This is a genomic window from Dyadobacter sp. UC 10 (assembly GCF_008369915.1).
Taxonomy (GTDB): Bacteria; Bacteroidota; Bacteroidia; order Cytophagales; family Spirosomataceae; genus Dyadobacter.
Genome location: NZ_VSRN01000001.1, coordinates 230687 through 288357, shown reverse-complemented (window position 1 = coordinate 288357; position 57671 = coordinate 230687). Strand labels below are relative to the sequence as shown.

Annotated in this window: 49 protein-coding genes (2 of these 49 running past the window's edge); 36 read left to right on the top strand and 13 right to left on the bottom strand. The window is 48.9% G+C overall.

Translation table 11 applies throughout. The features are described from left to right. The 6 genes from FXO21_RS01050 to FXO21_RS01025 all read right to left on the bottom strand — a co-directional run. Nucleotides 1-672: the 5' portion of an alpha/beta hydrolase gene (locus FXO21_RS01050; protein ID WP_149638357.1), read on the bottom strand. 237 nt of this gene lie to the left of the window's left edge; only the first 672 of its 909 coding nucleotides appear in the window; its start codon is at nucleotides 670-672; its stop codon lies beyond the left edge, outside the window. Between the two features lies 1 nt (nucleotide 673). After that, a complete protein-coding gene (locus FXO21_RS01045; RefSeq protein ID WP_149638356.1) occupies nucleotides 674-4588 on the bottom strand; it encodes a PVC-type heme-binding CxxCH protein in 3915 nt (1304 codons plus the stop codon). A 39-nt stretch (nucleotides 4589-4627) separates the two neighbouring features. Then, the gene (locus FXO21_RS01040) at nucleotides 4628-6241 is read right to left on the bottom strand and encodes a RagB/SusD family nutrient uptake outer membrane protein (RefSeq protein ID WP_192579137.1); all 1614 of its coding nucleotides are present in this window, start codon (nucleotides 6239-6241) and stop codon (nucleotides 4628-4630) included. 19 nt (nucleotides 6242-6260) lie between these two features. Then, nucleotides 6261-9647 (bottom strand): TonB-dependent receptor, encoded by a 3387-nt coding sequence (locus FXO21_RS01035; RefSeq protein ID WP_149638354.1) that lies wholly within the window; start codon nucleotides 9645-9647, stop codon nucleotides 6261-6263. A 206-nt stretch (nucleotides 9648-9853) separates the two neighbouring features. Then, nucleotides 9854-10975 (bottom strand): FecR family protein, encoded by a 1122-nt coding sequence (locus FXO21_RS01030; RefSeq protein WP_149638353.1) that lies wholly within the window; start codon nucleotides 10973-10975, stop codon nucleotides 9854-9856. A gap of 133 nt (nucleotides 10976-11108) precedes the next feature. Then, entirely contained in the window at nucleotides 11109-11756 is a 648-nt protein-coding gene (locus FXO21_RS01025; RefSeq protein WP_149638352.1) for an RNA polymerase sigma factor, read from the bottom strand. A 290-nt stretch (nucleotides 11757-12046) separates the two neighbouring features. On the opposite strand from FXO21_RS01025, the gene FXO21_RS01020 reads away from it, so the two are divergent. From FXO21_RS01020 to FXO21_RS01005, 4 genes are all read left to right on the top strand, one after another. Continuing rightward, nucleotides 12047-12685, top strand: coding sequence for a 3-keto-disaccharide hydrolase (locus FXO21_RS01020; RefSeq protein ID WP_149638351.1), 639 nt, complete (start codon nucleotides 12047-12049; stop codon nucleotides 12683-12685). A gap of 16 nt (nucleotides 12686-12701) precedes the next feature. Continuing rightward, nucleotides 12702-13172: a YdeI/OmpD-associated family protein gene (locus tag FXO21_RS01015; protein ID WP_149638350.1), complete on the top strand. Its 471-nt coding sequence runs from the start codon at nucleotides 12702-12704 to the stop codon at nucleotides 13170-13172. A 64-nt stretch (nucleotides 13173-13236) separates the two neighbouring features. After that, nucleotides 13237-13611, top strand: a complete 375-nt coding sequence (locus tag FXO21_RS01010) for a hypothetical protein (protein WP_149638349.1) — start codon at nucleotides 13237-13239, stop codon at nucleotides 13609-13611. Between the two features lies 1 nt (nucleotide 13612). Then, complete coding sequence (locus FXO21_RS01005; RefSeq protein WP_149638348.1) at nucleotides 13613-14938, top strand: hypothetical protein; 1326 nt, start codon at nucleotides 13613-13615, stop codon at nucleotides 14936-14938. Nucleotides 14939-14960: 22 nt separating this feature from the next. On the opposite strand, the gene FXO21_RS01000 is transcribed toward FXO21_RS01005, so the two are convergent. Further along, nucleotides 14961-15887, bottom strand: coding sequence for an AraC family transcriptional regulator (locus tag FXO21_RS01000; RefSeq protein WP_149638347.1), 927 nt, complete (start codon nucleotides 15885-15887; stop codon nucleotides 14961-14963). Nucleotides 15888-16101: 214 nt separating this feature from the next. Between FXO21_RS01000 and FXO21_RS00995 the strand changes: the two genes are divergently transcribed. The 6 genes from FXO21_RS00995 to FXO21_RS00970 all read left to right on the top strand — a co-directional run bounded on the left by FXO21_RS00995 (nucleotide 16102) and on the right by FXO21_RS00970 (nucleotide 21886). Next, nucleotides 16102-17655, top strand: coding sequence for an aldehyde dehydrogenase family protein (locus tag FXO21_RS00995; protein WP_225865516.1), 1554 nt, complete (start codon nucleotides 16102-16104; stop codon nucleotides 17653-17655). A gap of 6 nt (nucleotides 17656-17661) precedes the next feature. Then, complete coding sequence (locus tag FXO21_RS00990; RefSeq protein ID WP_149638346.1) at nucleotides 17662-18030, top strand: DUF779 domain-containing protein; 369 nt, start codon at nucleotides 17662-17664, stop codon at nucleotides 18028-18030. A gap of 183 nt (nucleotides 18031-18213) precedes the next feature. Continuing rightward, nucleotides 18214-19485: a DEAD/DEAH box helicase gene (locus tag FXO21_RS00985; protein WP_149638345.1), complete on the top strand. Its 1272-nt coding sequence runs from the start codon at nucleotides 18214-18216 to the stop codon at nucleotides 19483-19485. Nucleotides 19486-19650: 165 nt separating this feature from the next. Then, nucleotides 19651-20373, top strand: a complete 723-nt coding sequence (locus FXO21_RS00980) for a DUF1361 domain-containing protein (protein WP_225865515.1) — start codon at nucleotides 19651-19653, stop codon at nucleotides 20371-20373. 46 nt (nucleotides 20374-20419) lie between these two features. Next, nucleotides 20420-21151, top strand: a complete 732-nt coding sequence (locus FXO21_RS00975) for a class I SAM-dependent methyltransferase (RefSeq protein ID WP_149638344.1) — start codon at nucleotides 20420-20422, stop codon at nucleotides 21149-21151. A 3-nt stretch (nucleotides 21152-21154) separates the two neighbouring features. Next, nucleotides 21155-21886 (top strand): pseudouridine synthase, encoded by a 732-nt coding sequence (locus FXO21_RS00970; protein WP_225865514.1) that lies wholly within the window; start codon nucleotides 21155-21157, stop codon nucleotides 21884-21886. Between the two features lie 12 nt (nucleotides 21887-21898). Here FXO21_RS00970 and FXO21_RS00965 read toward each other — a convergent pair whose 3' ends face one another. Both FXO21_RS00965 and FXO21_RS00960 read right to left on the bottom strand, forming a co-directional pair. After that, the gene (locus FXO21_RS00965; RefSeq protein WP_149638343.1) at nucleotides 21899-22483 is read right to left on the bottom strand and encodes a hypothetical protein; all 585 of its coding nucleotides are present in this window, start codon (nucleotides 22481-22483) and stop codon (nucleotides 21899-21901) included. A 229-nt stretch (nucleotides 22484-22712) separates the two neighbouring features. Next, on the bottom strand, nucleotides 22713-24272 hold the full coding sequence (locus FXO21_RS00960; RefSeq protein WP_149638342.1) for a S41 family peptidase: 1560 nt from the start codon (nucleotides 24270-24272) through the stop codon (nucleotides 22713-22715). A 256-nt stretch (nucleotides 24273-24528) separates the two neighbouring features. Here FXO21_RS00960 and FXO21_RS00955 point away from each other — a divergent pair, with 256 nt between their 5' ends. Next, the gene (locus tag FXO21_RS00955) at nucleotides 24529-26025 is read left to right on the top strand and encodes a PQQ-dependent sugar dehydrogenase (protein WP_149638341.1); all 1497 of its coding nucleotides are present in this window, start codon (nucleotides 24529-24531) and stop codon (nucleotides 26023-26025) included. 39 nt (nucleotides 26026-26064) lie between these two features. Here FXO21_RS00955 and FXO21_RS00950 read toward each other — a convergent pair whose 3' ends face one another. Both FXO21_RS00950 and FXO21_RS00945 read right to left on the bottom strand, forming a co-directional pair. Then, nucleotides 26065-28713: an ABC transporter permease gene (locus FXO21_RS00950; RefSeq protein WP_149638340.1), complete on the bottom strand. Its 2649-nt coding sequence runs from the start codon at nucleotides 28711-28713 to the stop codon at nucleotides 26065-26067. Beyond that, entirely contained in the window at nucleotides 28710-29048 is a 339-nt protein-coding gene (locus FXO21_RS00945) for a PadR family transcriptional regulator (protein ID WP_149638339.1), read from the bottom strand. Before FXO21_RS00945 ends, FXO21_RS00950 begins: the two co-directional genes overlap by 4 nt. A gap of 272 nt (nucleotides 29049-29320) precedes the next feature. On the opposite strand from FXO21_RS00945, the gene FXO21_RS00940 reads away from it, so the two are divergent. From FXO21_RS00940 to FXO21_RS00920, 5 genes are read left to right on the top strand one after another with little or no spacing between them, the layout of a single operon-like run. Beyond that, on the top strand, nucleotides 29321-29653 hold the full coding sequence (locus tag FXO21_RS00940) for an ArsR/SmtB family transcription factor (protein WP_149638338.1): 333 nt from the start codon (nucleotides 29321-29323) through the stop codon (nucleotides 29651-29653). Nucleotides 29654-29709: 56 nt separating this feature from the next. Further along, nucleotides 29710-30285: a DUF6428 family protein gene (locus tag FXO21_RS00935; RefSeq protein ID WP_149638337.1), complete on the top strand. Its 576-nt coding sequence runs from the start codon at nucleotides 29710-29712 to the stop codon at nucleotides 30283-30285. 15 nt (nucleotides 30286-30300) lie between these two features. Further along, nucleotides 30301-30750, top strand: a complete 450-nt coding sequence (gene arsN2, locus FXO21_RS00930) for an arsenic resistance N-acetyltransferase ArsN2 (protein WP_149638336.1) — start codon at nucleotides 30301-30303, stop codon at nucleotides 30748-30750. After that, nucleotides 30747-31796 (top strand): ACR3 family arsenite efflux transporter, encoded by a 1050-nt coding sequence (gene arsB, locus FXO21_RS00925; RefSeq protein WP_149638335.1) that lies wholly within the window; start codon nucleotides 30747-30749, stop codon nucleotides 31794-31796. Before arsN2 ends, arsB begins: the two co-directional genes overlap by 4 nt. 11 nt (nucleotides 31797-31807) lie before the next feature. Continuing rightward, nucleotides 31808-32584 (top strand): metallophosphoesterase family protein, encoded by a 777-nt coding sequence (locus FXO21_RS00920; protein ID WP_149638334.1) that lies wholly within the window; start codon nucleotides 31808-31810, stop codon nucleotides 32582-32584. A gap of 54 nt (nucleotides 32585-32638) precedes the next feature. On the opposite strand, the gene FXO21_RS00915 is transcribed toward FXO21_RS00920, so the two are convergent. Further along, entirely contained in the window at nucleotides 32639-33346 is a 708-nt protein-coding gene (locus FXO21_RS00915) for a FadR/GntR family transcriptional regulator (protein ID WP_149638333.1), read from the bottom strand. 182 nt (nucleotides 33347-33528) lie between these two features. Here FXO21_RS00915 and FXO21_RS00910 point away from each other — a divergent pair, with 182 nt between their 5' ends. The 18 genes from FXO21_RS00910 to FXO21_RS00825 all read left to right on the top strand — a co-directional run bounded on the left by FXO21_RS00910 (nucleotide 33529) and on the right by FXO21_RS00825 (nucleotide 54751). Next, nucleotides 33529-36864, top strand: coding sequence for a SusC/RagA family TonB-linked outer membrane protein (locus tag FXO21_RS00910; RefSeq protein WP_225865513.1), 3336 nt, complete (start codon nucleotides 33529-33531; stop codon nucleotides 36862-36864). 16 nt (nucleotides 36865-36880) lie between these two features. Continuing rightward, nucleotides 36881-38401: a SusD family outer membrane lipoprotein NanU gene (gene nanU, locus FXO21_RS00905; protein WP_149638332.1), complete on the top strand. Its 1521-nt coding sequence runs from the start codon at nucleotides 36881-36883 to the stop codon at nucleotides 38399-38401. An 81-nt stretch (nucleotides 38402-38482) separates the two neighbouring features. Further along, entirely contained in the window at nucleotides 38483-39667 is a 1185-nt protein-coding gene (locus tag FXO21_RS00900; protein WP_225865512.1) for a sialidase family protein, read from the top strand. Then, nucleotides 39645-41870, top strand: coding sequence for a sialidase family protein (locus FXO21_RS00895; RefSeq protein WP_149638331.1), 2226 nt, complete (start codon nucleotides 39645-39647; stop codon nucleotides 41868-41870). Before FXO21_RS00900 ends, FXO21_RS00895 begins: the two co-directional genes overlap by 23 nt. Next, entirely contained in the window at nucleotides 41867-42679 is an 813-nt protein-coding gene (locus FXO21_RS00890) for an SGNH/GDSL hydrolase family protein (protein WP_149638330.1), read from the top strand. Before FXO21_RS00895 ends, FXO21_RS00890 begins: the two co-directional genes overlap by 4 nt. Nucleotides 42680-42706: 27 nt before the next feature. Next, on the top strand, nucleotides 42707-43633 hold the full coding sequence (locus FXO21_RS00885; protein WP_225865511.1) for a succinylglutamate desuccinylase/aspartoacylase family protein: 927 nt from the start codon (nucleotides 42707-42709) through the stop codon (nucleotides 43631-43633). 42 nt (nucleotides 43634-43675) lie between these two features. Further along, on the top strand, nucleotides 43676-44491 hold the full coding sequence (locus FXO21_RS00880; RefSeq protein ID WP_149638328.1) for an SDR family NAD(P)-dependent oxidoreductase: 816 nt from the start codon (nucleotides 43676-43678) through the stop codon (nucleotides 44489-44491). Nucleotides 44492-44505: 14 nt separating this feature from the next. After that, the gene (locus FXO21_RS00875; protein WP_225865510.1) at nucleotides 44506-45564 is read left to right on the top strand and encodes a PLP-dependent lyase/thiolase; all 1059 of its coding nucleotides are present in this window, start codon (nucleotides 44506-44508) and stop codon (nucleotides 45562-45564) included. Between the two features lie 25 nt (nucleotides 45565-45589). Further along, nucleotides 45590-46483, top strand: a complete 894-nt coding sequence (locus FXO21_RS00870; protein ID WP_149638327.1) for a dihydrodipicolinate synthase family protein — start codon at nucleotides 45590-45592, stop codon at nucleotides 46481-46483. 23 nt (nucleotides 46484-46506) lie between these two features. Next, nucleotides 46507-47154, top strand: coding sequence for an RraA family protein (locus FXO21_RS00865; RefSeq protein ID WP_149638326.1), 648 nt, complete (start codon nucleotides 46507-46509; stop codon nucleotides 47152-47154). Further along, nucleotides 47151-47534, top strand: a complete 384-nt coding sequence (locus FXO21_RS00860; protein WP_149638325.1) for a RidA family protein — start codon at nucleotides 47151-47153, stop codon at nucleotides 47532-47534. Before FXO21_RS00865 ends, FXO21_RS00860 begins: the two co-directional genes overlap by 4 nt. Further along, nucleotides 47531-48985 (top strand): M81 family metallopeptidase, encoded by a 1455-nt coding sequence (locus FXO21_RS00855; protein ID WP_149638324.1) that lies wholly within the window; start codon nucleotides 47531-47533, stop codon nucleotides 48983-48985. The genes FXO21_RS00860 and FXO21_RS00855 overlap by 4 nt, the downstream gene beginning before the upstream one ends. Further along, nucleotides 48978-49838, top strand: coding sequence for an SMP-30/gluconolactonase/LRE family protein (locus FXO21_RS00850; RefSeq protein ID WP_149638323.1), 861 nt, complete (start codon nucleotides 48978-48980; stop codon nucleotides 49836-49838). Before FXO21_RS00855 ends, FXO21_RS00850 begins: the two co-directional genes overlap by 8 nt. Before the next feature lie 72 nt (nucleotides 49839-49910). Then, entirely contained in the window at nucleotides 49911-50915 is a 1005-nt protein-coding gene (locus FXO21_RS00845) for a hypothetical protein (RefSeq protein ID WP_149638322.1), read from the top strand. A gap of 3 nt (nucleotides 50916-50918) precedes the next feature. Further along, the gene (locus FXO21_RS00840; protein ID WP_149638321.1) at nucleotides 50919-51854 is read left to right on the top strand and encodes an aldo/keto reductase; all 936 of its coding nucleotides are present in this window, start codon (nucleotides 50919-50921) and stop codon (nucleotides 51852-51854) included. A 53-nt stretch (nucleotides 51855-51907) separates the two neighbouring features. After that, complete coding sequence (locus tag FXO21_RS00835; RefSeq protein WP_149638320.1) at nucleotides 51908-52699, top strand: SDR family NAD(P)-dependent oxidoreductase; 792 nt, start codon at nucleotides 51908-51910, stop codon at nucleotides 52697-52699. 25 nt (nucleotides 52700-52724) lie between these two features. Beyond that, nucleotides 52725-53510: an HpcH/HpaI aldolase family protein gene (locus tag FXO21_RS00830; RefSeq protein WP_149638319.1), complete on the top strand. Its 786-nt coding sequence runs from the start codon at nucleotides 52725-52727 to the stop codon at nucleotides 53508-53510. After that, nucleotides 53501-54751 (top strand): MFS transporter, encoded by a 1251-nt coding sequence (locus FXO21_RS00825; RefSeq protein ID WP_149638318.1) that lies wholly within the window; start codon nucleotides 53501-53503, stop codon nucleotides 54749-54751. The genes FXO21_RS00830 and FXO21_RS00825 overlap by 10 nt, the downstream gene beginning before the upstream one ends. Before the next feature lie 98 nt (nucleotides 54752-54849). Here FXO21_RS00825 and FXO21_RS00820 read toward each other — a convergent pair whose 3' ends face one another. Next, complete coding sequence (locus FXO21_RS00820; RefSeq protein WP_149638317.1) at nucleotides 54850-56283, bottom strand: aminotransferase-like domain-containing protein; 1434 nt, start codon at nucleotides 56281-56283, stop codon at nucleotides 54850-54852. 94 nt (nucleotides 56284-56377) lie between these two features. On the opposite strand from FXO21_RS00820, the gene FXO21_RS00815 reads away from it, so the two are divergent. Both FXO21_RS00815 and FXO21_RS00810 read left to right on the top strand, forming a co-directional pair. Beyond that, on the top strand, nucleotides 56378-57352 hold the full coding sequence (locus FXO21_RS00815; protein WP_149638316.1) for a ketopantoate reductase family protein: 975 nt from the start codon (nucleotides 56378-56380) through the stop codon (nucleotides 57350-57352). Further along, nucleotides 57349-57671, top strand: partial view of an SDR family oxidoreductase gene (locus FXO21_RS00810; RefSeq protein WP_149638315.1) — the 5' end (the start) only. 421 nt of this gene lie beyond the right edge of the window; only the first 323 of its 744 coding nucleotides appear in the window; its start codon is at nucleotides 57349-57351; the stop codon falls past the right edge of the window. The genes FXO21_RS00815 and FXO21_RS00810 overlap by 4 nt, the downstream gene beginning before the upstream one ends.

Here is a 57671-nt window from a genome sequence, read left to right as displayed (position 1 = left end):
ACGGATCTTTTCGGGCTTTGCATTTTTGCCTAATAAATTATCCCGCGAACCTATGTGCCCGGTGCTATCATTGAAACTGATAACGGGATTGATCAAAATCATGAAGTCGGGGCGAAGGCTGGTTTTTCCTGCTTCATCCACATAGCGCGTTTCGAAATGCGTTCCGGCGGTGGAAGCGAGGTGGCCTCCCGCGGAAAATCCCATGATGCCTATTTTGGCGGGATCAATTCCAAATTCTGCTGCACGCGCTCTGACGGTTTTGATGGCTTGCTGCGCATCCTGGATCGGCCCGATGGACTGATCTTTCATGATCTTGCTGTCTGGTAATCTGTATTTCACGACAAATGCGGCGATGCCCAGCTTGTTGAATGCGCGGGCCACATCGCTTCCCTCGCGCTTGATCAGTAAGGTGCCGTAGCCGCCTCCCGGGCAGATGATAACCGCCGTTCCGGTTGCTATTTCTTTGGTGGGTAAAAAAATGGTAAGACCCGGAACCGAGACTTTTGACGTAAGGGAATCCACGGATGCATTGGCAGCGTGGATTTCCTGGTTCGGCCCCGAAATTGAATTCGGGACCGTTCCGGGATAGAGGTTGATGTAGGTTTGCGCAATGCTTTCGATGCTTGCAAAAAGAATTCCCGCAGCGAACAAAGTCCGTTTTAGTTTTGACATGTTACGGTACTTTGGAGTCGGTAACCGTCAAAATTCCCTGCATCACGCGCCAGTGGCCTGGGAATGAACATATAAAAGGATATTCTCCTGGCTGGGCCGGGGCTTTGAATTCCAGCCGGAAGCTTTTTCCTGAATTAACCAGGGGTGTTGCGAATAAAACGTCCGGCGTCGAAGGCACGAAATTCTTTTCAAAACCATCCTTCAAGCTCGCCATCGCATCCGCCGCTTCTCCCACTTTCTCGGCTGTGCCCGGCTTGACGATCACCACATTATGCGGCATTAGATCAGGGTTTTCAAAGACCAATGTTACTGCTCTTCCGGCAGGGACGGTCAATGCTTTTTTGTCAAAAGCCATTTTGGCTTCAATGGCAACGAGCTTAATTTCAATCGTACCCATATTTTCCAGCATCGAAAGCACATCCTTTTTGTCCTTTTCCGGCATGTAATACACCAGATTTTTCATCGTCGTAATGGCGGTGGCAAATGCCGGCGAGTTTTGAACAGACTCTGGTGTGGTGTTCAACGACGCTATGAAATCCTTGGTATTCTGCGTTTTAGCTGGGTTTTCTATGGTCATTCTCATCAGCAATGGATAGGCAGCGGCAGGCTCTCTGGCGGTCAGCTCTTTTACTTTTGTATAAAAAGAAGCTCTTAAATCTCCGCTATTCAGCATGGAGATCCCGCTCAGGAACGCCGCCGGTTTCTCCTGAATTGCTTTTTGCAAAGATGGATCCGATTGCCCGGCGGTGATCAGGGCCGCAAAGCCAGTAGCCTGCATGACCCGGCTCGTGTCTGCATTGATCAGTTTTGTCAATTCTGCCTGACTCTGCTTTAATTCTGCGGGCTCAGTAGTTAATAGTAATTTAATAAGTTCCTGTTGCGCAGCACTTTGCTGACTTGATAACCTGCTCTTTTCTTCCTCCCTGATCGCTGCCAGCAGCACATTTACTTTGCCCGTTTTTTGCTCTCTGGCAAGGATGCTTACTGCTTCCTGTTTTTTTGCAGCGTTAATATCGGGGCGCGTCAGCATGGCTGTGCGTACCTCGGGAGTTTGCGGCAACGAGGCGAGTTCCTGTGCATTGGCCAATTTCAGAACATAACGGGCGGCTTTTTTATCGAAACTTTTGCCTTGCTTCATCCCCGCCAGCCAGATCGGTTTCAAAAACCTGAACGTCTCATGTACCGCATAATCCATATAATAATCAGTTGGATATTTGAAAATATCCGTCGCTGCGGTTACGGCCTGTTCGGAATTGAAAAAGCTCAGTGCGACCACTGCCTCAATCCTTACCCGCGCCGATTCGTCATTGATACGGGCTCGCATCAGTTCCAGCGACCCGGGAATGCGGTCGTGCCAGTAGAGGAGCAATTTAGTGGCTGCGGCGCGCGCCTGAGGCTCTTTTGCATTAAGTAATGTCTTTAAAATGTTGGGTTCAACTACATTGAAATCCTGATAAAGCCACAAACCTTCTAGCAAATTGTGCTCATATTGCGGGTCATTCTTATCCAATGCCGCTACCCATTTTTTCAGTTCCGGTAAAACTTCCGCCGCTTTCTTTTCCCGGATCTGCGCCCGCGAACGATAGCGGAAACGGTCTTCGTAGGCTTTTAAATTATCGAGCAATTGCGGAATGCTTTGCTTTGACACATCGGTTACTTTCAATGCAGGCTTGCCTTTGTAAGTAATCCGCCAAACGCGGCCGTGCGATTTGTCCCGGGCCGGGTCGCGCGGTGGATTTTCTCCGTGCGAGATCAGCGGGTTGTACCAATCCACAATGTATAAACCGCCGTCCGGGCCGAATTCAATGTCGATCGGACGGAAGTTGGGGTCTTCGGATTGCAGGATCGCTTCTACTTCCTTACTGCCGATCCCCGAGCCGCGCGGGATGATCCGGTGCTGTTTCGTGCCCTGGAATCCAATGTTATTGTTGACCAAAAAATCACCCTGAACCTCATCCGGAAATTGCCTGCTGGAAACAATTTCAATGCCCGCAGTGGGCCTTACGCGCGTTTCCGTAAACATTTCAATACGCGGATGTTTGTCGGGATACGTGACATTTCCGGTCATCGGCGGAGCGAAATAATTGGAGCCGTCCGAGGCGTCACCGATCAAATGCATGCCCCATTTATCAAACACACTTCCCCACGGATTGTAATAAGGATAGGAAATATAATGTGTGAGTTTGGCCGTGCGCGGCTCGTAGCGATAAGTCGCGCCGGCATAGGAGCGGATCGGGCCATAAGGCGTTTCCACCTGCGAATTCAGGAAGGTTCCTTCATTGAAATACAAAGCACCATCCTGCCCGAATGTGAATGCGTGCGTGGCGTGATGGCTGTCTTCGGAGCCAAAACCGGTCAGTACCACTTCGCGGAAATCCGCTTTGTCGTCGCCGTCGGTGTCTTTTAAAAACACAATATCCGGCTCCTGGGACACATAAACGCCGCCGTCGCCAAACTCGAATCCGAGCGGTAGGTAAAGATCATCCGCAAAAACGGTGTGTTTATCGGCCTTACCATCCGCGTCGGTATCTTCCAGGATCACAATTTTGTCATGGACCGGGATGCCGGGGAAATATTGCGGGTAGGTGGGCATAGTCGCCACCCAAAGCCTGCCGCGCGCGTCGAAGTTCATGGCTACCGGTTTTTCAATCGGAAAGTCCTTTTCGGAGGCAAAAAGATTGATTTCGTAACCTTCCGGCAGCTTGAATTTATCGGTTGTTGCCGGCCACAATTTTTCGTGATGCGCATGCGCGGCTGCTTTCGCGGCCTCGCCTTGCCGGCCTGTCATCGGAATGTCGGGTATCAGCATAGGATCGACCGGTTTGCCGCGCCTGTCGACGATTTCAATGGCCTTTTTATAAGCTTCCGCCCCATTGCTTTTCCCCATTTCCCAGATCACCGAATCCAGCGATGCCGTCATCTGGTTTATTTTCCGAAGCTCCGGCGGAAACGCGATCACGCCAAAAGGTTCTCTTCTGCGGCCATAAATGTACTCGCCGTTCACAGCGCGCCAGCGGTAAAAGAAATGGTCATCCTTCATCTTGATCACCGCCAAAAGCTTTTTGCTGTTTTCGGTATTCAGGTCAGGCATTTTCCCAAAACCCAGCGATTGTCCCATCCATTCAGCAGCGAGCCTGTAACCCTGGCCGGTCAGGTGAATGCCGTTAATGGTCAGTTTTGGTTGTGCGTTTTGCTTCATTTTGGCTAATGAAGGCGCGAAGAGATCGATGAAATACAGCCCTTTTGCGGAAGCTGTTTTTTGCATGGCTTTCGTGTACAATTCCAGATTTTTATTGTGCTCGGCCGGATTTGGAAAATTCACGCCCAACGCTTCATGCGCGATCGGGGAGACGAGCACCAGGGCAGGAGCCGAGCGGCCATTGTATTGATTCTTTTGCAGGTTTTGAATAAATGCATTCAGGTCTTTTTCAAATTGCGGCAAGCCCGCAGGACCTTTAAATGCTTCATTCATCCCAAAACAAAGGAAGATCATGTCCGCTTTCTGGTCGTAAAGATCCTGGTTCAGCCCTTCGAAATTGAGCGGGACTGGCATTACAATGCGCTCGCCTTCGTGGGTAAATCCCTGGAACTTCACTTCCTTCTGGCCCTCGGTCAACCTTGTTGTTTTTTCTCCAAAACCCGGAAAATTGAGCGGGCGGGGCTGTAATCCCACCTCGTCGGCGCTCCATCCCATATTCCGCATGGTGAGCTGCTTGCCCGGGAAATTTTTCTGAAGTAATGTTTCAAAATAGCCATAGTGGCGCATCCGGTCGGCAAATGTGTTGCCGAGCAGGATGATATGGTCGCCATTTTTGGGTGTAAATCCGGGGTTGGGTGCTTGCGCATTTGCCGGTTTGAATAGCGGAACTGACAGAAAAACGATGGCCAGCAGGATATGCTCAAATTTGGACTTCATAGGTAATTAGCTAAGTCAGTAAAAAAAGGCGGTTTTGGTTTACCAGCCACTGTTTTGTTCCAGTTTGGGATTTTTCTCGATCTCGCGCTGCGGTATAGGCATCAAATACATTTTTTCCTGAAAAACACAGGGGATACCATCTACCGGTTTTGGATTATAGCTATAAGTTCCGTTTGCATTTTTGGTGATATACATGGCATTGAATTGTTTTCCGTCTAATACCTGCGCGGCAATTTTCCACCGCCTGAGGTCCCAGTAGCGTTTGCCCTCAAAGCTCAGTTCGATATACCTTTCGTGACGGATCTTTTCGCGCATTTGCACTTTGGAAAGTCCGGTCGGAAGCTGGTAGGGAACCAATCCCGCCCGCTGGCGCACCGCTTCGATCGCTGCATACACCGACGCGTCGGGCACTGTTAACGCTTCGTTTTTTGCTTCGGCATAATTTAAAAGCACTTCTGCGTAACGCAGCTCGTTCCAGTTCTGGTCGCTGCCGGCGGCTCCGTAATAGTCTTTGTTGGCTTCGTTCATACCTTTTCTGATCAAATAGCCGGTAATGGTTGCATAAGGCAGGTTAATGCCGTCGATGGGCGCGCCTTCATACAAATAGATGGTATTGCCAAAGAAGGTAGCACCATTATAAAGCACGGTCGCATCGAATCTCGGGTCGCGGTTTTTGTAAGGATTGGCCGGATCATATCCAGAGCCGGTTTCATTGATCGCTTTTCCATTCTTCATTTCAAATGCATCTACAAATTCCTGCACGGGACTGCGGTTCACAGCATCCTGTTTGGACTGAGAATCGGGCTGGCCCCATGAGTCCCAACCGTGTTCGCGGAATGGTTTCTGAAACTGCACGCTGAAAATCTCTTCCTCATTGTTTTTATCAAGCATAATGTTGCGGAAGTTGCCGTGCAGCTTGTAATTGCCGGAATCCATTACTTCTTTATTCACCAATGCAGCTTTTTGCCAGCGCGCCACATCGCCTGTCGGATTGTACAAGGCACTCGCCCAATAAGTCAGAACCCGGCCTAAAAAGGCTTTTGCAGAATGCTTATTTGCTTTTCCGACGTCCACCGCGCGGCTTCCGTGCGTTTCCGGCAAAAGCGTAGCGGCTTCTTCCAGTTCTTTGATCACAAAGTCAAAACTTTCGTCGGTCGATTGCCGCGCTACAAACAGATCGTCGTCAAGTCCCTGGGGCTCGGCGATAATCGGCACGCCGCCGTAGCGTTTGATCATATCAAAATAGAGCTTGGCACGAAGGAATTTTACTTGTCCTTTGAAATTTGCTTTTTCTTCCTCATCGATATCAGCCCCGTCAATTTTATCCAAAAACATATTTGTTTTCCGTACAGGGCCATAAGCCCAGTATTCCATCGGGTTGTTGTCGGGAAACCATTGGCCCTGAATCACATTCCTTGGCCCGCCGCCCCAATAGCAACGCGATTCGTCGGTAATGTTGTCGTATAGATTCCGTTCAAATGAAGGCACATCCAGGTACATATTATTAACAAAAAGCTGGATCAGCGCCGGATCCTGGAAGATATTTTCTTCAGGAATGGAATCGGTTGCCTGGCGTTCGAGGAATTCTTCGTTGCAGGCGGTGGTCATAAGGATCATTACAACCAGCAGTGTTTTGGCAAATATTTTTGTCATGACTGAAAACATTAACTGATTAAAAAGTAAGGTTTAAACCCAGGTTCAGCGTGCGCTGCTGCGGGTAGTAAGTGCCCGTCGCGTTCTCGACCTCAGGATCAAATATTTTCATTTTCGACCAAACGAAAAGATTGGCTCCCGAGAAATAAACCCGCACATTACGCACACCGATCTTTTTGACCAGATCCGAAGGCAGCGTGTACCCAAAATCAATGGACCTTAACCGGATATAGCTGGCATTTCTCAGATACAGGCTGGAAGTCAGGGAGTTGTTAGGATGAGGGCCTTCCCACGGTCTTGGATACAATGCATCCGGATTTTCGGGCGACCAGTGATCGAGCAAGTCCACGTAAGTATTGCGCGTACCTCCCTGGAAAAAGTCCCTGGCAGCGCCGTAAAGTACCTGCCGCACGCGCCCGGCTGCCTGGAAGAGGACATTCAAATCAAAGCCTTTCAACGAACCTCCGAATGACAACCCGCCGATCACTTTCGGAACATTGTTGTCCATCGAGATGATAGTCAGGTCATTAGCATCCACTTTCTGGTCGCCGTTGATATCCGCATATTTCACATCACCCGCTTTTTGTCCTCCGTTAAACTGCGGCAGGTAAGCAGTCACTTCTTCGTCGGTCTGGAAAAAGCCCAGTGCCTTATAACCCGTGAGAAAACCCAGCGGCCGGCCGGTTTGCAGCAGATAGTCCGGCGTGTTAGCAGGCTCATCCAGGGTGATCACCTTGCTTTGCGAGAAGCTTCCGTTGAGCTTTACGAAATATTTGAAAGCCTGATAGCTGTTCTGGTAGTTCAGCATAAACTCGATACCCTTGTTATCGACTTTTGCGTAGTTTTCAGCCGGTAGCTGCGCGCCCAACGTGCCCGGAATAGAGCGGATACGCGTGCGGAGGATGTTGGAAGTTCTTTTGTAAAAAAGATCTATTTCAAACTGGAGTTTCCCTTTCCAGAGCGAGCCTTCCAGGCCGACATCCGAAACCGAAGCCGTTTCCCAGGTCACATTGGGATTAGGCAAAATGCCCGGCGCAATGGTGGAAAGGCCTTCCGTGCCTGATACAATGGTTCCCGAAGGATTGTATACCTGCGAATACTGGAATGTAGGATTTCTCAATAAATAGCCTGTGTACACATTGCGGTCGTTGCCTACCACACCGTAGGAAGCGCGCAATTTCAGGTTGTCGAGAAATCTTAGAGCCGCTATGTCTTTCAGGAAAGGTTCTTCCAAAATGCGCCAGCCTGCAGATACCGCCGGGAAAAAACCATATTTTTTTGAAGCTGGAAAAGCCACAGAGCCGTCCCTTCTGAAAGAAGCCTCCAGAAGATAGCGTTGCTGGTAACTATAATTAACCCGCGCAATCGCGCCGCGGCGACCGTCTGTGAATGAGCCGCCATTGGCATCTTTCTGACTTTCACCACCGTAGAAAAATTCATCCAGTCCCTGGGCAGGGAAATTGGTGCGGAAACCATAAAAGTTATTGCCTTTCGCATCGAGCTGCTCAAACAACAGCAAGCCGCCCCATTCGTGCTGGCCAAAGCTGCGGGAATAGTTCAGCGAAGCATTCAATGTGGTTGTATTGTACTCGCTGAATGACTGCGTTAATGCGGTTTTACCATTCCAGCCGCCATAGGGATATATTTCCAGCGTATTACCGTCTGCGTCCTGGCGGTTCATGAAAATGGGAACATTATAGTGCTTGTTATTGGCATATTCCCGGCCAAAAGAGGCGCGTCCCAAAACAGAAAGGCCTTTGATAAACGGCAGTTCGTGCTTGACCGTCAATGTGGCCTGCAGGATATTGTTGCGCATGCGGTTATAGCCGGTTTTAATCTCTTCAACCGGATGCTGCTCGCGGGTGTAAAAAATGGTCCCGTCGGGATTATATGCTTTATCGAGCGGATAAGCGGCCACAATGTCGTCGAAAATGGACTCGGGCGCGTAGGCGCTTTGGTTGGTATTTCTGGCACTGGCGTCAATGTCGGCCGAAATCGTCAGGTTTTTATTGATTTTGGCGTCCACATTAGTCCGGATGGAATAGCGCTGAAAATTAATGCGGTCATACATTCCGTCCTGATCCAGGTATCCCAGCGAAAGAAAGTAGCGGATCGCATCGGAGCCGCCGCTCACGCTCAGGTTTTGCTGCGTCTGGAAAGATTGTTTTTTCAAAGTGTTGCCATACCAGTCATATTCCGGAAGCACGCCCGTGCGAATATCCTCTAACTGCTGATCAGAATACTGGATCGGTTTGCCGAGGTTCTGCACCGCTTTGTTTTTAGTGGTTGCATATTCGTAGGCATTCATGACTTTGGGATATTGGGTCGGCTGCTGGAAACCGGCAAAGCCGTTGTAATTGAATGTCGGCTTGCCCGTCGCGCCGCGTTTGGTTGTAACCAGTATTACCCCGTTGGCCGCTCTCGAACCGTAAACCGCGGTCGCCGAAGCGTCTTTCAGTATCGAAATGGTTTCAACTTCGTTGGGATCGATTTGGTCAAAAGTCCGCACTATGCCGTCGACGACGATCAATGCGCTGTTATCACCAAATGTGCTCGCCCCGCGGATGGAAATAGATGATCCCGCGCCGGGCTTTCCATTTCCATTCACGGCAATAAGGCCCGGAAGCCTTCCTACCAGCGAATTGGTGATGTTGGTAGCCGGTGTTTTCAAAAGTTCTTCGCCCTCCACAGAGGCAACCGAGCCGGTCAGGTTAACCTTTTTCTGCGTTCCGTAACCGACGACGACCACTTCCTGTAATGCTTTCAAATCGTCCTTCAATATAATCTCCATCGTGCTCTGGCTTCCTACCGGGATCTCCTGGCTCAGGTAACCCACAAATGAGAAGATGACCGTGTGCTCACCGTCGGGAATGCTGACCTCAAAGCTTCCGTCCGTATCGCTCAGTGAGCCGCGCTGGGTTCCTTTTACCACAATGCTCACACCGGGCAGGGGCGCTCCTTTTTCATCTTTGACGGATCCCTTAATGGTCTTGTCCACCGGTTTTTGCTCTTCCGCTGGCTGGGGACTCAGGGGTTTTTGGTCGGCTCCCATGCTGAGCACAAGCTGGTTGCCTGAGACTTCGTAACTAATATTCAAAGGCTTGAAAAGCGATTCCAGAACTATATTAAGCGGCTCATTCTGAACATGTAACGTTACTTTGCTCTCAGCAGGGATCAGCTGCGGGCTGTACATGAACCGCACGGAAGCCTGGCGGCTGATCTGACGGAGTGCCACACTTATTGTCTGATCATCCAGATCCAGTGAAATCCGGCGGTTCAGTAACTCCTGCGCCCGGCTGTCGTTGGCCACAACCAACGATGTGCAAAGGACAGACAGGATCAGCTGATAGATTGACATGCGCATGATTTTGAGGAAAATCCTGATCGGTTTCGTACTAATTTTCATAGATTTGTGAGTATGCTTTTTTGGAAAAAGAGGTACAAAAATCCCCTGCTTCCGGTTTTGGCGAACCGGATTATTAATGAGAATTAAGAAAGGGGAAAAGGCAGGCCGGGGATGTTACAGCATCTTCGGCTTGTTCATTTTAGCTCAGGGTGGATGGCTGGACTGGCTCATGAAATTCTTTTTAAGGGTTTAGGATAGTATAATAGCTACTTGCAAGAGCTTCCGTGAATCACGATCTGCCCGTCGATCAGTTCATAGCGCGCTTGTATGGCCTTGCAGATCATGCCGAGTTTTTCAAATAATGGCTCCTGACCAAGCTCTGCGGTAAGCTGGCAGCCTGCCATCAGGTCGGCATCGTAAATGATCTGGACTTCATATCGTTTTTCCAGCGATTCAAAAACCCTGGCAACCGGCGCATTTTCAAAAACCAGGCTCTGGCTTGCAATGTCTGCCGGGCCAACCTGCGAAGGGTTTTCGATCAGCGACCGCTTCATTTTCTGATCGTCGCGATGGTATACGACCTGCTGGTTCGGCAACAGGACGAGCTCGTTCTTTTCTGCTTCCGCTGTTTTATTCTGCCGCGCATTTGCCGACACCGTCACCTTTCCTGTTTTCACCACAACCCGCACATCTTTATCTTGATCAAAAGCCTTTACAGTGAAACTGGTACCCAAAACAGTAGTTACCACGTCGCTCGTGAATACTTTAAATGGACTTTCAGGATTTTTGGTCACATCAAAAAACGCCTCGCCATTTAATAAGACTTCGCGTTCTTTTTTTACAAAACTGGCCGGATAGCTAAGCTTGCTTTTTGGCGAAAGTCTTACAGAACTACCATCGGGCAATGCGATGTATTTTGTATTGGTTTGATTATTAGTTACTTCAATCCATTGTTCATCTTGTTTATCCTTCAACGATTCCTGACTGACCTGCGGGAGCTCTGTTTTGACAGGGGAATTTGTATAAAAATAAACCAGAACAATAAGGCAGGTGAAGACGCCAAATGCCAGCGAAAAGCGACCGAACCTGTTCAGGTCGAACCAATTTGCGGAAGGCTTCGTGTATTCCAATTCTTCGGTGGCTGATTTCCTTGCGGCAGACAGGCGCTGCAATTCAAGTTGGAGCTCTTCCTCGCTCAGGTAATCCTGTGCATGATGGATTTCCGAGATCAGTTCTTTCGCAGCGGTTACAATACCCGCACGATCGGGGTTGTTACGGACCCAGTTTTCCCAAAAAGCATTATCCGCAGGCTTTTGATGGAGCACCCACCTGCAAAACGCCTCGTCGGCCAGGAAATCTTTAATGTCGTATCGTGCGTAATCCTGCATTTTCCGTTTTCATTGGACTGTATATTATGAAATAGTACGTCCTGAGAAACGGATACCCTTTTTATGAGATAAATTTTAGGAATAATTTTATTTTAAAAAGAGCAAAGAAAAGTATCTACGATTAAGATGTTGACTATGAATGAAGTGCGTCAAGCAAGGCCTCGCTGAAAAACAGAAAAATTAATTGAGGAATGATCTGAGAAAAAGAAGGCAGGCCGCTTTTCAGCTGACCGATCGCCCGGTAAATGAAATTGGAAACGGTTTGTGGTTCGATCTTCATCACCTGGGCGATCTCTTCGTTGGACAAACCTTCATAAAACTTAAGAAAAATCACTTCTTGCTGGCGTTTCGGCAGGCGGTTGATCGCATTGCGGATCTCGCGCTCTTTTTGCGAAATGGATTCGGAGCTGATCAGCAGGGTTTCAACCGTCAGATTATCCGTTAATCCTTCACAACTGGCGGCAATGTCAGCCGAATCGTCGAGGCGGGTGTTCACTTTCAGCTTCCGCAACAGGTTGTTTCGCAATGCGCAAATCAGGTAAACCGTAACGTAAGACGTGTCTGTAAGGCGGGCCCGGCGATACCATAATTCCAGAAACAGATCCTGGATGCAGTCTTTGATCAGCTCCGTATCCTTGGTGAATTTGGTGGCGTAATTGAACAGCAGCCGGTAGCGCCGCTTGGCGAGCTCGTCAAAAGCACGTTCATCATTCTGACGAAATCGGTTCCAAAGTTCGCCCAAATGCAGCTCATCTTCGGGCACGGGTGTGGGCTTCCTCATGGGGTATTCTTGAAATTGTAATACTTAGTCTGTCAATGTTAGTATTGGCAGCTAAGTAAGTTATCCTGTACCGTCCTGTATCAGGCAACAAAAAACGTATTGTCGTGTCAGACTTAACCCCTTATGTAAGGTTGAAGAATTCCGGGTTTGCGGTAACAAAGATGAGGGCTGACTACTTTGGAGGGAAGGGATTTATATAGTGTTCAAATCAGTAGTTTTCAAGCGTTAATCAACTTTCCTTCTTGTAAATATTTGTCGGTAATTATTCCTGGTCATAAACATTAAAACACATGCAAAAAAGAATTACATCGGCGGCATTCGCACTTATTTTCCTGCTCATCGGCATCACATCCCACGCCCAGGACGGCTGGATATCTCTCTTCAACGGCAAAAATTTCGACGGCTGGAAGGTCGGTGCTAATGCCGCCTCATTCACGGTTGTTGATGGGACTATCAAGGTGGCCGGCCCACGCGCGCATTTGTTTTATGAAGGGCCGGTCAAAAACCATATGTTCAAAAACTTCGAGTTCAAGGCGACTGTCAAAACGACAAAAGGCTCCAATTCCGGCATTTTTGTACATACAACATACCAGGAAGATGGCTGGCCTTCACAAGGTTATGAAATCCAGGTAAACCAATCGCATACCGATTACAAGCGCACCGGCAGTTTGTACAATGTGGTGGACGTCAAGGAAACTTATGTAAAAGACGATGAATGGTATACGGAATATATCAAGGTGGAGGGAAAGCATATTACCATAAAAATCAATGATAAAGTGGTGGTCGATTATGAGGAAACTGACGTTGACAAGCGGGAAGGGGATATGAAAAACAGATTCCTCAAGTCAGGTACCTTTGCATTGCAGGCGCACGATCCCAAAAGTGTTGTTTTTTATAAAGATATAATGGTCAAGCCTTTGACCGAATAAATACACGATTCCGGTAATGCAGGAGATTATTCATTTCGAATCTACACTCGATCGCCTTCCTAAAAAGGGAGGCGAATTTTATATGATAGTACCCGATGAAGTCGCCGCGCAGTTTGTCGAAGGCCGGAAACCTGCCCGCGTGCGTTGTCTTTTGAACGGGAAAGTCGAGTTTCAATGCGCGATCCGGCCGAGGGGTGGAGGCGGTTTTTACATCAATATCGGTACGCCTATCCGCCAGGAAGGTAAGTTTGTGCTCGGCCAGAAATTGTCTGCAAAAGTCTGGAAGGATGAAAGTGAATTTGGCCGGGATATGCCGGAGGAGCTGAAAGAATTGCTGGAAATCGACGAAGCAGGGAAGCGGTTATTCTATGAGTCCCTGCCCAGTAAGCAACGCGCTATGATATATTACATTGCCGGGGCCAAGTCGGTGCAGGTACGTATAGACCGTGCGATTATGTTTATTGACCGATTGAAGGCCGGACAGTAACTGTGCTATCAATCAAAGTTTCCATTTGTATCTTCGCGGGAACTTTCAAATAAAAGATTCCGCAATGAAAAAAGCAGTTATCCTGGTGATCTTCTATTTGTGCTGGATAACTTTTAAAAATTACAGGAAGCTCGGTTCGGAGAAAGCCGATACTGAACTGGATACGATGAGCATTCTTTTTGCGGGCATCGAAAATCATATTTCTCCAGATTCCCAAATCGCCTTCAAAACCAACGCGCCTTCTGACAGACATGGTGTGCTGTATTTTAAATCTGCGCTGGTGCTGGCGCCTGCTGTGCTGCAACTTGAAAGTGGGGCTGATACTGTATTACTGCTTGAAGAATTGGCGCTTCCAGCGACTGCATTAACGGATTATGCAATCATTGCGCAAGGTGCAAATCGCCGGATGAAATATACTTTAATGCGCCCAAAACGATAGTATGCTGATTTTGCCCCTGTTATTAGCTCTGTTAAGTCTGCTTTTGACCACCAGTTTTCTCCTGCGCAGAATAGCCGGCCCGGAAAACCTCCTCATTTATCCGCTGTCTTTTGCACTGACCATTTCACTGACAGGTTACCTCTATTATTTGTGTCTGTTGTTTCATTTTGATTATCGCCTGCTATTAGGTGGCATTATTTTGTCCGGTGTGCTAAGCAGTTGGGCACATTATGCAGACAAGCGAAAACAATTCCTGCCGGCTTTCCCGTCTGTCAGCAAGTTAAAGATGCTCTTAATGGCGATTGCCGCATTGGCACTTACAGTTGGGTTCAATGATTATGTTTACAGATGGGGTGACTGGGATGCCTGGGCGATCTGGAATTTGCATGCCAAATTTCTGTTTTACCCGCATAGCTGGACTAATATGTTCTTGTTTGCCGACAAAATGAGCGTGACGCATCCGGACTATCCGCTTATGTTGCCTTCGGTGATCGCATTCATTTGGAGGGGCGTTGATTCGATCTCACCATTCGCTCCTATCGCCATTGCGCATTTGATATTGCTGGCCATTCCACTGACGGTATTTCTGGCATTGAACCGCTTTGGACATGTCTTCGCAGCCGCGAGCGCGCTGGCTATTTTCGCATTGGATACCAAATTCATCAACCTCGCTGCCTCGCAATACGCCGATACATTGCTGGCATTATTTATTCTGATTGCCTTTGTTTTGTATAAGGAAACAGCTGCCGGAGGCAATATGAAAATGCTCGTACTGCTGGGCTTTTTCGCAGGAAGCGCGACGTGGGTGAAAAATGAAGGACAGCTGTTTTTTGCCGTGTTTTCAGTTGTATTCCTGTGCCAAAATTTGCGCAAGCCGACGAGAGTGCTGTGGTATTGCGCGGGAGCATTGATTCCTGTTCTGATCCTGTTGCATTTTAAACTCGTGCTGGCACCGGCCAATGATCTGGTCCATGCCAACAGAGGTGCGGAGCTGCTTATACTGATCACCTCTCCCGGTCGGTACTGGCTGATTATAAAGCATTTGGTACTTACTGCAATTCAATATTACTGGGTCGTCATGTTGCTGCTGATCATTGTTTTAATTAACAAAGCAGCGTTTGTGAAGAGTACGCCTTTTGCAGTCATTTCGCTGGTTTTGGCCGGGTACTTTGTCGTATATCTTACAACTCCTCACGACCTTAGCTGGCACCTGGGTGCATCCGCCGACAGGCTGCTGCATCACCTTTACCCTGCGTGTATTTACCTTATTCTGTTAAAATTAAGTTCGACGGGGGAGGTTAATTTTTGGACGAAGTTTAAGTTTTAAAGGCTTCGTTTTCGATCAAATATCAGGATTTTGAATCCGTAACATTGCGGTACTGGCTAGGCGAAATGCCCTCCGACTTCCTGAACTGCCTTCCGAAATAGTTCAAATCCGAAAAGCCCAGCTGATAACAGATATCCGTAACGCTTGACTGCGTTTCCGAGAGAAGATGTTTCGCTTTTTTAATCTTTTCTTTCAAAATAAAATCAAGCGGACTGATGCTGAACTCCCGCTTAAACGCCCGGTAAAAGGAAGCGCGGCTCATGCATGCTTTTTCGCTCAGCTCGTCAACCTGGATCTTCTCACTGATATTGGCCCTGATATAATTGACCACAAATGCAAGCGGGCTGTCTTCATGCAGGTAAGCTGTCTGCTCGGTCGCTTCCAGGTTTTGTGTCTGGATAATATGCACGATCAGTTCCTGCAGTGTCAGATCGGCCAGAATATCTTTTCCCAGTGCCGACCCGGAGCAGATTTGGATCAGCTTATTGAGTGTCTGTGCAAGTTCGAGATTATTGAGGAAATGGTATTGATTGTGATGCAGGTTCCAGTATTGCTGCTTGCCTTCCCTCGGATAGGTGTCGTTGAGCCTGTCGACGATCTGCTGGATCTTATTCTGATCGAGCGCGAGGGCGATGCACTGGGTAGGGTTGTTCAGGTCAGCTTCCGGAAAATCAATTTTCATCGTCACATTAGCAGGTACCAGCACCGTTTCGCCCGGCAGGTAGTCAAAGCCCGGGTTGTCAAACAAATGCATTACTTTTTTACCCCGCAGCATACTGGTGATTACAAAGTCGGAAAAAGTAAGTGGTACCAGTTGAGAGGCCTGCAATGTCTCAAACAGATTCAGCTCGCAGTTTTCCAAAGTAAAAGCCCGCCGGTTCTCAACCAAAGTTTTCAAAGACTTTTCACCCGAAAGAGCCACCATCCCCAACTTATGCCCCAATGCCATATTCTGAATTTATTTATTGTCTGTTAAAGATTATTGTTTGTACGATCGTCCATCGTCCCCGTCCTCTTTCCTTCCTTTTCTCCATCAATAAATATAACTAATTTCTGATAAAATGAGATATTTATCCTACAATCTGGAACGATCGTACCAATGAGTAACGCGGGTGCTTACTAGGTTTGTATCCATTATTCATTTTTAATCACTGTTTAAAATCATGGATACGATAACCCAAAACCCAGTTACAGAAAGTAAGAGTAATGTTGCGCAGAACCTGGCCCAGAGGCCTGAGTTCAAGGAAAAATATGGAAACTTCATTAACGGTGAGTTCGTTGAGCCGGTTAAAGGTGAGTACTTCGATAATCTGTCACCTATTGATGGTCAGGTATTTACAAAGGCAGCGAGGTCTACCAAAGAGGATATTGACAAAGCCTTGGACGCCGCGCACGCTGCGTTTCCAGCATGGAGTAAAACAGCCGCCACTTACCGCAGTAACCTGCTGCTGAAAATCGCCCAGGTGATTGAGGATAATCTCGAATACCTGGCCGTAGTAGAGACCATTGATAACGGAAAAGCAATCCGCGAAACCCGGGCCGCAGATCTGCCGCTATGCGTCGACCATTTTCGGTACTTCGCCGGTGTGATCCGCGCGGAAGAAGGGAGCGTTTCGGAACATGATGAAAATACGGTCTGCATCAACTTGCATGAGCCCCTAGGCGTCGTTGCGCAGATTATCCCGTGGAATTTCCCGCTACTCATGGCTACATGGAAAATTGCCCCGGCACTGGCTGCGGGCTGCTGTGTGGTAGTGAAACCTGCTGAACAAACGCCTACTTCCATTATGGTTTTAATGGAGTTGATCGGCGATATTCTGCCAAAGGGTGTGCTCAATATCGTAACGGGTTTCGGGGTAGAAGCCGGCAAGCCGCTGGCATCGTCTCCAAGAGTCGCCAAAGTGGCATTCACCGGAGAAACCACGACGGGCCGGCTGATCATGCAATATGCCTCAGATAACCTGATCCCGGTCACGATGGAGCTGGGAGGTAAGTCTCCGAACATATTTTTCCCCTCCGTTGCCGACGAGGATGATGCATTTTTCGATAAGGCCATCGAAGGTGCCGTGCTTTTTGCATTGAACCAGGGAGAGGTTTGTACCTGCCCGTCGCGGATGCTGGTACACGAAAGCATTTACGATAAATTCATAGAGCGCGTCATTCAAAGGACGAACGCGATCAAAATGGGCCACCCGCTCGAAGCCAGTACCATGATGGGTGCGCAGGCTTCGAATGATCAATATGAAAAAATCCTTTCGTACTTGAAGATCGGTAAGGAGGAAGGCGCAGAAGTGCTCGCAGGAGGAGAAGCGCAGACTTTTGAAAATGGCATTTCCGGGGGCTATTACATCAAGCCGACCATATTCAAAGGCCACAACAAAATGCGGATTTTTCAGGAGGAGATTTTCGGTCCGGTGGTTTGCGTTACCACCTTCAAAACGACCGAGGAGGCAATCGCTATCGCGAACGATACTCTATATGGACTAGGCGCGGGCGTCTGGACGCGAGACGCGCATGAGATTTACCAGGTTCCGAGAGCGATCCAGGCGGGCAGGGTTTGGGTAAATAACTATCACGCTTATCCGGCGCACGCTCCTTTCGGAGGGTATAAAAAGTCAGGTTTTGGCCGGGAAAATCATAAAATGATGCTGGGCTATTACCGGCAGACTAAAAATATGCTGATTTCCTACGACCAGAATAAACTTGGGTTTTTCTGATTTGTTATGGGCACGGCCAGAGTATTGATCACACCGGAAGCTGAAAAAATTGTGGACCAGCTTCGGGATAGCAACGGCCCGCTGATGTTCCACCAGAGCGGAGGATGTTGTGACGGATCGCAACCAATGTGCTTTCCGAAAGGAGAATTCAGGACTTCGGAAAGTGACGTGATGCTGGGTGAAATCGCCGGCTGCGAATTCTATATGAGCCGCGATCAGTTTGAATACTGGAAGCATACCCAGCTCACCATCGACGTGACAAGTGGCCGCGGGTCCAGTTTTTCTCTCGAAATTCCGCTGGGAATTCGGTTTATTACCAAATCCCGGCTATACACCGCGGAAGAAGAGAGGGGGCTGGCGGCCATCGGGGAATAGTATCTTAATGGGCAAAAGTCAGAAACGGGGCTCAATCTTTGGGCTCCGTTTTTCAGTTGCAGGTTTTAATTTGTCCTTCGTTTTGTTATATTTGTTAAAATCAAGCGGTTTGCTGACTCGGAAAACTTAAGTCAGCTCTTTCTATAACACGCTGCCATAACGTGGCAGATTAAAAGCTGAATTTTGAATTTCGACGAATTTGAACTCCACGAAGACGTAATCAACGCCGTGGAATCTATGAACTACAAGCAGGCGACCCCCATTCAGGAGCAGGCAATTCCCTACATACTTGACGGCAAAGACCTGCTGGCCTGCGCACAAACAGGCACCGGCAAAACAGCTGCATATCTCATTCCTATTTTAGACAAAGTTGCCCACGAATCCAATGTGCACACAGGCGCATTGATCCTGGTACCAACCCGCGAACTGGCTGTTCAGATCGATCAGCAGATCCAGGGACTGGGCTATTTCGTAGGCGCGACCAGCATTGCTGTTTACGGTGGAAACAAGGGTCCGGAGTGGGACCAGCAGAAAAAGGCATTGACCCAGGGCGCCGACATTATCATTGCTACCCCGGGCAGGCTGATCGCACATTTGCAGCTCGGTTATGTGAATTTCAGTGACATCAAGCATTTGGTGCTCGATGAAGCAGACCGGATGCTCGATATGGGTTTTCTGGGAGATATCCTTAAAATAATGAGCTTTCTGCCAGCTAAAAGACAAACGTTGATGTTTTCGGCTACCATGCCGTCCAAGATCAATGAGCTGGCCAAAAGAATCCTGCAAAATCCTGAGGAAATCCGGCTCGCAGTTTCGCGTCCGGCTGATCGCATCGACCAGCAATTTTACCTGGCCAGCGATGAGCAGAAGTTACCGCTGCTGCTGCACCTGCTAAGTCAGGTTCAAAGTACGAGCATGGTGCTCTTCACTTCCCGCAAATCCACGGTTGAGCCGATTGTCCGTTCGCTGCGCAAATTGGGAATGGATGCGCATGGCATTTCGTCAGATTCAGAGCAGGCCGACCGGGAGATTGTGTTAAGAAATTTTAAGAACAGGCAGTTTCCGGTCCTGGTAGCCACAGACGTTTTGTCCCGCGGGATAGATATTGATAATTTAAGTCACGTGGTCAATTACGACGTTCCGCGCGATCCTGAAGATTACGTTCACCGTATAGGGCGTACGGCACGTGCCGAATCCAAAGGAACTGCGATTACCTTCATCAATGAGCAGGATCAGAAATATGTTCTGAAAATAGAGCGGCTTTTTGAAAAGGAATTGGAGAAGAAATCCGTTACCAAAGAGCTGGGCCTGGGCGAGGCGCCACTTTTCGAACCGAAACGTTTTAAGGTTCCCGGACGAAAAAGACCTTCCGGATCCAAGGAAAGTTCCAGGCCGGGCGGCGGGCAAAAACGACGCAAGCCTAAAAAAGAATTCAAAAACCCTTCTCAGGCATAACATTTTATTCAGTTTTTGTCAACGTTAGGCAACGAAGCAAAATTGGTTCTGGCACTATAGCAATGTTTTCTGTAATGAAAACTGTGATATAGTACTCGGTTACTATTTTTCCTTTTCATTTGTCTTGCTTTATAGTCGACATGCATGAACCTAAATTGAGTACGTTTGGACCGTTTAATAGATTGGATAAGGAATTACAAGTTTAGCGTATCCGACCCGCCGATCATCACGATGGAGGGTTTGTTTTCGCTATTGCTATTGTTGGTGCTGAGTCTTGCCGCGGTTTTCTTCCATTTAATCAGGATATTCTTTAACGCTCCCGTCGACTTTTCGATGGACTGGAATTTGTTTCTGAGCTGGATCCCGCTACTGGTCGCTTTTTTTGCGGACAGTATTACAAAACGTTTCCCGGAAATTCCGGTAACACTGTTGCTGATCAGCATTGCCTGGCTGGCATTTTTCCCGAATGCGCCCTACATGATCACAGATCTGGCGCATTTAACCGTTGACTATCAAAGAGATCTGACCTGGCATGACACCATCATGCTTTTTTTCTACGCGGAGGTTAGTCTTTTTAACGGATTGGTCTCTCTTTACTGGATACACAGGGCGTGGAGGAGGGTTTTTTATAGAGGGACGGCTAATATGATGCTGGTAATCAGTCTTCCCCTTGCAGGGTTCGGCGTGTATCTGGGCAGGGTCAGAAGAATGAACAGCTGGGATATCATTCACGAACCGGGATTGATAATAACCAATCTGTTTGAAAGCATTATGGACAGGACCGCACTGGTTTTCAGCCTGGAAATCGGATTGTTACTGGGGGTTTTATATCTGGTTTTGTGGGGCATAATCCGTTTCCGTATTAGATACAACAAAAAACACCAGTGAATTTCTGCTTTCGGGCGCATTGTAAGAATGCTATCCTTTGAAGTTTATGCAAATCTCAGGAAACATAAAAGACTCTTATTCCGTTCAGTATGATCAGGCCTCAGTTGCCTGGCGTAATACAGGCGCCAAATATAAAGCGCTCAATATCATTGAGCTGGCAAAGCACATCCAGTTCAGGAATGTGCTTGAAGTGGGGGCGGGGGAGGGTAGTATCCTCAAGTGGTTATCGGAATTTAATTTTTGCGAAGATCTGAATTGCGTGGAGATTTCAGAAAGCGGCATTGCCCTGATCAAAGAAAAGAATATCAGGCATTTAAATGATGTGCTCCTTTTTGACGGATATCGGATTCCCTATCCTGACAATCATTTTGACCTCGTGATCTGCTCGCATGTATTGGAACACGTTGAGCATGAAAGGATTCTGCTGAGAGAGATCAAGCGGGTTTCCCGTTACCAGATCTTTGAGGTACCTATTGATTTTTCGTTCTATGTAGATAGAAAGGTCAAGCATTTTCTATCCTACGGCCATATTAATATTTACACGCCCGCACTTTTTCGATTTTTGCTTTCTTCTGAAAATTTTCAGGTGAAGAAGGATATCTGTCACTTGTATCATGAAGATGTGATCAAACCATTATTTAAGAACAACCCAACCGGGCTTTTTTTGACCAGGTTCAAATATGGCCTGCTCAGATTGTTTCCGTATCTGCGCGGCATCAAACCAAGCTCTTACGCCGTGCTGACCGAAAAATCTGAAAAACAGTTATCGATTTTCTAGCCGGTGCCTGAAATTATTTCAACTCTCCCGATCCTTTACCAGGATGAATACCTGGTGGCAATTAACAAACCGCACGGCATGCTCGTCCACCGCACGCAGCTCGCAGCAGATTCGGATCAGTTCGCCGTCCAAATCCTGCGGGATCAGCTCGGCCAGCGGGTTTACCCGGTTCATAGGCTGGACAGAAAAACGTCTGGGGTATTGTTATTTGCATTAAGTGAGGAAATCAACAGCCTGATGCAGCAGCAATTCCAGAACGGGTTGGTGAAGAAGACTTATCAGGCAATAGTACGGGGTTTTACGCCCGACTCCTGCGAGATTGACTACCCGCTCAAACGGGACGACGGGACCGTCCAGGAAGCATTCACCGCTTTCAAAACCCTGCAAAGAACCGAGGTTCCGTTCCAAACCGGCGCGCACCCCACTTCCAGATATTCGCTCGTGGAGCTAAAACCTACCACGGGCCGTATGCACCAGCTCAGAAAGCACATGGCGCACATCATGCACCCAATTATTGGCGACCGGCCGCATGGTTGTAATAAACAGAACCGGTTTTTCAAGGAGAAGTTCGGGATGGAAACTATGTTGCTGCATGCGATGGATATTCAATTTAACCACCCTGTCGTCAACTCAGTAATGGAAATCCGGGGAGAGGTAAGTCCTGAGTTCGGGAGAATGTCGGACGTGCTGAAACTGGATATTAGCAGCCGGGAGCAGTTCAACGGGCTTAACTGATAAACAGGAATATCAGTTTGGCGTAGCAGACCGTTCTGAATTCTTAGCGCGCTTTCCGCGTTTTTTAGATTTGGCAACGGTTTTTTTCTGAGGGTGTGTCATTAAAGAATCAGCAAGTTTTTTTTTCTTCAGCATAGATTGATCATAAATCCACCCGATCACCTCATAAGTTTCGCCGGTTGTTCCCTGGGCTATCCCAACCTTAATCCGTTTCGAGAAATTGGACCACGAATGTGTCCATTCAATCCCTCCTGGTTTTATCTCACTTAACTTTGGAGCAGAAGACAATGTCTTAGGGGTTCCATTGTCAGCCTCCAAGAATGAGATCAGATTCTTGTGATCCTCCCAAAGTTTGGTATCAGAATAAGAAGCGTTACGGCTGATCCCTGCAAGCTCGATTTTAAATAATTGCGACTGGTTGTTGAAAAGGGGCTTTACGAAATAGGTATTTGCACCGAAACCCTGTAATATGTACTTGTTGGCTGCCTGATATTCTTTGAGGGAAATGCCAAAGTTAATACCCGGGAGTGCAATTTTCGATTTCCTGACCTCCTCGCTCGAGTCTGATTTATGTTCCGCAACCGGTGGACTCTTCAAGGTTTCTGTCGCTGATATGTTCTCGTCTCTTTTTGCCTTGCAACATATGAGGGCAGTTGACAGTAAGAAGGGAACGATAAATTTCATCGGTAAAGCTTAAAGAGATCGTTGAATAAATCGTAAATATATCAAAATACCTTTATGCAGTTACTATTTGATAGCAGCCGGGATCTCTGCGCCGGTTATATCAGTTGCTTAAAAGAAAACGACAGGCATTGCTTACTTAACATCATTGATAGAACTGACGGCTTAAATAATCGTAGGATAAAAAGCAATGCTCCACAACTGTGCCCTGATTATTAACCACAACCAAAACAGTCTCCCCTTTCCACCCACCCTGACTGAGATGCAAGCGGACATAGTTTTTATCAGCAATATTAATATGGTGAGCAATGGTTAGACGCCGGCCGTTTCGTTTGGCAAACGGCCACCTTCTTTTAGCGCGAATTGGCGAATGCGTACGTACATAAAAACGATGCGCTATATTTTGGCGATGAAAGGTTGAGTCGGCAAATTCTTCCGCTTTTATTCGTGTTTCTAAACCGTCCGATTTGTAAACAGATTGCAAAGAATTGCATTTTTTGGAAAAAGGAGCTAATAAAGTAGCATCCTCTTCCACCAGGCCATTTGAATATGCGGTAATATCGCCATAGGTTTTATTAATCAGCAGGCTATCTGCATAATAATTTAATGCAATCTGTTCATGGCAAATAGTTTTCTTCGCAAGTGTTGGCTGGTTTATTTCAAGATATGCAAAGGCCTTTGCCAGGGCTGCGTCCTTACCCGTCAGCATATCAGTACGTGAATGCAGAGCCAAAACATCGACGGGAACGCCTACACCTTCATAACTGATTCGTTTGCTGCTTACCGTCTGTCCGTTCGATAATGCAATATGCCAGCCGTTCGGTAAGCGCTCTCCATGCATGGAAGAAAAAATGCCGTTTGTGTTTTCACCTATTTGTCTGACGTAGGGAAACTCCTTGAGGTACATGGCGCAATGATCACCGGCACTGATCGTGGCACCACTTGTCAACAGGATTGTTGGTTTAACCAATTGTTTAGTACCCTGAGGTGCTATCTGATAAGCAGTCCAGGAAGTAAAATCGTTTTTAGGTTTACCGGTACGGGTGCGTCCGTACCCAACCAATCGTTTAACCTGGGTAAGTCGGCCCACTAATGCATTCAGATATGCTGGTGAACCTCCGCCATTGATACGAATGTCGATAATGAGTGCCTTTACGTCGGCAAATTCATGCACCATTTCATCCAATTGTTTCGTAAACAGCTCAATTGGCATACCGCCGAATCCATTTATTTGGATATATCCAAAGTTTGCCGATCTGCAGTAACCGCCAATCTGATAGGGTTCGCTTTGGAACTTTTTAAATGGACCGAATCCCTGCTTTTGTAAATTATCAAGTGTTACCTCATGGAATTTTGCTTGCAGATCCTTGGTGGGGAACTCTTGAAAGAATCTGGAATATTTGGCACTTGCGGCTAAATCCCCTGTCGGAGAAATGACCACGTGCCCATCTTTTAGCGGAGCTACCATTTCATTCAAGGCAGTCAGTAATTGCTCATCAGTTGTATGTCTATTAATTGCAGGCCTAAAACTTTGATACTGTTGTTGCCAATCTATCTTCCTATTTTCAAAATGAGCATAATTACGGTCAAATATTTGCCAGAATTTTTCAAAATTCAGTTCAGGATCTTTTTTTGACAGCCGCTCGCCAGCCTGAGAAATATGCTGAAAAACGCAGAAAAGCAAAATCAAAAAAGTAAATCTCATATTGAACACGGTTTAGACCCGGCGGTAAATTTGGTGCAATTTTTCCATAGATAAATTAAAAATTTGTCATAACGACTACGGAATGCTGCACATTGATTTTTCCGATAGACGCCCTGTTGATCAGGTCTGTCCAATAGTTCGGATTTATAAAACAGTACTCCTGAATCAGGTTTGTTGCACTTTCATCCTCCGTGCATGGCAGACATTTGAGAAGCGAAATGGAACAGTTCCATTTTGACCATCAAAACTACCAGCAATGAAAAGGACAACCTTACTCTTAATTTTACTGGCCTCTTTTCAGGCATTTTGCCAAAACACACCGACGGAGAGACAGTTGATCGAAAATACTATTCAGTTATATTTTGATGGCTGGGCAACGGGCGATACCACAAAGCTGGCAAAAGCCATGCATGCTTCCTGTCATCTGAAGAATTACCGGGATGGGAAATTTGCCAGTTTTTCGAGAAGTCAGTATCTCAGCCTTTTCAAGCCTCACGAACGGCCGAAAAACCTGCACACGCAGATCGTTGCTTTGGATATTACCAACAATATGGGCAGCGCAAAGGTTGAGATTATCAATGAGCGGGAGGTATTCACAGATTACTTCAATCTGATGAAAACCAATGAAGGCTGGGTGATTGCCGATAAGGTTTCCACCCGCACACCGCATAAGACAACTGGCGCGATTCCTCAGAAAGAAACAATTTTAGATGGCCTGAAACGTCCATGGAGTATGGCTTTTATCTCCGAAAATGAAGTGCTGATCTCGGAGAAAGAAGGGGATCTGATCAAATACAATTTGGAGAAAAGAGAAAAAATCAGGGTCAAAGGCTTTCCGGCCGATCTGGAAGATAATCTGGACGGCTTTGGTGATAATACAGGCAAATTCGAAGTGCTGCTCGACCCGGATTTCAGGACTAATAGGTACATCTACCTGTCTTATGCCGCCAAAGCTCAGAAGGGAAGAACTACAAAAATCGTCAGGGCGGTTCTTGAAAACGAATCTCTACAACAGATCAAAGTGCTGTTTGTAGCAGAACCTTACACCGACCAGCGGGTCCATTATGGTGGCGGAATGCTATTTGGGAGTGATGGTAAGCTATATTTTACAATCGGCGAAAGGATATTTACCGAAAAAGATGAACCAGTGCTTCCCATAGCGCAGAACGTGGAAGACAAGAGAGGGAAGATCTACCGCATCAATTCGGATGGCACTATTCCAAAAGATAACCCGGACTTTGGAGATAAAGCCACTCCCGGTCTGTATGCAACAGGTATCCGGGCGGCCCAGGGTTTAGCGCGGGACCTCCATACCGGCAAAATCTGGTTCAGCGAGCATGGTACGCACCAGGGGGACGAAATCAATGTACTGGAAGCTGGCGCCAATTACGGCTGGCCCATGAAGACAACTGGCAAATACCGTTTTGCTGAGTTTGCGCCTGCACCTATCCCGGGAAATAATTATAAGGAGCCTGTGTGGTCCTGGCTGCAAACAGTGGCGCCAACCGGTCTGCATGTTTATTGGGGCACCGAGTTTGCCGGATGGAACCGGAATCTGCTTGTGGGCGGATTATCAAAGGGCAGCCTGTGGCGGCTGGTACTAGAAGGCGAAACTATTAAGAGCGCTGAGGAATTATTTACGGACGACCGGTTAAGGATACGGAAAGTGATACAAAGCCCGGCGGGTAAATTGTATCTCCTTTCCGATGAAACAAATGGGAAGTTAATAAGGGTAAAGAATGCGGGTTTATGATCGTAAAAACCAACGCTGCATGTTCTGGCTGATACCAACCTACTCACTCCGCAAACTCTTTACCGGATTCATCAAAGCGGCACGAACCGACTGAAAGCTGACGGTCAAAAAGGCCACGATCACTGCCAGCAAGGCGGCTTCCAGGAATAGGAGGGCGCTGATATTGATCCGGTAGGGATAGTTTTGCAGCCATTTGTCGACCGAATAATAAGCCAGCGGGAAGGCGAAGATGAAGGATACACAAACCAGTTTGAGAAAATCTGATGTAAGCAGCCGGGTGATGCTGCCTACCGATGCGCCCATCACTTTTCGCACACCGATCTCTTTCGTGCGCCGCTCGGCCGACAAGGTAGCCAGCCCAAACAGGCCAATGCAGGAAATAAAAATGGTCAGTATGGTGCCGAAAAGCATGATCTGTTTCCATTTGGCTTCCGATTCGTACCGTTTCCGGTTCTCCTCGTCCATGAACTTGTAAGAATAGGAATTGAGTGGAAAAAGACGGGAAAATGTAGTCGCAATATGACGCAGGCTGCTCGTTTCAGTGCCGGGTTTGATCTTGACAATAAATCTTCCGTAAGCATTCCGTGCTTTCATCGTAAAAAGCTGCGGGCCGATTTTCTCGCTCAGATCCGTGTAATGATAGTCTTTGACAACACCCACAACCGTGTATTTCATATGGTTATCATACCAGAAATCAACAACCTGTCCGATCGGGTTTTTCCATCCGGCCTGCTTTGCAAAGCTCTCGTTCACCAGTACGGATCGATTTGAATCCGTAGGGAAATCGGCAGAAAAGTTGCGTCCTTTCAAAATGGGGACCTCGATGGCGGGCAGGTATTCCGGGTCAATGGTTTCGTAAGTAAAGCCGATCTCCGTGTTTCCATTCACTTTGGCATTACTGTTCCACCTTCCTCCATTCTTAGGGGCGACAGCGAGTACGTTCAGATCTTTTTGTAGCTCCTGCCTGACCAGCTGCGCCTCTTCACGGGTAAGATTTGATTTGCTGACGCTAACCAGGTGTGCATCATTGTAACCCAGGTCCTTGTTGATCAGGTAGTCAAATTGGGAATTGATCGTTAATGTGCCAATGATGAGGAAAGATGCGATTGTAAACTGCAATACGACGAGGGAGGTCTGTAAATGGTTTTTTCCCGAAAGCTGCATTCTGTTGTAAAGCGTTTTAACCGGAGTATAACCAGACAATACCAGCGCGGGATAAAAACCGGCAAGCAAACCGGTAACTGCGAAAAGAGAAAGATAGCCCAGAATCAGCCTGGCATCGAAAAGGTATGAAATTTCCAATGCCTTGTTAGAGAGGTGATTAAACGTAGGCAAAGTGAGCTGAACGAGCACCAGGGCCAGCATAAACGCAGCCAGACAAAGCAAAAATGATTCCCCGAGAAATTGCACGATCAGCTGTCCGCGGCCGCCGCCGACCACCTTTCGGACACCGATTTCTTTCGCACGTTTCAAAGACCGGGCGACGGTCAGGTTGACAAAGTTGATGCAGGCTATCACCAGTATAAACAGGGCGATGCCTGTCAGTATGTAGGATAATTGCGGATTACTATGTCCCGTCAATCCATTGTCGGCTGGCAAATCGGCACTCAGGTGCATATCCGTAAAGGGTTGGAGCGTATACTGCTTGTGCTCTTTCATACCAAATTTTTCGGCCACTTCCTTAATCGCCTCCTTGGCGTCGGCATTGTAAACGAGGTTCATTTTTTTCTCTACCAGAGACACATTGGAACCCGGACGCAGCAAAACGAAGGTATTGAGAAAGGTATTGAACCAGTTCTGGCTCCGCTCCATTTCGCCTTTTTCGGCCAGAAATGGGACCAGTATATCGAATTTAATAGATGAATTCTGCGGTGATCTGCGGGCTACACCTGTCACGGTGAAGGGTTCAAACTTTGCATCCGGGTCGAAACTGGCTCTCATTAAAATCGATTTTCCCAGCACATCCCTGTGCCCGAAATGTTTTTCAGCCATTTGCTCGGAGATAACCACGGATTTGGGTTCACGCAAAGCTGTCTGAGGATCGCCGCTCAGCAGTGGAAACGAGAAGATGGAAAAGAAATCCGAATCGGCCCGAAACACTTCCTCACTTTTAACCTCGTTTCCTTTTTTGATATCGTTCCGATCCACGTGATAGCGCGCGAATGCCACAATTTCCGGCACGCCTGCCGCGAATTTCGGCCCCTGCAAATACCCTGTATTTGCCATTACGCCTGTTTGCTGCCCGGCCGGCGAAATATACTTGCTGGTAATACGATAAATGGCGGGGTTGTTAGCGTGGAACCGGTCGTAGCTTACTTCGTCTTTGGTATATAGCAGGATCAGCATGGCGGCTGCAAGGCCGATACTCAGCCCGGTGACGTTGATAAAGGAGTAAACCTTACTATGGGCCAGGGTTCTCCATGCGACCAGAAAATAATTGCGGATCATATCGCGGCTGAATGTATAAGTGGACGGATGAGGTGATTTTTGTCTGAGTATGTATCTCGGTTTCAGAAAGCCAAGTGCCTCGCGCCAGTAGCGTAGCCGCGCTTTCCGCAAACCCGTTTTTTTGCTTTGAAAGTGAAAATCTTCGTGAAGATCTCCGAGGATGGTTTCGATTAAATGCGGGGCGCAGATCCAGCAAAGAAGCTTGTCGGCCCAGGCAGGCGGCTGTGGGGTTTGTTTCATAAATCAATGGCCAGCTTAAAAGGTTTGACGATCCGCGACCAGAGATTTTCCCGAAGTTCCTTAACCTGCTGCAATGTATTTTGTCCGTAAACTGTGATCGTGTAAATCCGCTTCCGCCGCCCGCCGCGTTCGGCAGTGGGTTCGCCCATATGCGATTTCAGCATCCCTTTTTCCTCCAATCGCTGTAATGCAGAATGGATCTGGTTCAGTCGCACCTCGCGGCCGGTTTGCTCCGCAATTTCGTGGCCCAGTGCAACACCATAAGCCTCACCCTGAAGCGCGGCAACGGTTAGCAAAACGATTTCTTCAAATTCACCCAGATAAGCCCTGTTCATACCAGATCATTAGTTCTATATTTGCTGATCAAATACTTTGCCAGATTTGGAGATGCAGTTTATTGGGTTGAAATTTAGCTGGTTAGTGAAAATGCAGCTCTTGCAAAATGTTCGAAATCGAACGGTGGTTGTTCGAAGTTGTGGCTATACTTTGCCTGAGGGAACCGGTATTTTCCTGACGCTGGTTGTTTGGTTTTTCAAGGTCGATAAATTCTTGCGTTAAATATCCATCGTAATATTGCAATTAATAAATTGCCGCCTATATTTGCATCATGGGAGTTACGAAAACCGAAATATTCACCGAGCAGCAGAACCGTCTTGCAGATCTGGCAAAGGCGTTCTCGCACCCGGCCAGGATTGCGATCCTGCAACTATTGATTGCCAGGAAAGCCTGTGTGTGCGGTGATTTGGTGGATGAATTGGAACTTGCCCAGGCCACAGTCTCCCAACACCTGAAAGAATTGAAACGGATTGGGATCATTCACGGAGAAATCAATCCGCCGCGGGTTTGCTATTGTATTAATCCCGCGGTTTGGGAAGAAGCACAGCGGGCGTTTGGTTCTCTGTTGAATACGTTTACTGTAACCACATCCTGCTGTAACTAGGCAGGACATTTTTTTGAGAATATCAATCGTAATATTACATTTAACCAGTAAAAGCTATGAACCAATCAAATTCTGCGGTGACCCGCGATCCGATTACCTGGGGTGAACTCAAAAATAACCTCAAACAAAATCCTGATCTGCACCTGCAATTCCAATATGAAGAGGGCAGGTTTGTGGACAATTCTTATCACATTACCGAGATCAAACAGGCGCCGATCGTTTCGGTGGACTGCGGCGGGGTAATGAACAGCTGGACCGAAGTAATCGTGCAGCTGTGGGAGCCGTCGGTGAAAGAAGCAGACCGGTCAATGAAAGTAGGTAAGGCCCTGAAAATTATTGAGCTGGTTGAAAAATCGCTTCCACTGGACCCCAATGCAACCGTTAAGATCGAGTTTGGGAATTCGAAGTTCGATACGCGGCAAATGTATCCAGGCGAGTTTGTTGCCGACGGTGAAACATTTTCGGTTAACCTGGTTCCCGACTTTACCCAATGCAAGGCGCTCACCCGCAACCAGAGCTGCGGCACATCGCCGGCAGATGCCTCATGTTGCGCACCTGCCGCTGTAAAGCAGGAATTGGAATTAGTCGCTTCTGATGCGACGTGCTGCGAGCCTGGCTCAGGATGCTGTTAATCAAATCAAAAAATTATGGGTATTCAAATCGATCATGCCAGGCCGGAGGAAAAGGAATCGGTGGTCAGCTTCCTAAAAAAAGCTGACCTGCTTACAGAAGATTTACCCAGCAGCCTGCGCAATTTTCTGTTGGCAAAACATGACGGGACGCTTATCGGAGTCGCAGGCCTTGAAATTTTCGGGTCCGTTGGGCTCTTGCGCTCAGTTGCTGTCGAGCCTGCCTGCCAGGGCAAAGGTATCGCTGGCCAGATGGTCGGGCAGCTACTGGCAGGTGCCGCCGAGCAGGGATTGCAAGCGGTATACCTGATCACGACCACAGCTGACCATTACTTTGACCGGTATGGCTTCATGGCTGTTAACCGTGAGCAAGTCCCGGAAGCAATTCAACAAACCCGGCAATTCGGCAGCCTTTGTCCTTCATCAGCTGTCGTCATGAAACGGAATTTAAAGTACCAAACTGGATGAATACCCGACGTCTTTCTTTTTTAGACCGTTACCTGACTTTATGGATCTTTCTGGCCATGCTTGTAGGTGTGTCAATTGGCTATTTCATGCCGGGCACACCTGATTTTATTAATCAGTTTAATTCCGGGCAGACCAACGTGCCGTTAGCGATCGGCCTGGTGCTGATGATGTACCCGCCCCTGGCCAAGGTGCGCTATGCCGAGCTGCCAAAGGTATTTAACAACACAAAGATCCTTGTGCTTTCCCTGCTTCAAAACTGGGTCATTGGACCCCTGCTGATGTTTGGCCTGGCCGCAATTTTTCTTCCGGATAAGCCCGGGTACATGACCGGACTGATCATGATCGGCATTGCCCGCTGCATTGCGATGGTTATTGTCTGGAATGACCTGGCTAATGGCGACCGCCTGTACGCAGCAGGATTGGTAGCTTTTAACAGCATATTTCAGGTCTTGTTTTATTCGGTTTATGCGTACGTGTTTGTAACGGTATTGCCACCCGTCTTTGGTCTGAAAGGCTTTGAGCAGGGCCACCTGGTGGCAAACATAACGATCGGTCAGGTCGCGCAAAGCGTATTCATTTACCTGGGCATCCCGTTTTTGGCTGGCATTATTTCAAGGATCGTATTGACCAGGCTGTTTGGCAAAGATTGGTATGAAAATAGATTTCTTCCAGCCATCAGTCCTGTTACGTTAATAGCCTTGCTGTTCACCATCGTAGTCATGTTCAGTTTGAAAGGGGAGTTGATTGTCAGTATACCGTTTGATGTGCTCCGTATTGCGCTGCCACTGACAATCTATTTTGCAATTATGTTTTTCTCTGCTTTCTATTTGTCGAAACGTGCCGGTGCGGATTATGCCAAATCCACATCCCTGGCATTCACTGCAGCAGGTAACAATTTTGAATTAGGTATTGCGGTTGCAATCGCTGTATTCGGGATTGATTCCGAAGCAGCTTTCGCTGCCGTGATCGGCCCGCTGATCGAAGTGCCGGTATTGATCCTGATGGTCAATTTCGCGCGCAAACAACAACACAAATTTGCCAATTAACCACTTATTAAATGAGAATTGCCCTTTTTTCAGATATTCACGCCAACCTTCCTGCCTTGGAGGCGTTTTTTAATGATGTTGAATCCAGAGATACCGACGCTATTTATTGTTTGGGGGACCTGGTGGGTTATAACATCTGGCCTAATGAAGTGATAGATCAGATCAGGAAACGCGGTATTCCTGCCATTGCCGGTAATTACGATTTTGGAATAGGAAGGAGCAGCGATGACTGTGGCTGTGCCTACAAAACGGACGATGAAAAAGAAAATGGCAAAGTGTCGATTGCTTACACAAATGAAATTATCAAAGACGGGCAGCGGGCGTACCTGAGGGCCTTGCCGGCCCACATCCGTCTGGACTTTCAAGGCCACGATAGACCGCTGTCGGTGCTGCTGGTACACGGCAGTCCGCGCAGGGTCAATGAGTATTTGTTTGAAGATCGGGACGAAAATAGCATGCTGCGGATCATGGAGCAGGCCGGTACAGATGTGATGCTTTTTGGCCATACCCACAAACCTTATCACAGGATCCTGCATTGCCCTCAGGAAGACGGCACCGTCCAGTTCCGCCACGCGGTCAATATCGGATCAGTAGGTAAGCCCAAGGATGGTGACCCCAGAGGCGGTTATGTGATCCTGCATATGAATGCCGATGCATCCATTTCGGTTAAAGAAAGTATTACAGTTGAATTTATACGCTTTGAGTATAATATTGAGAAAGCGGCCAAAGCGATAGAAGACAGTATACTTCCAGATGCCTATGCAGAATCATTGCGTCGGGGAAAATAAAACAGTGCGCTAATCTGGTATTGATGCCCGCCTGTGGTGGTCTTCATTAACCGGTTATTTGGTCGCCTGCGCGATGTTGCCTGTCTGATAATAAGGCAGGAGGTGTTTATACATGGCTTGTCTGAATTCGTCAGCGGTGCCGTTTTTAAGTACTTCGATAAGATCGTGGTGGGTTACAGGATCCGGAATTTCCACGTGCATCCGGAATTTGTCTGAAAATACGTGATTGAAAACCGGTATCAGTAAGTTTTGAAAACGTGCGAAGGTTTCATTTCCAGACATTTCATACAGTTTTCCATGAAAGGCTACCTCTTCCTCGATCGTCAAGGCATCGTTATTCTGCTGCCTCGCTACGATCTCTTCGAGTTCCTGGACCTGCGCCTTGGTTTTTCTCGCGAAAAGAAACTCTGAAACGCCCATTTCCAGGATTAGCCGCATTTCAAAAATATCCTTAAGATTGTCTTTGCTGAGAATCATAGGATTAAGTACCTTCTCAATCCCTGCAAGCAGGTCGGGCTGTGCCATCACCATCCCTCTTCTGGGCCTGGCTTCTATCATCCCCAGCATCCGAAGCCTGCTCAGTGCCTCCCTGACTACATTCCGGCTCACATTCAGCTGCGTGGCCATGTCCATTTCGTTTGGAAGCGGGTCTCCCGGCTTGAACTTGTTATCCTCAAAATATTGTCGCAGCGAGTTTTCAACTCGATCGGTCATGGAGAGATTGCTGACCGGTGATAGTAAAGTGGTGTTGGTTTTACGCATAGTTGTATCAGCCTTTTCGGCGGCTCAAAGGTAGTAGTTTTTCAGCTCGCAGTTATTTTTTTAACACATACAAAAAAATAATATCACAAATCAACTTGCAATTAAATATTGCTATTATATTTGTCCTACAAATAAAACTAAGAAGAAAATTTGGTAAACCCTTAATTTAATATGTCTTCGAAATGGCAAAACAGACAAAAGTAAATATGAAACACATGTACTTTCGAAATTGGAAGATTAATATAATCTTCGTTTTTGCACTTCTTAGCAACGCTGCACTATTTGCACAGGGACGTCTGATTCAGGGTAAGGTTACAGCCGCAACCGGCGAAACCGGCATTCCCGGCGTAACCGTAGTCGTAAAAGGGACCCAGGCTGGCAGTCTCACGAATGCAGAAGGAGCATATGAGATCAATGCTTCTTCTGGCCAGGTACTGATCTTTAGTTTTGTCGGGTATAAGTCCAAAGAAGTCACGGTGGGTTCTGAGAGCAGGCTGAATGTCGTTCTCGAAGACGATGTGACCATGCTCAATGAAGTGGTGGCTGTGGGTTATGGTTCCCAGTCCCGGCAAACGGTCACCACATCGGTGGCCAAGCTGGATACCAAGGTTCTTAAAAATGTAGCTTTATCAAATGCCGCGTCATCTTTGCAGGGAACGATCCCTGGCCTTCGCGTAGTCAACACGTCGGGCCAGCCTGGCAGTACGCCCACAATCCTCCTCCGCGGTGGGGCATCCATCAACAGCCCCGGCTCACCACTTGTGGTAGTAGATGGTATCGTGCGTACATTCAATGACGTTAACCCGTCGGATATCGAATCGGTGGAGGTATTGAAAGATGCCGCGTCGACTGCGATTTACGGGGCAAGGGCCAATAATGGGGTAATACTGGTAACCACCAAAAAAGGGAAAGCAGGCTTTTCGGAGATTCAATATAAAGTACGGACCGGGATCAATTACCTCCGCACCGCCTACGATTATGTGGAGGCGCGTGATTTTCTATATTATAACCGGCTCGGTGTCCGTCGGACCAATACTGCCCGCTCGCAGGGTGGCGTAGCGCCGCTCGTTCCGGATAATCAGACCGGTTTCGGCACAAATCTGCCTCACATTTACTCGACCTTAAAAATAGGCAATGCCAACCGCGGACAATTCCAGTCGCTTCTCGGCCAGGGTTATGGCTGGCTGATCGATCCGTTCAATGATGTGGATACGCTGATGTACAAAGACTATGGAAATGAGCTGAGAAATGCGGCTTTCAAAAATCCGGCGATCACCCAAGACCACTATCTGAGTTTCACCGGGGGAAATGAAAAAGCGAAATTCGCTTCCAGTGTCGGCTATTATAAAGAAGATGGGTTGGTGGTAGGTACCAAATACGAGCGTTTCTCGGGATCATTAACCGGATCATATCTCATTAAACCCAACTTTGAAGTATCGTCTTCGGTAGCATTTACATTATCCAAACTTCCTCCCATTTATCAGGAACCTGCGAATATTTTTTACCGGGTACAAAGTCTTTGGCCCACATTCAAGCCTTTTGATGATAACGGTAATCCGAATCCAAACAATGGCGTGGCAAATGGTAATCCGTTGTACTACCTGAACCAGTATGTAAGAAAGAACGAAGCACGCAAAACGACATTGAATGTCGGAGCCCGCTGGGAAATCGTCAAAGACCTGGAATTACGGGCCCAGATAAATGCCTATTACACGGATGATCTGAATGAATCTTTCAATAAATCCATTCAGTACCAGACTACTGCGGTTCCTGACATCACACGGGCAGCTTCTGCCAGATATCAAAGATTGTTACAGCAGCAACACAACCTGACGCTAGGATATGTAAAGAGCTTAAAGGGGCATAACGTAAGTGTGCTTGCCGGAGGCGAATATTTCGATGTGTCAACCCTGGATTTTTCGGCAGCTGGAACTAAGGCGGCGACAGACTTTATCTACACCCTGAATGCCGTCACTGAAAGGACAGCTACAGGCACATCATGGGTTCAGCAGCGGATATTGTCGGCTTTCGGTCGTTTGAACTACGATTTCGATGGAAAATATCTCCTATCTGCGGTGATGCGTTACGATGGTATTTCCAGACTGGCAAAAGGAAACCGCTGGGCTTCATTTCCGGGCGTATCGGTTGGCTGGAACATGCACCGCGAAGCGTTTTTCGCGAACCTGGGACTTGACCGATACATAAGCACCTTCAAACCGAGAGCGAGCTATGGTGTGAACGGAAACGTGGCGGGCGTGGGCGAATATGAAGTGCAGGGCGGCTATGGTATTCAGACACTTTATGGCGGACAAGCCGGGTTCCTGAATACCGCAATGGTCAACACCAACCTGAAATGGGAGCGTTCTGCTTCCATTAACGTGGGCGCTGATATCGGTATTCTCAAAAACAGGGCAACGATTTCCTTCGATTATTTCAACCGCACCACCAGCGAATTGCTGACCAACCTCGCGCTTCCGAGCTACACCGGGTTCGGCAGCATCCGTACTAATCTGGGAAGTCTGCGTAACCGCGGTTTTGAGCTGGATATTAATGCAAATGTGCTTCGCCTGGACAATGGCCTGACCTGGGATGTGGGTGTAAATACCTCTTTTGTAAAGAACCGTATCATGAAATTGCCTGTGAATGGCAATGAACGGAACAGGCAGGGAGGATATGAAGTATACGATCCCGCGCAGGGCAAAAATGTGTGGGTAGGAGGGATCCAGGAAGGAGGGATGCTGGGCGATATGTTTGGTTACAAACAAGAGCGGATATTGCGAGACTGGGACGATGTAAATCAGTCGGTACCTGGCCGTTACGATGCAATCGCTGAGTTATACGGACCAAAAGCTTATGCCGATCTGGCAAATAAAACCGGTAAGTATCCTATCGAACCCGGTGATGTGCTATGGGCCGATCTCGACAACAACGGGATCATCAACACGCTCGACCGGGTGAAAGTAGGAAATATGTTTCCGAAATGGACAGGCGGTATGACCTCTACACTTACCTACAAAAACCTCAGCTTGTCGGCAAGGTTCGATTATGCACTTGGGCACACGATCTACAACGATGTGTATGCACGTATTCTGGGCCAAATGCAGGGGACTTTCAATGTGATCACGGACGTTCGTAAAATGTGGAGCGAGGAAAATATGGATACTGATCTTCCCAAATTTTACTATGGTGATCAGGTGATCAAAAAGAACATTACCCGTTCCAACAACGCAGCCACTGCCGTGGACAACAACAGCTCCCGGTTTTATGAAAAAGGGGATTATCTCGCCCTCAGAGAACTTACGCTGGCTTATACACTTCCAAAAGCATGGACTTCCAAAGTCAAAATGTCGAATGTGCGGGTCAATGTGACCGGGCAAAACCTGAGCTATTTTACCCGTTACACCGGTACAAGTCCCGAGCCGGGCGTTGCCGGGAACAGCCCCCAGCTGGCCGGCCTGGATGCAGGACGCTATCCTTTGCCTAGAACACTGCTGTTTGGTCTGGAAGTATCATTTTAAATGCAATCGAAGAATTATGAAAAAGATAACATTTCCTGTTTTCCTGAGCATGCTCCTGTCGCTGGCGACTTCGTGCAGCAAGACCGAGCTTGACCTTTCACCTATCAGCAGCATTACGGACGACAACTTCTGGAAGGCGCCCGAACAGTGGGAGTCATTTGTGATCGGCATCCACGCACGTCTACGGACCCATACGTATAATTTATTTGTGCTGGGCGGCATGCGGGCCGATGAATTTGGAGAGACGTCTTTTGGTGGGGAATCTACCAACAACCGGGAGCGACTTTGGCTCAATACTATCAACATCAGCAATCCGGGCGTAAACTCTTACGGAGATTTTTACAGCAATATCAATCAGATCAACCTGCTGATCGAGAAGACCGAACAGACTACGATATTGCCGGAGGCCAGCAAGGCGTATTATCTCGGGCAGGGTTATGGCATGCGGGCATTTTATTATTTCCATCTGCTGCGTTCCTGGGGCGACGTGATTATCCACGAAACAGCGACTTCTACTTTCGATATCAACAAGCTGGCAAAGCCGGCCTCGCCGGCAGCAGATGTGATGGCGCTCATCAAGTCGGACCTGGGCAAATCGGAGGCTGCTTTCGGGACGAATTACACCATTAAATTGAATAAAGCGATCTGGTCAAAAAGTGCGACATTAATGCTGAAAGCCGAGACATACCTCTGGTCGGCGAAACGGCTCAATGGCGGGGCGGCCGATGCTGCAATTGCCAAAACAGCGCTCACGGATATCCAGCAGAATGTGCCGGCATTCGGGCTGCTGCCAAACTATAAAGATGTTTTTAGCCACGCCAATAAGGGCAACAAGGAAATCATATTCACGATACGCAACGAGCTGAACGAGTATACGTTCATGGGCGGTGAGTTCGCGCCGTTTTTACCGCAGATTAACTACATAGGCAACTACTATGACTCCCTGTCGAAAGTGAAAATCGATGTGCAGAAGGATCTGGTAGGTGGAACGGGCGGTTTTCAGGCGCCGATCAAGAAAAGCACATACCGCAGCTTTTCGGGTGAAGATTCCCGAAAGTACGCTTCAATACAAGGCGCTTTTTCACTGGTAAACGACCAATATGTCCTCGCCGGTTGCTACCTGGCGAAATATCAGGGCATTATTAACGCCGGCAGCCGTGTGATGGTGGACGATTATCCGATATACCGTTATGCCGATCTGCTGCTGATGCTGGCCGAGGCCAAAACTGTGCTTGGGGAAGATCCGGCAACGGAAATTAACCTGGTGCGGCAACGTGCCTATGGGACTAACTATAAGCCAGCCGTGCATGGCTTTCCCAATCAACCCGGCGATAAGGTATTGCCCGAAATGATTCTGAAAGAGCGGTACTTCGAATTCATCGGAGAAGGAAAGCGCTGGTACGACCTGCTGCGTTTCGGAAAAGAATATGTAATCAAATACACGACGGTTACGGAAGATTACAAACTATTGTGGCCGGTAGATCTCAATACGCTTACCAACAACAAAGCACTCAAACAAACCCCCGGCTATCTTTAACCAGTAGCAACAACTCCGGTCCCCGAACCGGAGTTGTTGAAAAAAAGACGCTGCCTATTCCTGAACCCCTGAACATTTGATATGAACGACATGCCGTCAATGACCTTTTTTAAATGGCTTACCAAGTTCCGGTTACGTTTGATCGCCGCCGGAGTTGCTGCTGCAATGACAATGGGAAGTCCCGCATCGCAAGGCCAGTCCGGCCCGCAGGTTACATTACAACTTTTACCTGGGACGGACAACCCGCGCAACAGCGAAGGCGATTTTGTCACCCTGAAAGATGGCCGCATTCTTTTTGTGTACACCCATTTCACGGGAAAATCTGCCAGCGATTTCGGTAACTCACACCTGGCCGCACGCTACTCGTCGGATGGTGGCAACACCTGGACAGACAAAGATGAAATCGTAGTGGAAAACGAAGGCGCCATGAATGTGATGTCGGTGTCTTTGCTCCGGTTAAAAAACGGGAAGCTGGCTTTGTTTTATGCCCGTAAAAATTCCATTAATGACTGCATTCCTTACCTGCGGATCTCCGAAGACGAGGGCAAAACCTGGAAAGAGCCGGTGGCGTGCATCACCGACCGCCCCGGCTACTATGTCTTGAACAATGCACGGGTGATTCAGTTGCCATCGGGCAGACTGCTGGTACCCGTGGCTTTGCACACGTCCGACGTGAAAGGCGTGTCACCGGAGAAGCTTGAGTCGAGTTTCAATAACTATGGACAATTGTTTTGCTATTATTCGGACGATGACGGTAAGTCCTGGAAACGAAGTGCGCAGATCAAAGTGCCTGATGCAGTAATGGCCCAGGAGCCCGGACTGGTCGAATTGAAAGACGGATCTGTGATGATGTACATCCGCACGGATCGTGGTATGCAGTATGCATCCTATTCCAAGGATAAGGGCAAAACCTGGCAAGTGGCCGTGCCTTACAACCTTCCTTCACCTTTGTCCCCGGCTACTATCGTCCGTGATCCGGCTACCGGGCAACTGGTGGCGATCTGGAACAACTTCGGCGTTTTGGGACTGGGTTATGGAAAAAGGACACCATTCAATATCGCCGTTTCGGCAGACGAGGGAGTGAGCTGGAAGCAGGTTAAAACCATTCACGACGATCCGGATGGGCATTATTGCTATACCGCCGCACGCTTTAATGCACAAGGCGATCTGCTGCTGAGTTATTGCGCTGGCTTTCGCTCCAAGGGTACTGGTCTTTCTATCACCAATCTGACAAAAATCAACCATGGCTGGCTTTCCTCTAAATAAACGTACTGTAATTTCCTGCCTGATGGCGGCGGCCACGCAGCTGGTCTCTATCGCGCATAGTCAAACCAGCGATATCACCGGAGAAACCGTTCTCAACCTGAAATCCAGTGCTGAAAACCCGCGTAATACCGAGGGTGGCATGGTCACGCTCAAAGACGGACGTGTACTGCTGGCTTACTCCCGGTTTGATGGTACCGCCAGTGACCACGCACCTGCGCGGCTAATGGGCAGATTTTCGTCTGACGGCGGCAAAACCTGGACCAATGAAGACCATCTGGTTCTCGAAAAAGAAGGCGATATGAACATCATGTCCGCTTCCCTGCTTCGCCTGAATAATGGGACGATCGCCCTGTTTTATGTTCGCAAAAATTCGATGGACGATTGCATTCCACAGGTACGTTTTTCATCAGACGAAACTAAAACCTGGTCTGCTCCTACGCCGCTCATAACCAATGAGAAAGGCTACTTTGTTTTGAACAACGACAGAGTGATCCAGACCGGCAGCGGCAGGTTGATCGCGCCTGTTTCGCTTCACAAAACGGCTTCTGCCCAGTGGAGCAACAAAGGAAGATTAAATTGCTATTACTCCGATGACAATGGACAATCCTGGAAAAGCGGAAAGGTAGTACCCACGCCCGACTCGGTGATCACGCAGGAGCCGGGAGTAGTGGAACTGGCCGACGGCCGGATCATGATGATTATCCGTGCCAGTGGTGGACGTCAGTATCAAACGTACTCAGACGATCGTGGAGCAAGCTGGTCTATGGCAATGCAATCAAGCCTGAATTCACCTGTTGCGCCTGCGTCGGTCAAGCGCATGCCGGGTTCAGCCGACTTGCTGGCCGTACATAATAATAATGGGTTGTCGGGTCCGGGTTATTTCAAAGCCAAACGTTCCCCGCTGACCATTTCGGCCTCTCGCGACAATGGAAAGAACTGGGTCGCGCTGACAAATATTGAAACCAACCCAAACGAGGAATATGCCTATACCTCGATCCATTTTGAGGCGGACCATGTGCTGCTTTCCTATTATGTGAATCCCGAAGGCAATAATGCCAAAGGTTTGAGCCTGAAAGTGAAACGGTACAGTCTCGCGGCCATTAAAGACCGGCTCGCGAAAGAATGGACGTCCATTGCGCTTAAAAACGAGGCGGAAAGAGATAAAAACCTGCCCATTTCTTTGCAGCTCAATCCAGGAGGTGACAATCCCCGCAACAGTGAGGGAGACTTCGTCACATTGAAAGATGGCCGGATCCTTTTTGTATACAGTCGCTATACCGGAGGCTCATCCAGTGACCATGCGCCCGCCTACCTGGCCGGCCGGTATTCTTCGGATCAGGGTAAGACATGGACTAGGGAGGATCACATAGTTGTGGAGCGTGAGGGAGATATGAACGTCATGTCGGTTTCGATGCTCCGGCTTAAAGATGGAAAAATTGCACTTTGGTATCTGAAGAAAAACTCCGAAACAGACTGCAAGCCACTTCTCCGCCTTTCTTCCGATGAAGGAAAAACATGGTCAGCGCCAATCTCATGCATTACCGATCAGGAGGGATATTTTGTACTGAACAACAGCCGCGTGATCCAGCTCAAAAACGGAAGGCTCATCATGGCGGTGGCGCGGCACGGGGACGACAATGGTAAATGGAGCAACCAGGCAACGTTGTTCAGTTACTACTCCGACGACAGCGGAAAAACCTGGAAATCAGGCAAATCTGTCCCGAACGATACCAAGATCATCACCCAGGAACCGGGGCTGGTCGAACTTAAAGACGGACGTATCCTGATGATCATCCGGGCGAGCGGCGGCAAGCAGCAAATGTCGTTTTCCAGTGATAAAGGCCAGACCTGGTCGCACATCCAGGAGACGAACATTTATTCGCCTATGTCACCGGCCACGATTGTCAGAATGCCCAAAACGGGTGATCTGCTGATGATCTGGAACAATAACCCCAAAAGAGAAAGCGATTGGCATGGCGGTGTACGAACCCCGCTGACCGTGGCCATTTCCAAAGACGATGGCCTGACCTGGACGAATGTGAAGAACATTGAAACCGATCCCGACGGCTGGTACTGTTATACTGCTGCGCATTTTACAAAAAACGATGTATTACTGGGCTATTGCGCCGGCAGCCAGTCTGCAAAAACACATTTATCTGTGCTGAGAGTGACGCGTATCAACCAGAAATGGCTTTACAAATGAGCGATCGGCAGACGAAGCATACCCTCCCGAGACGACTCTTCTTGAGAACATTGAGCGCCATTCTGCCTGCCGGTGTTACCGCGCTGGCGTATGGTGGTGAGGCGGGTTTGCCTGCAAAAACGATCGTTAATCCCCAGGATATAGATCGTATCGCTGAGATCCTCCGCGATCCAAATCCCCACATTTGGGTATTCACCGGCGACAGCATTACGCACGGGGCAAAGCATACTGCGGGCCGGCGTTCGTACCCGGAGATATTTGAGGAAAGATTGCGCTGGGAGCTTACAAGAACACGCGACTGGGTGATCAATACCGGCATTAGTTCGCAGACTACTGCCTCCATATTACAGGATTTTCATTGGCGGGTTTCCCGTTTTGAGCCCTCAGTGGTGTCCATTATGATCGGTACCAACGATTGTTCAAAACCGGAAATAACGTCGGCTGTTTTTGAAAAGAATCTCGTATCGCTCATCGGGCAGATCAGAGCATTGAAAGCGGTACCGGTCTTACATACTCCTAATCCGATCATTCTAAACCTCTCGCCTGAACGAAAAACGCTTCCCGATTATGTGAGCGTGATCAGACAGGTGGCTGGTTCCAGCCAGGTGCTGCTGGTTGATAATCATGAATATTGGGAGAAAAGACAAAGCAAATTTCTCAATGACATTTACCGGCAATGGTTGAATGACAGGCTCCACCCGAACTACGTGGGACATCAGCAGATTGCACGGTTACTATTTAAGACGCTGAACATTTTCGATCCCGAAGCACCTGCCTGCGGAGGAGAATATTTTGAAGGACAACATTGAGATTGCTTCGTAGCTGACATAAACCTATTGAAAACATCAGAAGTGAAAACGGTAATTGAAGGTTTGCAGAAAGGGCCGCACGTACTGATAACCTCAGGCGTTCACGGGGACGAGTATGAGCCTATACTGGCAGCAGGCCGACTGGGAAATTTTCTTGAAGACAAATTGACCGCGGGCAAAGTAACGATAATGCCGCTCGTGAACAGACTGGCCTATGAAAACGCAAGTCGCTTCGGCCCCGATGGATTGGATCTGGCGAGAATCTGCCCGGGTAATGCGGAGGGAAGTAGTTCAGAGCAGGCGGCGGCGATCATCAGTGCTATGATCCATGAAGCTGATTATCTGGTTGATATGCATACAGGCGGGGTGATGTACGACATCTTTCCATTGGTGGGTTACATGCTGCATGAGAACGGGAACATTCTGGAAAAGCAGCGTCAGATGGCACTGGCATTTCCGATCCCGGTGATCTGGGGTACTGAATCCACCCCGAATGGCCGCACCCTGTCTGTCGCGCGAGACGCGGGCGTACCGGCTGTATATCTTGAATACGGGGGAGGTACAGGCATTCGTGAAAAAGTGGTCGAAGGCTATTTTGACGGATGTATTAATCTGCTGCGTAAGCTTGGCATGCTCGACGGCGTAGTGACCGAATTACCATTGCACGAACGCTATTGGGTAGAAGATCCGCGGTTCAACAGCGGGTATCTGCAGGGCATGATGCCTGCTCCGGCTGACGGAATTTTCCAGGCGGAGGTGGCGATCGGCGACCAGGTTGTCGCTGGTCAATGCTGGGGGAAAATACATGATCCGGTAACCGGCGATTCTATAAAAGTGCTGGCAGATGTAGACGGGCTGGCATTTTTGCTGAGAAACCTCGTGAAGGTAAAAACCGGGGATGCATTGGGCGGGATTTTGCCCATTACAAAACCTGGAAAGATTACGCTGACTTAGCGATTTAATTCAAAATACAACGAGTAACCAATATACCTTTTGATGACAGAACCGAAAAAAGTAGCCCTGATCACGGGAGCAGCGGGAGGGATCGGAAGGGCGACTGCCAGAATCCTCGGCGAGCTGGGTTATGCACTGATGCTCTCGGATATTGAGGCCGGAGGATTGCGGAAATTACAGGATGAACTCCATGCTGCGGACATTGCAAATGCATCTTTTCCGGGGGACCTCAACAGTGAAACCTATCGAGAATCGCTGATCGCAGAGACGATTGCGCGATTTGGGAGAATCGATGTGCTGCTTAATAATGCTGCCTGGCGCATAGCCGGCTCGCTCCGGACACTGGACCTGGCGACCTGGGAAAAGACAATCGGTGTGTGTCTGACCGCCCCTGTTTTCCTGGGTAAGGCTGCGGCTGCGGAGATGGAAAAACAGCAGATACCCGGCGTCATTATCAATGTGTCGAGTATCATGGCAGAAAGGCCGTCGGGAATGGCTGCCGCTTACATTGCCTGCAAAGGTGCGCTGGAAAGTCTTACCAAAGAAATGGCGATCACGTACGGACGCAGTGGAATACGGGTTCTTTGCGTTGCCCCGGGCTTTATCCGCACGGAACTAAGCAACGATTACAAAAACCAAAACGGAGAGAATGTGAGTGACCAGCTCATCGCGCAGCTCACCGACTTTATCCCGCTCGGACGTGGCGGCGATGCCGCAGAAGTGGGCCGTACCATTGCCTGGCTTTGTTCCGATGCCGCGTCCTACATTACCGGTACGACAATCACAGTCGACGGCGGGTTTCAGCCGAATTTCAACCCTTATTCAATTAAGAAAATACAATTTCCGGAAGAATTTTGAACGCGAACCAGGTCTTGAACGATCCATTAAACTCTACTTCCCAGCCCGATCGCTTGAGTCTGGGGGAAGGAAATACACCTTTGGTAAGATCCCGCAACATCGGGCCGGCGATGGGTCTGCCGAATCTATATTTCAAGCTGGAAAATCTGAACCCCACCGGCTCCTATAAAGACCGTTTTGCGGCGGCACTGGTGAGCGAAATGGTCGGCAACCGGCAAACCCGCTGTATTGCAACATCGAGCGGGAATACCGGCGCGGCTTTGGCAGCTTATTGCGCTGCGGCACAGATCAAATGCATCATTGCCGTGGTAGACGGCGCTCCGATGCCCAAGCTGAAACAAATGCAGCTGTATGGGGCCGAATTGCTGATGATCGATGGCTTCGGCACCTCGGCGGAGGTAACCAGCCGCGTCATGGACCATCTTGAAAACCTAACCGGGAAACTTAACCGGCCGCTTCCGATCAGTGCCTACCGGTTTTGTGCGTCGGGAATGGCGGGGGTGGAAAGTATTGCGCACGAAATTCTCGATGCACTCGATGGTACTACCGAAATCTTTGTCCCCGCAGGTGGCGGCGGGCTTACGCTGGCGGTGGCGCGTGGAGTAATCGGGAGAAAAGGGCAGGCAAAGGTCCATTGCATTCAGCCGGAAGGAAACGATACCATCGCCACTTCCCTGCGGACGGGCATACCTGCAAAAAGTGTGGGACATTCGACCACCCGGATCAGCGGACTGCAGGTTGCCAGTGTGCTCGACGGCAATGAAACGATCGCAGCCTGTAAAGCACTGGGAGGTACAGGTCAAACCATTTCGGATGCCGCCGTACTGCGCTGGCATAAGGAGCTGGCTTTCCGCGAAGGGATCTTCTGCGAACCCGCCGGTGCGGTGGCGCTCGCAGGTGTGGAAAAAGCCATTTCAAATGGAGAGCTCGATCCAAATGCAAACATCGTTTGCCTGGTCACAGGCAGTGGTTTCAAGGATATGGCCACGGTGGATTCCGGATTTTCCCTGCCGCCGGTTACTCCCGCAGACATAGACAACGCATTTAAAAAACTTGCTCAATTATTATCCTGATTATATCAATTTTAAGTAATACCAAATGACAAATCATACATTCAAAGGTGTGTGGCCCGCGCTGCTTACACCTGTTCACCCCGACGGAAAGCTCAATGAGTCGGAACTCGAAAAGCTGATCGAACTCCTCATCAGTCAGGAAATGGACGGCCTGTACCTGCTGGGCTCCACTGGTCAGGGATTCCTGTTCAGTGAGGAGGAACGAAAATCCATTACGCAGAGAACGGTAAAGATCGCCAACGGGCGCGTGCCGGTGATGGTGCAGGTAGGTGCCATGAATACGGAGGAATCCATCCGTCTCGCCAGGCATGCTGCCGATAACGGTGCTGACGGAATTTCGTCCGTGGGCCCGATTTATTATGCTGGCGGAAGCGAAATGGCTTTCACGCATTACCGCCGGATTGCAGAAGCAACTGATCTTCCCTTCTTTCCATACCAGATCGGCGGAGCTGCCAACCGGGACGTGATTTTGAGGCTGCTCGATCTGCCGCAGGTTAAAGGCATGAAGCTCACTACCGACAAATTGCTGGAAATCGGCTCGATCAGCAACCTTGCAGGGGACAAATGGCAGCTGTTCAGTGGAGCCGATGAGCTGATGTGCCAGGCAGCGATCTGCGGTACCGCGGGTGCGATCGGTTCTTTTTATAACATGTTCGGTCCGACCTGCAAATATATCCGAAGCAGCTTTTTGGAAGGACGTGTATTAGAAGCCCAGGATTTCATGCTTCAGTTCCAGGGGCTCATTGAAAAGATACTTCCCTGCATCTGGACATTTATCGTCCGAGGAATGGAGCTTAAATACGGCATCCAAATCGGTACGCCGAAACCTCCGCTGCTGGCGCCGGAAATGCCCTGGACCGATGAGGAGGTAATCGCCATGATGGATGCGATCGATAGTTTTGGACTCAAAGAAGCGTAGCAAGTCACTAATCTGGATTAAAAATGCTTGATTTTAACAGTTTAAAAGAAGAATTATATGTGGCTGTCGTGGCGGATGTTCTGGATGCGATGGGTTATACCCGGCAGGCCACCCGGATCCCGTTTCATGCCTTTACAGGCGTAGAAAAACTGATGGGACGATGCAAAACCACGCTTTGGGCAGACATGTTCCACAAGGATGCAAACCCATATGACCTGGAATTGAAGGCGGTAGATTCCTGCCAGCCGGGCGATGTCCTCATTGCGGCTGCACAAGGTTCGGACCGCTCCGGCATATTCGGCGAGTTGCTGGCTACGGCTGCCAGTAACAGTGGCTGTGTGGGTACTATCGTACATGGCGCAGTGCGGGATATAGCGAAAATGAAGGAGATGAAATTTCCGGTTTTCGCCACTGGCCGTAATCCTTATGACAGCCAAAACCGCCAGCGGGTGATCGACATCGACATACCCGTGGAAATGGATGGCGTAATCTTCCATCCCGGTGATATCGTGTTTGCAGACGTGGATGGGATCGTCGTGATTCCACAGGAGATCGAGGAACGGGTGATCCAGGCAGCGAAGGAGAAGATCTCAGCAGAAAACCGTACCCGGGATGCCATTAAGAACGGAATGAAAGCAATGGAGGCATATCAAACATTTGGAGTATTATGAGTTCAAAAAAAGTAATAAAAGGAGATAATCTGCCCGTGAGTTCTTTACCATTCTCTCCGGCGATTGTATCGGGAGGACACGTTTTTGTTTCCGGCCAGGCATCGACTGACGATCACGGAAATATTGTGAATGATACATTTGCAGGTGAATGCAGACGGTCTTTTGACAATCTCAGACGCATTGCCGAAGCCGCCGGGGTCACGTTTGACGATGCGGTGCAGGTGCGGAATTATGTTGGAAAACAGGAATATCTGGCAGAGTTCAATGCTATTTACCGGGAATATTTTCAGGAACCTTACCCGGCGCGGACTACGCTGATCGGATGTCTTGGGGAGTTGTTGAAATTTGAGGTGGATGCCGTTTTTCTTCTTCCCGAATGATCCAAAAAAGAGTCGCTTTACTGGGGATCTACCATGAAACGAACACGTTCGCACCCGAGTTAACCGACCTCGGGGCATTCCATCATGGCTTCTGGCTTGAACAGGAGCAGATCCTGGACGAATACCGGGGTGGCCACCACGAGATCAGCGGGATGGCCGGGGTGATCGAACAGGTGAGCGAGCTTACTCTTGTCCCCGTTTTTTATGCCTACGCCACACCGGGCGGAATGGTCACGAAAGAAGCATTGGATTCCATGCTTTCCAGAATGTTTGCACTGTTGGATAAATCCGGGCCATTCGACGGCATTCTGGTGGCGCCGCATGGAGCAGGTGTGAGCGAGCTGCATCCTGATATGGACGGGTACTGGCTGCAACAACTCCGGCTCCGCGTCGGACCGGAAATGCCCATAGTCGGAACGCTGGACCCGCATGCTAATGTGAGCCCGCTCATGGCCTCGTCGACTACGGCTTTGTTTCCCTACCAGACCAACCCACACCTGGATCAGGCGGAAGTCGGCCGGAAAGCAGCCCGGCTGATGGTTTCGATCCTTTTGGAAGGAAAGCAGTATGAGCAGACGTTACTTCAACTGCCGATGGCGATCAGCATTGAGCAGCAGAATATGGCGGAACCTCCCTGTCGTGGCCTGCTCGAATGTGCCGGGCAAGTGCGGGCAGCGTTCAACTTACAGTCTGTGAGCCTGCTGCTGGGGTTTCCTTACGCGGATGTTGCCGAAATGGGATCTGCTTTTTTATTAATATATGAAAAAGGAAATACGGGAATAGCCCAAGCAACCGCACAATTGCTGGCTTATGTTCAGCCGCGACTGGCTACTTTCAATGGTATCAAAACAGCTATTTATTCCCTGATCCCTCAGCTTTCCGAACTTGAAAAACCGGTTTTGCTGCTTGATATGGGAGATAATGTAGGTGGGGGCGGATCGGCAGCGAGTACGCATTTGCTGGAAGCATTTGATGAGGCGCGGCTGTCCGGGATGTTTATATGCATTTACGACCCTGAGGCAGTGAAAGTTTTGGGCCAAAACCCTGAACTCCCTTTTTCACTTCGTGTAGGTGAGACCGGATACAGGGTTTCGGTGGTGAGCAGCAGAATGATCGACGGGCATTTCTCAGAATCAACCCCGAAGCATGGCGGATTTGTCAATTTTGATATGGGACAGTCGGCGATCATCACTACTGCGACCGGACAAACGATCATGCTTACTTCGTTGCGGACAGTACCTTATAGTCTGGAACAATTGCTTTCCAAAGGATTGCGGCCCGTAGATTTCGATTATATCGTAGCCAAGGGTGTAAATGCGCCTATTGCTGCTTACCAGTCGGTTTGTAAAACCATTTGTAAAATAGATACCCCCGGGACCACCGGTGCGGATATGACCCGTTTTAAGTTTTTGCACCGGCGCATTCCACTTTTTCCTTTCGAATATGTTTGAATACCAGGTACAAAAGCTGGCTGACCTCGCATTTTATTCCGAAGGCCCGGCAGTAGGTTCTGCGGATGAATGGTTTGTGACAACGCTTTCGGGCAGGCAGATTTTGCGTGTATTTCGGGATGGTAAAACGGCTGTTTGGGCGCCGGGTGATTGTCCGAACGGGCAGGTCATTTTGAGTAGCGGCGAACATCTGGTCTGTGAATCCAGGTCGGGCAGGATTGCTACCTATCGTGCCGACGGATCATTTGCAGGCTATATCATCAATGGTACTTGTGGTGGAATTCCGGTGCAAACACCCAACGACCTGCTGGTCGACAGCTCGGGGAATCTGTATTTTACAGACTCAATCCGTTCAGATGGGAAGGTTTTTTTTCGAGGCAGCGATGGCATTGAGAAATGCGTGGCCGATGGCATCGACTACGCCAATGGGATCGCATTGAACCGAGGTGAAACCCGCTTGTATGTGGCAGAAAGCTACGCAAACCGTATTCGCGTGTATGATCTGGCAGCGCCCGGGGAGCCGGAGCCGGGTTATTCCTGCATCGGGCTTCCGGCCCATTCCAGTCTTGATCCGGCATGCAATCTGCCCGATGGGCTGGCTGTGGATCGGGAGGGAAGACTTTGGGTGGCGCACTACGGAATGCAGGCCATTCAGATCATTTCTGCCGAGAGTACATGGCTATTTTCGATTGATACGGAACTCCCATTAACCAGCAACCTGGCTTTTATAACCGATACCCCTTCCCGAAAACAGTTGCTGGTAACGGGCGGGTATGGAGAACCGGGTCCGGGGGCGGTGATGCAGATTACCGTTCTTATTAGCCAGAAGTCGTTTCCATTCACTGTTAACTGATTGAATATGCATTTCCCGGGGCAGCGAGCACTTTTTTATTTTTTACTGACATTCCTTTATTCCATTACGCTAATGGCTCAACCAGCCCCATTGACCTGGTCCGCTTTTCCTTCCCTCCCCGACAGTCGCGGTTTTGCAGCCATGTACGCAGGCGTATCGCATGGTACTTTGCTCGCAATGGGCGGCGCCAATTTTCCTGACAAATTTCCGTGGGAAGGCGGCGCGAAGAAATGGTACGATCACATTTATGCATTTTCAGATGGGAAATGGCAGTTGTTAACCGAAAAATTGCCGCAGGCAGCGGGATATGGCGTTACCGTGAGCTATAAAGATCAGGTGATCCTCGTCGGCGGATGCACGTCCGGCGACCATCTTTCTTCGGTATTCAGTTATGAATGGATCAATAATAAACTTATAAAAAAGGATCTGCCGCCATTGCCCGAGCCGCTGGCATACATGGCTGGAAATCTGCTGGGCGATTGTCTGGTGATTATGGGAGGGACCAATTCTCCCACAAGTAGTCCGTTGGCGCGGGCATTTCTGCTCGATCTGTCAAAATCGGATAGAGGGTGGCAGTCGCTGAATGCATGGCCCGGTCCCGAGCGCACTTTGCCTGCCAGCGGGGTGTTCGGAGACCGCATTTTTCTGATGGGAGGAGAGACGACCGGGCTGAATGCATTTGGCGAAAAGTTCAGGAACATTCTACTGGATAATTATGAAATGAAACTGAATTACGCCGACGGAAAATGGAATGCGGCATGGAAGAAAATGGCGCCCATTCCCAGAGGTGTTTCGGCTGCCGGCACACTTCCGCAGATACGTCCCGACCGCATGCTGGTATGGGGTGGCGTGGATGCGGTCACTGCCCGCTACCGTACGCCTCAAACGCACCCGGGCATCGGCCGCTCGATGCTGTATTATTATCCCGGGAATGATACCTGGGAATACATTAGCGATCAACAGGATTTTCCTGCGCGTGTTACGCTGGCCGTGGTGCCTTACCAATCATCCTGGCTTTATATCAGTGGTGAAATAAAACCCGGAATCCGTACACCCACGATTGTAGAAGTGCGCTAGCATATGAAGTACACATCTTTCCATACATACAAAGTTTCGAAGCTGGCGCTGGGTACGGTTCAGCTTGGGATGGATTATGGCATTGCCAACCGCCAGGGCGCCCCCAGCGTAGCGGAAGCCCACGCGTTACTCGCTGCATCGGCTGCAAACGGGATAAACAGTTTCGACACATCCCCAACCTACGGCACTTCCGAAGATGTACTTGGAAGTTATCTGGCCGGAGTTAAAAAAGAAGACATTTTTATCGTATCAAAATTCAAGTATGATACGGATCTGGCATCTGATCTTGAAAAAGTCTGGACAGAAGTTAAAGGGATCGTTGAAAAGTCACTTACGCGGCTTGGAATTCAAAAACTGCCTTTGATACTCTATCACAAAGGAGCGTCCGAATCGATGGAACAGGTCAAAAACGTTGTTCCTGAATTGCTTGACAGGTTAAAAGACGAAAATCTGATCGCGCATGGGGGCATTTCATTGTACTATTCATCCGAGGCCAATGACCTTTTGGCAGATCACGCATTTGAAGTATTACAGATCCCGCTGAATGTGCTCGATCAGGAAATTATTGCAAATGGAACGCTTCAAAAGCTTCATGACAAAGGAAAACTGGTTATGGTCCGGAGTGTGTTTTTGCAAGGGCTTTTCTGGAAAGACCCGGAAGATCTGAGCGGTAAACTGAGCGCAGCAGCACCCTATCTGAAAAAACTCAATCAGCTCGCCGCCGACCACCGTATCACATTAGCTGAACTTGCATTCAGCTTCATCCGGGATTTGGAAACGGTAGACAGTCTGGTGATCGGGGCTGAAAACATCGTGCAGGTAGAAGCCAATATCAGGCTTTTAAATGCACCATTGCTAGCTCCCGAACTGAGAAATGAATTGTTGAAACTGAGTACCGATGTGCCGATCGAAGTGATCACGCCGGCTTTGTGGAACTGATCATAGTTCGGCTAGATGCCGCACGACGATCAATATTTTAAACTAAAAATGATATGAGTGACTTATTTGATCTTTCCGGCAAAGTGGCTGTGGTAACGGGAGGAACGGGGCTGTTTGGTGCGCCCATTTCCGCTGCACTTGCCAGCGCCGGGGCCGAAGTGGTAATCGCTTCCCGTAATACTGAAAATTGCCGGGAATTTGCGCAAACCCTCGTCGATCAGGGCCTGAAAGCCAGTGGCTGGGAACTGGATCTGGCATCCGAAGATTCCATTATCGAGTTTGTAAAAGTTGTTACTGCGCAATTCGGGAAGGTCGATATCCTGGTCAATAACGCCGTTTCGCGTCAGGGATTCAGTGATCTCGAACATATGAACGCGGCCGACTGGGAAGCTGCCCAGCGTGTCAATGCTACCGGACTTATGCTGATTACCAGGGAAGTAGTAAAAGGGATGCGGGAACGGGGTAGTGGCAATATCATCAATATCGGATCCATCCAGGGTGTAGTAGGTCCGCATTTCCCGGTTTACGGTGAAACGGGCATGACTAGTCCTGTCAATTATACTTATGACAAATGGGGGATGGTAGGTTTCACCAAATGGCTGGCCAATTATTACGGCGGGTTCAACATCCGCGCCAATTGCATTAGTCCGGGGGGCTATGGGCCCGGCGTTGAAATGATGGAAGGAAAAGCGGAATTTATCGCGAACTACAAACGACTTACCCCACTGGGCCGGTTTGCCAGCGACCGCGATATCCAGGGGCCGGTGGTTTTTCTGGCCTCGGACGCATCTGCTTTTGTCACGGGACATAACCTGGTCGTGGATGGTGGCTGGACAAGCTGGTAATAACTCAGAAATAAATGTAATGCAGATGAAAAAGGACGATTTGCTAATGAAACTTTCGGAGGGGGCCACCGTTTACGGGACGTGTCTTACCAACTTGTCGTCGCGCTGGCTGCGAACCGTTGAAGGCGCGGAACTGGATTTTGTGTTTCTGGATACAGAGCATATTCCTGCCGACCGGACGAGTTTGTCCGAAACCTGCTGGCTTCTGCGGTACATGGGCATTACGCCGATTGTCCGCATTGCTAATCCCGATCCTGTTCTGGCCGTGCAGGCGCTCGATGCCGGAGCGATTGGAATCGTGGCACCTTACATTGAAACCGTCGCACAGCTCACCGCACTCACGGGGGCGATAAAGTACAGACCTTTGAAAGGAGAATTGCTGGAATCTGCATTGGCAGATACGACCTTGATTTCTGATTACACTTCGAAATACCTGCAGGAATACAATGCAGGGCACTTGCTAATCGCCAACATTGAGAGCAAGCCTGCCCTTGAAAGGCTTGATGCATTGCTTGCTCAGCCAGGTCTGGACGGAGTTTTCATTGGTCCGCATGATCTGTCGGTAAGTCTCGGCATTGCGGAACAATACGATCATCCCGATTTTGAAGAAGCTGTGCAGCGCATTGTCAGCAGCACGCGCAAAGCCGGAAAGCATGTCGGAATTCAGTTCTGGATGGGGCCCGAAATTCAGGCCCGGTGGGCCAGGGAAGGTGTCGATATGGTCATTCACAGTAATGATATGAGCCTGTTCAGCCAAAAATTACAAAGCGATATGCAAGCAATCCGTACCCAACATCTGCTATGCCATTAATTTCCATTGAAAAAGGGTCACGGCGTTATGCCTGGCTGGTTGTCGGACTGCTCAGTGTCGTGGGTTGCCTCAATTACCTGGACCGGATGATGATCACGACCATGCGGTTCTCTATAGTCGAATCCATACCCATGACCGATGCGCAATTTGGGCTGCTAACCTCCTTATTCTTGTGGATATATGGGTTTCTGAGCCCGATGGGCGGATTTTTGGCCGACCGGTTCAAGCGTTCCTGGGTAATTATTGGTAGTTTGTTCGTTTGGTCGCTCGTGACCCTGCTCACATCTTATGTTACTACCTATGAAGGGTTATTACTGACACGGGCTTTGATGGGCATCAGCGAAGCCTGTTACATTCCGGCGGGATTGGCGCTGATCATGGATTATCACAAAGGCACCACCCGTTCGCTGGCCAATGGGATCCATATGGCGGGCATTATGATCGGGCAGAGCCTGGGTTTTGTGGGCGGCTGGCTGGCCGAAACGCATAGCTGGAATTACGCATTTTTGTCTTTCGGATTGTTCGGCATCGTGTATGCTCTATTCCTCGCCGTACTGCTGCGGGAAGCGCCTAAAACTGAAGTTCAGCCCGACCTTCACCCGGAGATGGCGCCAGCGGATGCCGGTCTGGATTTGAAACGAGCCATCCGGGCGTTGGTATTTAACCGGCAGTATATTACCACGCTGCTGTTTTGGGGAACGGGAGGCATTGTCGTCTGGCTGGTTACGGGGTGGCTGCCGACCTATTTTAAGGAACATTTCAACCTCAGCCAAAGTATGGCGGGGGTATATTCCACCGGCTATATTTATACGGCGGCACTGTTAGGTGTACTTACAGGAGGCGTTTTGGCTGATCGCTGGTCAAAACGCAGTCCTCGGGCCAGAATGCTGGTTCCTGCGATCGGTTTGCTGATTGCCGCGCCGGCTATCTTTTTTGCAAGTATGGCCGATACCCTCGCATTTGCTTTGCCTGGTTTTGTGGCATTCAGTTTTTTCCGGGTTTTTCTGGATGTAAACATGATGCCCATGCTCACGCAGATCGTGGATCGCCGGCTGATTGCCACCGCCTACGGGATTCTCAACTTCATTTCCTGCCTCGTAGGTGGGGTGAGTCTTTACGCCGGTGGCTGGTTGCGGGATCTGAATGTCGATGTGGGACTTCTTTTCAGAATATCTTCCATTTGCATGGTGGTGATGGCTGCATTGCTTTTTACACTCAAACCCAGGTCGGATAAATTTTGACAGGCATCAGAGGAATATTCAGCAGAGTTTACTGATTATTAAAACGTTGATGCATTATTGCGCAGGCCCCGGATTGGCCGGCATCTTCCTGGCTCTCATTATTGTTTCGCAAGTTCTCCAAGTGCTTTCAACTGTGCCTCAGTCTGTTCATTCCACAGCAAGCCGTAGTTCAGGCGCATACAGCTTTGATACTGATTCTGCAGGGTGAAAATCTTCCCCGGGGCGAAGCTGATGTTGCGAGTGAGTGCTTTTTCGTAGAGGTCGACCGTATCGATATGTGCCGGCAGCTCAACCCACAAAACCGAGCCGCCTTGTGGCCTGCTGGCTTTGGTACCTTCGGGGAAATAGTCTGCGATGGCACCTGAGTACCTGAGCATATTACCGTGCAGGGTGTGGCGGAGTTTCCTTAAGTGGCTTTCATAGCGCCCGCTTTCCAGAAATCCGGCGATCGTCTCCTGCGTGATCGAAGTGCCCGAAATGCTGTGATACAGCTTCATTTTCAATATAGTTTCTTTGAATTTGCCCGGCGCCACCCAGCCCACACGGTAGCCGGGAGCAAGTGTTTTGGACACCGAACCGCACCAGAGTACTATCCCGCTCCGGTCGTAGGTTTTGCAAGATTTTGGGCGGTGCTGCTCAAAGTATACATCGCCGCTAATGTCATTTTCAACCAGTGGTATATTGTACTTTTCAGCCAGCTGCACGGCGGCTCTTTTGTTTTCGTCAGGCATGCAGCTTCCCAGCGGGTTGTTGAAATTGCTGATCAGCAGGCTGGCTTTTACCTTTTCATTTTTCAGCGCACCTTCAAAGGCATTCAGGTCTACGCCCGAGCCGGGGTCTGTGGGCAATTCCAATACTTTCAAACCCAGTGCTTCGGCCAGTTGGAGCATTCCAAACGAAACCGGACTTTCCATCGCGACGGTGTCGCCTTTCTCAGTAACGGACATCAAACAATAGGAGAGTGCGTTCAGGCAGCCGCTGGTCGTAATGATGTCGTGGTGGCTCAAGCTGCATTCCATCGCAAATGCCCGGCGGGCTATTTGCCTTCGCAGTCTTTCGTTTCCTTCGGCCTTATCGTAGGCCACTCCGCTGCCTTGCAGCTCGCGGGTTGCGAGGAGTAAACCTTTGTTGAGTTTGGCAATCGGTAAAAGCTCGTTGGCCGGCGTGGCGAGCGCAAGCGGTAAGTGCCCGCCTTCGCCGAGGTTGTCGTACACTTTGCTCACCAGCCGATCGCTCATACCGAAGCTCGCGATGGTGGACGGACTGCTGATGCCAGGTAACTGGGGAGTTTTGGTGCCTGCGAATCTGACATAATAGCCCGATTGAGGCCGGGTCTCGATGAGCATCTTACTTTCCAAATGGTAGTAGGCGCTGAGGGCAGTGTTCTGGCTCACGCCGTAGTCACTGCAAATGGTACGCAGCGACGGGAGTTTGTCGCCGGTGCGCCATGTATTGTCCAATATGTGCTGTTCGATAATGCCCGCAATCCGGAGGTAGACAAATTTGCTTTTGCCGGTATCTTCTTTTTTCATATTATAAAACTGCTATCATTAAAAATAGTAAAACTGCATCTGCTATTGTAATTTTCTTTTATCCAAATTTGCCCCCGGCAGTTTAAAGAACAGCATGCATTTAAATTCAGACCATATCTACATCATCGGGTGCGGCGCGATCGGGAAGGCGCTGGCCGTTTTTCTGAGACTTTCGGGACGAAAAGTGACGCTCATCAGGGGTAGTGTGAACGACGGCAGCCGGAAAGTTGAACAGATCCGCGTGCAAATGTCCGACGGAACTTTGCACGAAGCTGAGGTCGTGGTTTCCACCCTTAATGCGTTTCCGATGCTCAATGGTCTGATTGTCCTGGCCAACAAATCGTTCGCAAATGAGCAGCTGGCCGTTGCATTGAAGAACAAAACGGGCAGTTCGCCTATTTTGTTGCTGCAAAACGGGCTGGGTGTGGAGCAGCCTTTTTTAACACACGGTTTTCCGGAAGTATACCGCTGCGTATTATTTGTAACGAGCCAGATCATCGACGAAACCACGGTTCGTTTCAAACCTGTGGCGTCCTGCCCGGTTGGTATCGAGCGTGGAAATACTGATTGTTTGCAGCATATCGTCAGGCAATTGACGACGCCGCATTTTGAATTCCACAGTAAGGCGCATATCCAGGACATTGTCTGGAAAAAGGCGATTATCAATTGTGTTTTCAACTCGGTTTGTCCGCTGCTGGAAACAGACAACGGTGTTTTTCAAAGAAACGAAGTGGCGCTCGATATTGCCCGGCGTGTGATCGGGGAATGCATTGCTATTGCTAGTGCAAGCGGTATCCTGCTTACAGTACATGAAGTTGAAGAAAACCTGTTGCAGATCAGCCGCTCGTCCGACGGGCAACTTATTTCCACTTTGCAGGATATTCGTGCGGGCCGGAGAACAGAAATTGAAACGCTCAATTTCGAGATGATGAACATAGCCGCAAAGATGGATCTAAGTCAGGCAGTGCAGGAAACCAAGATGCTCGGAGAGCTGGTAAAGCTGAAAGCGGAGCTAAATTTGAAGACAAATCCCGAAACACTTAAACCTGAACAAATAGCAATAAAATGAAGACAATGCTCATTACAGGCGCAAGCCGGGGAATAGGCGCAGCGACTGCTTATCTGGCCGCTGAAAACGGTTTTGCCGTCGTTGTTAATTACCATCAGAACCAGGCTGCTGCTGAAAAAGTGGTTTCGGACATTATACAAACAGGCGGGAAGGCCGTCGCTATCCAGGCTGATATTTCAAAAGAAGAAGATATTCTCCGGCTTTTCACCGAAACCGACCGGCTTTTCGGGAACCTGCATGCATTGGTCAACAATGCAGGTATATTGGAACGCCAGATGCGGCTGGAAGATATGGACGCGGCCCGACTTAACCGGATTTT

What these genes read in the sequence shown, in the direction of transcription:
- FXO21_RS00860 (WP_149638325.1), top strand. Translation starts at nt 47,151, where the DNA reads ATGAGTTCAAAAAAAGTAATAAAAGGAGATAATCTGCCCGTGAGTTCT.
- FXO21_RS00840 (WP_149638321.1), top strand. Translation starts at nt 50,919, where the DNA reads ATGAAGTACACATCTTTCCATACATACAAAGTTTCGAAGCTGGCGCTG.
- FXO21_RS00990 (WP_149638346.1), top strand. Translation starts at nt 17,662, where the DNA reads ATGGGCACGGCCAGAGTATTGATCACACCGGAAGCTGAAAAAATTGTG.
- FXO21_RS00870 (WP_149638327.1), top strand. Translation starts at nt 45,590, where the DNA reads ATGACAAATCATACATTCAAAGGTGTGTGGCCCGCGCTGCTTACACCT.
- FXO21_RS00900 (WP_225865512.1), top strand. Translation starts at nt 38,483, where the DNA reads ATGAACGACATGCCGTCAATGACCTTTTTTAAATGGCTTACCAAGTTC.
- FXO21_RS00995 (WP_225865516.1), top strand. Translation starts at nt 16,102, where the DNA reads ATGGATACGATAACCCAAAACCCAGTTACAGAAAGTAAGAGTAATGTT.
- FXO21_RS01045 (WP_149638356.1), bottom strand. Translation starts at nt 4,588, where the DNA reads ATGAAGTCCAAATTTGAGCATATCCTGCTGGCCATCGTTTTTCTGTCA.
- arsB (WP_149638335.1), top strand. Translation starts at nt 30,747, where the DNA reads ATGAATACCCGACGTCTTTCTTTTTTAGACCGTTACCTGACTTTATGG.
- FXO21_RS01025 (WP_149638352.1), bottom strand. Translation starts at nt 11,756, where the DNA reads ATGAGGAAGCCCACACCCGTGCCCGAAGATGAGCTGCATTTGGGCGAA.
- FXO21_RS01020 (WP_149638351.1), top strand. Translation starts at nt 12,047, where the DNA reads ATGCAAAAAAGAATTACATCGGCGGCATTCGCACTTATTTTCCTGCTC.
- nanU (WP_149638332.1), top strand. Translation starts at nt 36,881, where the DNA reads ATGAAAAAGATAACATTTCCTGTTTTCCTGAGCATGCTCCTGTCGCTG.
- FXO21_RS00935 (WP_149638337.1), top strand. Translation starts at nt 29,710, where the DNA reads ATGAACCAATCAAATTCTGCGGTGACCCGCGATCCGATTACCTGGGGT.
- FXO21_RS00950 (WP_149638340.1), bottom strand. Translation starts at nt 28,713, where the DNA reads ATGAAACAAACCCCACAGCCGCCTGCCTGGGCCGACAAGCTTCTTTGC.
- FXO21_RS00855 (WP_149638324.1), top strand. Translation starts at nt 47,531, where the DNA reads ATGATCCAAAAAAGAGTCGCTTTACTGGGGATCTACCATGAAACGAAC.
- FXO21_RS01040 (WP_192579137.1), bottom strand. Translation starts at nt 6,241, where the DNA reads ATGACAAAAATATTTGCCAAAACACTGCTGGTTGTAATGATCCTTATG.
- FXO21_RS00955 (WP_149638341.1), top strand. Translation starts at nt 24,529, where the DNA reads ATGAAAAGGACAACCTTACTCTTAATTTTACTGGCCTCTTTTCAGGCA.
- FXO21_RS00825 (WP_149638318.1), top strand. Translation starts at nt 53,501, where the DNA reads ATGCCATTAATTTCCATTGAAAAAGGGTCACGGCGTTATGCCTGGCTG.
- FXO21_RS00820 (WP_149638317.1), bottom strand. Translation starts at nt 56,283, where the DNA reads ATGAAAAAAGAAGATACCGGCAAAAGCAAATTTGTCTACCTCCGGATT.
- FXO21_RS00830 (WP_149638319.1), top strand. Translation starts at nt 52,725, where the DNA reads ATGAAAAAGGACGATTTGCTAATGAAACTTTCGGAGGGGGCCACCGTT.
- FXO21_RS01015 (WP_149638350.1), top strand. Translation starts at nt 12,702, where the DNA reads ATGCAGGAGATTATTCATTTCGAATCTACACTCGATCGCCTTCCTAAA.
- FXO21_RS00920 (WP_149638334.1), top strand. Translation starts at nt 31,808, where the DNA reads ATGAGAATTGCCCTTTTTTCAGATATTCACGCCAACCTTCCTGCCTTG.
- FXO21_RS00960 (WP_149638342.1), bottom strand. Translation starts at nt 24,272, where the DNA reads ATGAGATTTACTTTTTTGATTTTGCTTTTCTGCGTTTTTCAGCATATT.
- FXO21_RS00835 (WP_149638320.1), top strand. Translation starts at nt 51,908, where the DNA reads ATGAGTGACTTATTTGATCTTTCCGGCAAAGTGGCTGTGGTAACGGGA.
- FXO21_RS01010 (WP_149638349.1), top strand. Translation starts at nt 13,237, where the DNA reads ATGAAAAAAGCAGTTATCCTGGTGATCTTCTATTTGTGCTGGATAACT.
- FXO21_RS00845 (WP_149638322.1), top strand. Translation starts at nt 49,911, where the DNA reads ATGGCTCAACCAGCCCCATTGACCTGGTCCGCTTTTCCTTCCCTCCCC.
- FXO21_RS00865 (WP_149638326.1), top strand. Translation starts at nt 46,507, where the DNA reads ATGCTTGATTTTAACAGTTTAAAAGAAGAATTATATGTGGCTGTCGTG.
- FXO21_RS00915 (WP_149638333.1), bottom strand. Translation starts at nt 33,346, where the DNA reads ATGCGTAAAACCAACACCACTTTACTATCACCGGTCAGCAATCTCTCC.
- arsN2 (WP_149638336.1), top strand. Translation starts at nt 30,301, where the DNA reads ATGGGTATTCAAATCGATCATGCCAGGCCGGAGGAAAAGGAATCGGTG.
- FXO21_RS00815 (WP_149638316.1), top strand. Translation starts at nt 56,378, where the DNA reads ATGCATTTAAATTCAGACCATATCTACATCATCGGGTGCGGCGCGATC.
- FXO21_RS00940 (WP_149638338.1), top strand. Translation starts at nt 29,321, where the DNA reads ATGGGAGTTACGAAAACCGAAATATTCACCGAGCAGCAGAACCGTCTT.
- FXO21_RS00880 (WP_149638328.1), top strand. Translation starts at nt 43,676, where the DNA reads ATGACAGAACCGAAAAAAGTAGCCCTGATCACGGGAGCAGCGGGAGGG.
- FXO21_RS01035 (WP_149638354.1), bottom strand. Translation starts at nt 9,647, where the DNA reads ATGAAAATTAGTACGAAACCGATCAGGATTTTCCTCAAAATCATGCGC.
- FXO21_RS00895 (WP_149638331.1), top strand. Translation starts at nt 39,645, where the DNA reads ATGGCTGGCTTTCCTCTAAATAAACGTACTGTAATTTCCTGCCTGATG.
- FXO21_RS00890 (WP_149638330.1), top strand. Translation starts at nt 41,867, where the DNA reads ATGAGCGATCGGCAGACGAAGCATACCCTCCCGAGACGACTCTTCTTG.
- FXO21_RS00945 (WP_149638339.1), bottom strand. Translation starts at nt 29,048, where the DNA reads ATGAACAGGGCTTATCTGGGTGAATTTGAAGAAATCGTTTTGCTAACC.
- FXO21_RS00850 (WP_149638323.1), top strand. Translation starts at nt 48,978, where the DNA reads ATGTTTGAATACCAGGTACAAAAGCTGGCTGACCTCGCATTTTATTCC.
- FXO21_RS01005 (WP_149638348.1), top strand. Translation starts at nt 13,613, where the DNA reads ATGCTGATTTTGCCCCTGTTATTAGCTCTGTTAAGTCTGCTTTTGACC.
- FXO21_RS00975 (WP_149638344.1), top strand. Translation starts at nt 20,420, where the DNA reads ATGCAAATCTCAGGAAACATAAAAGACTCTTATTCCGTTCAGTATGAT.
- FXO21_RS01000 (WP_149638347.1), bottom strand. Translation starts at nt 15,887, where the DNA reads ATGGCATTGGGGCATAAGTTGGGGATGGTGGCTCTTTCGGGTGAAAAG.
- FXO21_RS00910 (WP_225865513.1), top strand. Translation starts at nt 33,529, where the DNA reads ATGGCAAAACAGACAAAAGTAAATATGAAACACATGTACTTTCGAAAT.
- FXO21_RS01030 (WP_149638353.1), bottom strand. Translation starts at nt 10,975, where the DNA reads ATGCAGGATTACGCACGATACGACATTAAAGATTTCCTGGCCGACGAG.